Source organism: Kitasatospora sp. NPDC094019, assembly GCF_044764505.1.
In the GTDB taxonomy this organism is placed as follows: Bacteria; Actinomycetota; Actinomycetes; order Streptomycetales; family Streptomycetaceae; genus Kitasatospora.
Map to the genome: position 1 here is coordinate 1 of NZ_JBIWIF010000035.1, position 41,825 is coordinate 41,825.

30 protein-coding genes and 2 pseudogenes are annotated in these 41,825 nt (G+C 71.3%); 20 read left to right on the forward strand and 12 right to left on the reverse strand.

The genetic code is table 11. The annotated features are described in order from the left end of the window. Positions 1-5 precede the first annotated feature (5 nt). The 3 genes from ACIQ9P_RS38205 to ACIQ9P_RS38215 form a co-directional block, all read right to left on the reverse strand. Positions 6-464 carry a hypothetical protein gene (locus tag ACIQ9P_RS38205; RefSeq protein ID WP_402366820.1) on the reverse strand — a complete coding sequence of 153 codons (459 nt, stop codon included), beginning with the start codon at positions 462-464 and terminating at the stop codon, positions 6-8. 925 nt (positions 465-1,389) lie between these two features. Further along, complete coding sequence (locus ACIQ9P_RS38210; protein ID WP_402366823.1) at positions 1,390-3,651, reverse strand: glycoside hydrolase family 3 C-terminal domain-containing protein; 2,262 nt, start codon at positions 3,649-3,651, stop codon at positions 1,390-1,392. A 152-nt stretch (positions 3,652-3,803) separates the two neighbouring features. Then, positions 3,804-5,582, reverse strand: a complete 1,779-nt coding sequence (locus ACIQ9P_RS38215) for a substrate-binding domain-containing protein (RefSeq protein ID WP_402366825.1) — start codon at positions 5,580-5,582, stop codon at positions 3,804-3,806. A 195-nt stretch (positions 5,583-5,777) separates the two neighbouring features. Between ACIQ9P_RS38215 and ACIQ9P_RS38220 the strand changes: the two genes are divergently transcribed. The 8 genes from ACIQ9P_RS38220 to ACIQ9P_RS38255 all read left to right on the forward strand — a co-directional run bounded on the left by ACIQ9P_RS38220 (position 5,778) and on the right by ACIQ9P_RS38255 (position 14,393). Beyond that, positions 5,778-7,289 carry an ABC transporter substrate-binding protein gene (locus tag ACIQ9P_RS38220; RefSeq protein WP_402366826.1) on the forward strand — a complete coding sequence of 504 codons (1,512 nt, stop codon included), beginning with the start codon at positions 5,778-5,780 and terminating at the stop codon, positions 7,287-7,289. Positions 7,290-7,408: 119 nt separating this feature from the next. Continuing rightward, entirely contained in the window at positions 7,409-8,350 is a 942-nt protein-coding gene (locus tag ACIQ9P_RS38225) for an ABC transporter permease (protein ID WP_402366829.1), read from the forward strand. Further along, positions 8,347-10,233, forward strand: coding sequence for a dipeptide/oligopeptide/nickel ABC transporter permease/ATP-binding protein (locus tag ACIQ9P_RS38230; protein WP_402366832.1), 1,887 nt, complete (start codon positions 8,347-8,349; stop codon positions 10,231-10,233). Before ACIQ9P_RS38225 ends, ACIQ9P_RS38230 begins: the two co-directional genes overlap by 4 nt. Further along, positions 10,230-11,105 (forward strand): ATP-binding cassette domain-containing protein, encoded by an 876-nt coding sequence (locus ACIQ9P_RS38235; protein ID WP_402366835.1) that lies wholly within the window; start codon positions 10,230-10,232, stop codon positions 11,103-11,105. Before ACIQ9P_RS38230 ends, ACIQ9P_RS38235 begins: the two co-directional genes overlap by 4 nt. A 170-nt stretch (positions 11,106-11,275) precedes the next feature. Beyond that, positions 11,276-12,094, forward strand: a complete 819-nt coding sequence (locus ACIQ9P_RS38240) for an SGNH/GDSL hydrolase family protein (RefSeq protein WP_402366837.1) — start codon at positions 11,276-11,278, stop codon at positions 12,092-12,094. A 90-nt stretch (positions 12,095-12,184) separates the two neighbouring features. Beyond that, a complete protein-coding gene (locus ACIQ9P_RS38245) occupies positions 12,185-13,363 on the forward strand; it encodes a GDSL-type esterase/lipase family protein (protein ID WP_402366840.1) in 1,179 nt (392 codons plus the stop codon). 291 nt (positions 13,364-13,654) lie between these two features. Next, a complete protein-coding gene (locus ACIQ9P_RS38250) occupies positions 13,655-14,170 on the forward strand; it encodes a hypothetical protein (RefSeq protein ID WP_402366843.1) in 516 nt (171 codons plus the stop codon). Positions 14,171-14,204: 34 nt separating this feature from the next. Further along, positions 14,205-14,393 (forward strand): SIP domain-containing protein, encoded by a 189-nt coding sequence (locus ACIQ9P_RS38255; RefSeq protein WP_402366845.1) that lies wholly within the window; start codon positions 14,205-14,207, stop codon positions 14,391-14,393. Positions 14,394-14,880: 487 nt separating this feature from the next. Here ACIQ9P_RS38255 and ACIQ9P_RS38260 read toward each other — a convergent pair whose 3' ends face one another. After that, positions 14,881-21,129 (reverse strand): RHS repeat-associated core domain-containing protein, encoded by a 6,249-nt coding sequence (locus tag ACIQ9P_RS38260; RefSeq protein WP_402366848.1) that lies wholly within the window; start codon positions 21,127-21,129, stop codon positions 14,881-14,883. Between the two features lie 949 nt (positions 21,130-22,078). Here ACIQ9P_RS38260 and ACIQ9P_RS38265 point away from each other — a divergent pair. Together ACIQ9P_RS38265 and ACIQ9P_RS38270 are read left to right on the forward strand one after the other, a co-directional pair. After that, on the forward strand, positions 22,079-22,618 hold the full coding sequence (locus ACIQ9P_RS38265; protein ID WP_402366851.1) for a hypothetical protein: 540 nt from the start codon (positions 22,079-22,081) through the stop codon (positions 22,616-22,618). 206 nt (positions 22,619-22,824) lie between these two features. Further along, positions 22,825-23,076: pseudogene (locus tag ACIQ9P_RS38270) on the forward strand (transposase); the annotation flags it as partial. Between the two features lie 19 nt (positions 23,077-23,095). On the opposite strand, the gene ACIQ9P_RS38275 reads toward ACIQ9P_RS38270, so the two are convergent. Continuing rightward, positions 23,096-23,293 (reverse strand): DUF6193 family natural product biosynthesis protein, encoded by a 198-nt coding sequence (locus ACIQ9P_RS38275; protein WP_402366853.1) that lies wholly within the window; start codon positions 23,291-23,293, stop codon positions 23,096-23,098. A 553-nt stretch (positions 23,294-23,846) separates the two neighbouring features. Then, entirely contained in the window at positions 23,847-24,908 is a 1,062-nt protein-coding gene (locus ACIQ9P_RS38280) for a tyrosine-type recombinase/integrase (RefSeq protein ID WP_402366893.1), read from the reverse strand. An 86-nt stretch (positions 24,909-24,994) separates the two neighbouring features. On the opposite strand from ACIQ9P_RS38280, the pseudogene ACIQ9P_RS38285 reads away from it, so the two are divergent. Beyond that, positions 24,995-25,648, forward strand: a pseudogene (locus tag ACIQ9P_RS38285) (IS5 family transposase); the annotation flags it as partial. Positions 25,649-25,782: 134 nt separating this feature from the next. Then, complete coding sequence (locus ACIQ9P_RS38290; protein ID WP_402366855.1) at positions 25,783-26,598, forward strand: hypothetical protein; 816 nt, start codon at positions 25,783-25,785, stop codon at positions 26,596-26,598. A gap of 37 nt (positions 26,599-26,635) precedes the next feature. On the opposite strand, the gene ACIQ9P_RS38295 is transcribed toward ACIQ9P_RS38290, so the two are convergent. After that, positions 26,636-27,073 (reverse strand): hypothetical protein, encoded by a 438-nt coding sequence (locus ACIQ9P_RS38295; protein WP_402366858.1) that lies wholly within the window; start codon positions 27,071-27,073, stop codon positions 26,636-26,638. 902 nt (positions 27,074-27,975) lie between these two features. Between ACIQ9P_RS38295 and ACIQ9P_RS38300 the strand changes: the two genes are divergently transcribed. From ACIQ9P_RS38300 to ACIQ9P_RS38330, 7 genes are all read left to right on the forward strand, one after another. Further along, positions 27,976-28,638 carry a hypothetical protein gene (locus ACIQ9P_RS38300; protein ID WP_402366861.1) on the forward strand — a complete coding sequence of 221 codons (663 nt, stop codon included), beginning with the start codon at positions 27,976-27,978 and terminating at the stop codon, positions 28,636-28,638. Between the two features lie 909 nt (positions 28,639-29,547). Continuing rightward, a complete protein-coding gene (locus tag ACIQ9P_RS38305) occupies positions 29,548-30,174 on the forward strand; it encodes a hypothetical protein (RefSeq protein WP_402366863.1) in 627 nt (208 codons plus the stop codon). Then, entirely contained in the window at positions 30,171-31,088 is a 918-nt protein-coding gene (locus tag ACIQ9P_RS38310; RefSeq protein ID WP_402366866.1) for a hypothetical protein, read from the forward strand. The genes ACIQ9P_RS38305 and ACIQ9P_RS38310 overlap by 4 nt, the downstream gene beginning before the upstream one ends. A gap of 8 nt (positions 31,089-31,096) precedes the next feature. Then, complete coding sequence (locus ACIQ9P_RS38315; protein WP_402366868.1) at positions 31,097-35,170, forward strand: AAA family ATPase; 4,074 nt, start codon at positions 31,097-31,099, stop codon at positions 35,168-35,170. Between the two features lie 112 nt (positions 35,171-35,282). Beyond that, a complete protein-coding gene (locus ACIQ9P_RS38320; protein WP_402366871.1) occupies positions 35,283-35,633 on the forward strand; it encodes a hypothetical protein in 351 nt (116 codons plus the stop codon). After that, positions 35,630-36,247, forward strand: a complete 618-nt coding sequence (locus tag ACIQ9P_RS38325; RefSeq protein ID WP_402366873.1) for a hypothetical protein — start codon at positions 35,630-35,632, stop codon at positions 36,245-36,247. The genes ACIQ9P_RS38320 and ACIQ9P_RS38325 overlap by 4 nt, the downstream gene beginning before the upstream one ends. A gap of 303 nt (positions 36,248-36,550) precedes the next feature. Next, the gene (locus ACIQ9P_RS38330; protein ID WP_402366876.1) at positions 36,551-37,147 is read left to right on the forward strand and encodes a hypothetical protein; all 597 of its coding nucleotides are present in this window, start codon (positions 36,551-36,553) and stop codon (positions 37,145-37,147) included. A gap of 178 nt (positions 37,148-37,325) precedes the next feature. Here ACIQ9P_RS38330 and ACIQ9P_RS38335 read toward each other — a convergent pair whose 3' ends face one another. Then, the gene (locus tag ACIQ9P_RS38335) at positions 37,326-37,622 is read right to left on the reverse strand and encodes a helix-turn-helix transcriptional regulator (RefSeq protein ID WP_402366878.1); all 297 of its coding nucleotides are present in this window, start codon (positions 37,620-37,622) and stop codon (positions 37,326-37,328) included. A gap of 96 nt (positions 37,623-37,718) precedes the next feature. Between ACIQ9P_RS38335 and ACIQ9P_RS38340 the strand changes: the two genes are divergently transcribed. After that, positions 37,719-38,324, forward strand: a complete 606-nt coding sequence (locus ACIQ9P_RS38340) for a DUF6000 family protein (RefSeq protein WP_402366881.1) — start codon at positions 37,719-37,721, stop codon at positions 38,322-38,324. A gap of 49 nt (positions 38,325-38,373) precedes the next feature. Here the strand turns inward: ACIQ9P_RS38340 and ACIQ9P_RS38345 are convergent, their stop codons facing one another. The 4 genes from ACIQ9P_RS38345 to ACIQ9P_RS38360 form a co-directional block, all read right to left on the reverse strand. Continuing rightward, entirely contained in the window at positions 38,374-38,910 is a 537-nt protein-coding gene (locus tag ACIQ9P_RS38345) for a hypothetical protein (RefSeq protein WP_402366883.1), read from the reverse strand. Then, on the reverse strand, positions 38,910-40,046 hold the full coding sequence (locus tag ACIQ9P_RS38350) for a tyrosine-type recombinase/integrase (RefSeq protein WP_402366885.1): 1,137 nt from the start codon (positions 40,044-40,046) through the stop codon (positions 38,910-38,912). Before ACIQ9P_RS38350 ends, ACIQ9P_RS38345 begins: the two co-directional genes overlap by 1 nt. Next, positions 40,043-40,366: a hypothetical protein gene (locus ACIQ9P_RS38355; protein ID WP_402366888.1), complete on the reverse strand. Its 324-nt coding sequence runs from the start codon at positions 40,364-40,366 to the stop codon at positions 40,043-40,045. Before ACIQ9P_RS38355 ends, ACIQ9P_RS38350 begins: the two co-directional genes overlap by 4 nt. Before the next feature lie 116 nt (positions 40,367-40,482). After that, positions 40,483-41,694 (reverse strand): SUKH-4 family immunity protein, encoded by a 1,212-nt coding sequence (locus ACIQ9P_RS38360; RefSeq protein WP_402366891.1) that lies wholly within the window; start codon positions 41,692-41,694, stop codon positions 40,483-40,485. Positions 41,695-41,825 lie beyond the last annotated feature (131 nt).

Genomic DNA, 41,825 nt, shown 5'->3' on the forward strand with positions numbered 1-41,825 from the left:
GAAAGCTACGCGGCTGGCCTACACCTTCGCGGATCGATCATGTGGTTGAAGCTCCTGACCTCAACCACATGATCCCAATCCTCAACAGCACCTAGGACTGCCAGCGCGACCACAAGGAGGCCGCCTACCAGTAGTAGTGTCGGCCCGCGCCAGACTGGGCCCGGCACCGGCAGGTCCATCGCCAGCCCGGCGTCCATCAACATGATCATCGCACAGAGCGATCCTTCGGGGCCCAGCCGAGCCAGCACCCCCGCCACCACCCCTATAGCGGGAAGCATCCAGGGTCCTGCCCATGTGCCCTGGCTCCACAGCATGGCGAACGTCCCTGCCACTCCGATCATTTGGGGCGGCAGTATGGAGACCATCCGGAGACGGTAGGTGAGGGCTCCGTCGGTGAGTACGGCGGAGAGCGCGCCCAGAGCGAGCATCACTGCTTCCACAGGGCGGCCCACGAGCAGCCCCATACAGACCGGCACGGTGATCGCCGACAGCGAGCGCCATCCTGCGGGCGTGGCGCTCGGCAATCGTCTTGGGGCGCAGGTTTGCCTGAGCCAGAGCAGAAGAGTGCAGACAGGTCGAAGTCTGCGCCTGAGTGTTGCCATGTCGACCATGAGGGCTCATTGAGTCACCGGATGGTGCTGAGGACACCGATTCCTGCGCCGCACGGCGGCGAAATTTACGGCTGGTGAGCGAGCTTGCGTAACCTCGGGGAAATCGAGCTTCTACTCGATTCGCTTCCCCGTTGACGTCCTGTTGCTCTTGTGGGTCCGGGGAGAGCACGGGTGGGCGGTCGGGTGGTGCGAACAGGACCGGCTATGCCGGCGGTGACTGGAACACGTGTTTGGCCAGCCTCACCTGACCTATGCCTCAAGCCCCATCACGGAGACGACGTCCGAAGTGCGCGGCCGACCCTCCCTGGACGGTTCTGGATGAGGCCCCCTGTCTTCCAGCTATTTGCAGGACGGCGCCTGACGGTGTCCGAGGCGAGACTCATATGATCATCCGTCAGGCGCGTTGCCGCACAAGATACTTGCCTTGATCGATGCGGGTGACTCCGCCGGTCGGCACCTGCTCCGGGACTGCGTGCGTCGCCGACGACCGGGCGCCTGCGTGAGGCATTGTCCGGCCGGGACGGCCTCCTCTGTCGTTGTGCACGCTGCAGGTCGGGCCTGTGCCGGTGGGCCCGTCGGCGTCCTGCGGCGGATCCGCGCTCGCGGCTTCGGCGCAGGACGGGCGGTGGTGGGCCCGTCGGCGTCCTGCGGCCGGGCTGCCGTGGGCGGGAGGGGGGCGGCGGGGGCGGGGCCCTTTCGGCCGAAGGGAGCTGCGGCCGTCGTTCGCGGGGTGGGCCCCGCCGTCGGTTAGCGGACCGGGTGTGCCGCCGGAGCGGTGCTACGCGGTCGGCGCGGCGTTGTCGGCGAGTTCGCGGCGGGCGCGCACGAGGTCGTCGAGGCGGCCCATGGGCACGCTCATGAAGGTGGCGAGCTTGTTCAGCGGAAGCTCCGCCATCACTTTCCGCATCTGCGGGGTGATCTCCCGGTCCGCCGTGGTGTGCTGGGCCAGGAGGGGTGCGAGCAACTGCGCGCCGGTGGGGTCGTCCAGCCAGTCGGCCACGGTGGACATGGCGTCGAGCTCGCCGGCGACGGGGTTGCCGGCGAGGTGGGCCCGGTGCCGCAGGGGCAGGTCGCGGCTGGAGGTGCCGACCCGGATCTCGGTCTCGCCCGCTTCGATCTTCCAGCGGTTCTCCAGGACCGACCAGTAGGCGAAGGCGCGTTCGTCGAGGTGGATGCTCACGCGCCGGCTCTCGCCGGGTTCCAGGCTGACCTTGGCGAAGCCCTTGAGTTCGTGCTCGGGGCGGTCCACGGAGCTCTCGGTGTCGTGCACGTAGACCTGGACGACCTGCGAGCCGGGGCGTGCGCCGGTGTTGGTGACCTCGGCGGAGACGTCGAAGGCGTTGTCGCCGACCGGTTCCACGGACAGCGCGGTGAGGGCGAAGGTGCTGTAGCCGAGGCCGTGGCCGAACGGGTAGGCGACCGCCTGGCCGGTGGTGTCGTAGTGGCGGTAGCCGACGTACAGGCCCTCGGCGTAGCGCACGTGCTGTTCGCCGCCGGGGAAGTGCAGGTGGGCGGGGGTGTCGGCCAGGAACAGTGGGATCGTCTCGGTGAGCCGGCCGGCGGGCTCGGCCCGGCCGAAGAGGATGTCCGCGACGGCGCTGCCGCCGGCCTGGCCCAGGAGCCAGCCCTCGAGGAGGGACTGCGCGTGGTGGTGCCATTCGGCGACCGAGACGACGGAGCCGTTGGACAGGACGACGACGGTGGCCGGGTTCGCGGCGTGGACCGCTGCCAGGAGGGCCAGTTGGTCGGCGGGCAGGTCGATGTGCTCGCGGTCGTAGCCCTCGGACTCGGCGCTCGCGGGCAGGCCGAGCAGCAGCACGGCGATGTCGGCGTCGCGGGCGGCCGCGACCGCCTCGTCCACGAGGGCCTGGTCGGGGCGGCCGTCGAGGGTGAAGCCGGGGGCGAAGGCGACGTTGCCGGGGCCCGCTGCCGCGGTGATCGCGGTGAGGGCGTCGTCGGTGCGGGTGGGGATGACGTGGGAGCTGCCGCCGCCCTGGAAGCGGGGGGTGCGGGCGAATTCGCCGATCACGGCGATCCGCTGCCCGGCGGCCTCGGCCAGCGGCAGCAGGTCGTCGTCGTTCTTGAGCAGGACGGCTCCGCAGGTGGCGGCCTCGCGGGCGAGCGCGTGGTGGGCGTCGAGGTCGGGGGCCGGATGCCGGCCGCTGCGGGCATCGCGGGTCGCGTCCAGCAGGGCGAGGAGCCGGCGCACGGAGGCGTCGAGCAGGTCCTCGTCCAGTCGTCCGTCCTGGACGGCCTCGACGACGAGGTGGTCGCGGCCGGTGGGCGGCATCTCCACATCCAGGCCGGCCGCGTGCGAGGCGACCTTGTCGTTGACCGCGCCCCAGTCGGAGACGAGCAGTCCCTCGAATCCCCACTCCTCGCGCAGCACCTCGGTCAGCAGCCGGCGGTGTTCGCTCGCGTGGGTGCCGTTGATCCGGTTGTAGGCACACATGACCGTGTACGGCTGGGCGTTCTTGACGATGTGTTCGAAGGCGGGCAGGTAGATCTCGCGCAGGGTGCGCTCGTCCACCTCCGCGCTGACGCGGAAGCGGTCGCTCTCCTGGTTGTTGGCGGCGAAGTGCTTGAGCGAGGTGCCGACGCCCTGGGACTGGACGCCGCGCACGAACGCGGCGCCGATCCGGCCGGCCAGCAGCGGGTCCTCGGAGAAGTACTCGAAGTTGCGGCCGCACAGCGGGCTGCGCTTGATGTTGACCCCGGGGCCGAGCAGGACGGAGACCTGTTCGGCGCGGGCCTCGCGGCCCAGGGCCTCGCCGATCCGCTGCACCAGGTCCGGGTCCCAGGAGGCGGCGAGGGTGACGGCCGGGGGGAAGCAGGTGGCCGGGAGGCTGGTCCCGATCCCGATCGGGTCGGCCTCGGCGGGCTGCTTGCGCAGTCCGTGCGGCCCGTCGGTGACCATGGCGCTCTCGATGCCCGCCCCGGGCAGGTCCTGCAGGTGCCAGAAGTCGGCGCCGGAGGTCAGGGATGCCTTCTGTTCCAGGGACAGGTTGCCGGGTTCGGGGCGGGCGGGGGTGTCGGCCATCGTGGTGCTCCTTCGTTCGGCGGCCGCGCAGGGCCGCGGCAACGGGGCGGGCCCGTCGGTTACGCAAACGATTACGATGTTGGCACACGTCGTCAAGTGCCCCCGGGCGGCGAGAGCCGGTCCGGGGGCGCAGTGGTGGTTCGGGGGCCCGTTCAGCGGGCGGGGGCGGTGCTTGCGCGGATCACCAGCTCGACCGGCAGGGTGGTCCTGGCGGTGCGCGGTTCCTGGCCGCCGATCCGGTCGAGCAGCAGTTGTGCGGCGGTGGTGCCGAGTTGTGCCAGGGGCTGGCGCACGGTGGTGAGGGAGGGGCTGACCAGGGCGGCCGAGGGGTCGTCGTCGAAGCCGACGACGGACAGGTCGCCGGGCAGGTCCAGGCCGAGCGAGCGGGCGGCGCGCAGCGCGCCGGCGGCCATCCGGTCGTTGAAGACGAACAGGGCGGTGGGTCGGCGCGGGGCGCCGAGCAGGGACATCGTGGCGGTGAAGCCGTCCTCGGGGCGCAGTCGGCCGTGGCGCACGAGGGTCTCGTCGAGGTCGAGGCCGGCCTCGGCCATCGCCTGGCGGGCGCCGGTGAGGCGCTCGCGGGTGGACAGCAGGTCGGGCGGGCCGGTGATCAGGCCGATCCCGGTGTGGCCCAGGCGCACCAGGTGCTGCACCGCCTGCCGCCCGCCGGAGATGTTGTCGCAGGTCACCACGGGGAAGGGCAGGTCGAGTTCGAAGGCCGGGTCGACCAGGACCACCGGCAGTCCCGAGGCGGCGAGTTCGCGGAACTCCCCTTGGGCGCCGAAGGGGACGAGGTGGATCACCCCGTCGCACCGGCGCCGGTCCAGCTGTGCGACCACGGAGGCCAGCCGGGCCGGGTCGAGGCTGGTGGTGGTCAGGGCCAGGCTCAGTTCGGCGGACTGCAGCCGCTCCGCTGCCGCCTCGACGATCTGCGCGGCGTAGGCGCTGCCCAGCCAGGGTACGTTGATCGCGACCCGGCCGGTCAGCCCGGTCTTGAGGGCGCGGGCGGCCATGCTCAGGGTGTAGCCGAGTTCCCCGGCCGCCCGGACCACGTTCGCCCGGGTGACCGCCGACACGCCGGGCCGGTCGTTGAGCGCGCGGGAGACCGAGGCCACCGAGACGCCGGCCAGCCGGGCGACGTCCTGGATGCTCGCCTGGGGCTGACCCGCGGTGCCGGGCGTTCCGGTCGGTTCGGGGCCGCGGGAGTCCCGCAGTGCGCCGAGGCTCCGGGCGGCGGGGGCCGGGGCCGTCGCGGTGCCGGTGCCGTCGGGGGCTTGCGGTGCGGGTCCTCCGGAGGGCCGGGCCCAGGCGTCGGGGGTGAGCAGTACCTGGAAGTAGCTGCTCAGGTCCTCGCGCAGGTCGACGGCGGCGGGGTTGAGCAGCCACTGCGCCTGCAGTCCGTCCATCACGGCGATCGAGGTGCGGGCGGCGGTGCCCGGTCGCACGCCGGGCCGCAGCCCGCCGGTGGCGGCCAGCTGCTCGAAGGCGTGCAGCAGGTGGCCGCGCAGCCACTCGTAGCGCTGCGCGAAGTACTCGTGGGCGGGATGGGCCGGGTCCGCGGCCTCGCTGGAGAGCACGCTGTGGAGCTTCACCAGCCCGGGGCTGAGGCTGTTGCGCTCCGCCGTCGCCGCCAGCCAGCGCAGCACGTCGATGCCGGGCGGGTCCTCGGTGGAGAAGATGCCCAGGTCGCTGAGGTCGCGGTGGCGCAGGACCTCGATCAGCAGCGCTTCCTTCGAGCCGAAGTGGTGCAGCAGTCCGGGCGCGGTCATCCCCACCCGGTCGGCGATCTCGCGCACGGAGCTGCTGTGGTAGCCGCGTTCGGCGAAGGCGCTCAGGGCGGCGTCGAGGATCTCGCGGCGCCGCTCGGCGCTCTTGCGGTACGGGCCGCGGCGCCTGGACCCCGGTTCGGCGGTGTGTTCGCGATCCGTCATGCGCCCATTCTCCCAAGGCCCGGTCACCGCTCCGCTCACCGGGCGGGTCACCGCTCCGGCGGTGCGGCGACGCCCAGAATTCACCCACGAAAACCTTTCAGGTGTTCTATTTTCGCTGATAGCGTCCAGCCCCAGCGCCCCCGGAACCGTGTTCCCGCAGGTGGGTGGGCGTCGGACCGTGTCAAGGAGACGAACATGAACCGATGGACCGGCAAGGCCGCCGTGGCCACTGCCGTCGCCGCCCTCGCCCTGAGCGCCTGCGGCAGCGGCGCCGGGACGGGCGGCACGGGCGGCGGCCCGAGCGCCGCCCGACTGACCGTCGCCCTGCGGGGCACCCCGCAGTCACTGGCCGCCAACGTCCCGGTCTCCGGCGGCCAGACCCTCTTCTACCAGCCGCTCTACGACTCACTGCTGCAGCTGAAGGCCGACGGCACCCCGGCCCCGATGCTCGCCACGGCCTGGTCCTACGACGCCGCCCAGACCGTCCTGACACTCACCCTGCGCACCGGCGTCAAGTTCTCGAACGGGGAACCGTTCGACGCGGCCGCCGCGAAGGCGAACCTCGACCGCGCCGTCAAGTCCGGCATCAACGCCGCGACCCTCGGCGCCGTCACCGACATCGCCGCCCCCGACACCCGGACCCTGGTCCTCACCCTGGCCCAACGGGACCCGGGCCTGGTGTCGGCGCTCGGCACCTCGGTCGCCTACATGCAGGCACCCGGCACCTTCGAGCGGCCCGACGCCGCGACCGCCCCCGTCGGCACGGGCCCCTACATCCTGGCGCCGAAGACCGTGATCGGCTCGGTGTACGTCTACACCAGGAACCCCGAGTACTGGGACACGGCCGCGGCGAAGTACGGCGAGATCGACCTGAAGGTGATGAGCGACCCGAGCGCGATGCTCAACGCCGTCAAGTCCGGCCAGGTCAACGCGGCCCAGATCAGCTCCGCCCAGAACGCCCAGGTCCAGCAGGCCGGCTGGAAGGTCACCTCCCAGGAGCTCAACACCGCCGGGCTGTTCCTCTTCGACCGGGACGGCAAGCTCAGCCCGCCGCTGAAGAACCCGCTGGTGCGCCAGGCCGTCAACCTGGCGATCGACCGCGCCGCCATGCTGAGGACGATGGCCGCCGGACAGGGCACCGTCAGCACCCAGATCCTCGGACCGATCGACCCGGCCCTGGACGCCAAGTGGGCCTACGACCCGGCCAAGGCCAAGCAACTGATCGCCCAGGCCGGCTACGCGAGCGGCGACGTCGCGTTCACCATGCCGATCTTCCCCGGTGCGGGCCAGCTGATGGACGCCATCAAGGCACAGCTCGCCGCGGTCGGCATCACCGTCGACCTGGTCCAGGCCGGACCCAACGCGCTCAGCGAACTGCTCGCCGGCAAGTACCCCGTCTCCTACTTCCAGTTCCAGACCGGCGACCCCTGGGTGACCATGCAGCAACTGCTCACGCCCACCTCGCAGTTCAACCCCTTCCACACGGACGACCCGAAGATCGGCGAACTGGTCCGCCAGTACCGCGACGGCGACGCCGCCCAACAGCGCACGGCACTGCTCCAGCTCGACCAGTACGTCACCGACCAGGCGTGGTTCGCCCCCTGGTACCTCGAACAGACCCCCTGGGCCACCGACGCGAACACCACCGTCCAACTGGTCAAGGGCTGGGCCTCGCCGAACGTGCTCGGCTTCGCCCCCAAGAGCTAGGCCCCGTCGGCGCCCCGGCCGCGCCCCGCGGGAACGCCCCGCCCTTCCCTTCCGCCGTGGCGCGGGCACGCCGCACCCGGCCCGCGCCACGGCACACCCCCACGAACCGAGGAACACCCGTGCTCACCTACCTGATCAGACGCCTCGCGGCAGGCATCCTGCTGCTCGCGGTCGTCACCGTCCTGGCGTTCGCGCTGCTCTACGCCGGATCGGGAGACGTCGCCCTGAAGATCCTCGGCGGCAACGCCACCCCGGCCGCGCTGGCCCACGAGAGCGCCCTGCTCGGCGTCGACCGGCCGTTCTGGACCCAGTTCGGCACCTGGGCCTCGCACGCCCTCCGCGGCGACCTGGGCCGGTCCTGGTCCACCGGACAGGACGTCACCCAGGGCATCCTGTCCCGCCTGCCGGTCACCCTCTCCCTGGTCCTGGGCACCACCCTGATCACCGCGGTGCTCGCCGGCGCACTCGGCGTGTGGGCGGCCGTCCGGCGCGGGACGGTGGACCGAATCGTGCAAGGAGTCTCCCTGCTCGGGATCGCCCTGCCCGGCTTCGTCGTCGCCCTGCTGCTCGTCACCGTCTTCGCCGTCCAGCTCAAGATCTTCCCGGCGACCGGCTACACCGCGCCGGCCACCTCTGTCGGCGGCTGGCTCGCCTCGATCACCCTGCCCGTCCTCGCCCTGGCCGTGGGCAGCACCGTCGCAGTGACCCAGCAGGTACGCGGAGCCGTGATCGACACCCTCGGCCAGGACTGGGTACGCACCCTGCGCACCCGGGGCCTGCCGCGCCGGCGCCTCCTGGCCGGCCACGTGCTGCGCAACGCCGCCGGCCCGGCCGTCACCGTTCTCGGCATGCAGATCATCGGCCTGCTCGGCGGCGCCGTCATCGTCGAGCAGGTCTTCGCCCTGCCCGGCCTGGGCCAGCTGTCCATCGCCGCGACCGGCGCCGACGACCTGCCGGTGGTGATGGGCCTGGTGATGATGACCACCCTCGGCGTGGTGATCGTCAACCTCGCGACCGACCTGCTCCAGGCATGGCTCACCCCGAAGGCGAGACTGGCATGAGCGACACGACCGAGCCCGCACCCCGCCTCCCGGCCCCCGTCGCACCCCTGCGCCGCCTGCTGCGCAACCCGCTCGCCGTCGGCCCGGGCCTCGTCCTCGCAGCCGCCCTCCTGGCTGCGGTGTTCGCGCCGCTGCTCGCGCCCTACCCGCAGGGCAGCGCCGACATCGCCCAGGCACTGCGGGGACCGAGCGGCGCCCACCTGCTCGGCACCGACGCCATCGGCGGCGACGTCCTGTCCCACCTGATCCACGCGGCCCGCACCAGCCTCGCCGGCGCGGCGCTGACCCTGGCCGTCGCCGCCGTCCTGGGCATCACCACCGGCCTGGTCGCCGGATACTTCCGCGGCTGGTTCGACACCGTCGCGGACTGGGCCTTCAGCCTGGTCATGGCCCTGCCCGGGATGATCGTCCTGCTGGCGGTACGGGCGGTGATCGGCCCCGACATGTGGTGGACCATGGCCGTCATCGGCATCCTGGCCTCCCCGGCCTTCTACCGGGTGGTGCGCTCCTCCGTGCTCGCCGTACGGGCGGAGCTCTACCTGGACGCCGCCCGGGTGGCCGGCCTCGGCGACGCCCGGATCGTGCGCCGCCACGTGCTCGCCGTGATCCGTCCCCCCGTCGTCGTCCAGACCGCGATGGTCGCCGCGGCGGCCGTGGCACTCCAGGCCGGACTGGAGTTCGTCGGCCTGGGCAACCCCAATGTGACGACCTGGGGCCGGATGCTCAACGACGGCTTCGTCAACCTCTACACCGCGCCGCAGCTGCTGCTGTGGCCGACCCTGGTCGTCGGGCTGGTCTGCGCCGCCTTCGCCCTGCTCGCCAACGCGCTGCGCGACGTCCTGGCCGTCGGACGGCCCGGGACCGGCGGGTCGACGGCCCCGGACCCCGACACAAGCACGGACGGGAGCACCGACGGAAGCACCGACGGAAGCACCGACGTAGCGGACGCCGCCCCTTCCGGTGGCGCCGGCCCGCGGACCGACGAGCCGCCCACGGCCGGCGCCGCCGGGACCGAACTCCTCACCGTCAGCGGCCTGCGCGTCGGCTACGACCGGCCCGGGCGCGGCACCGCCGAAGTGGTGCGCGGCGTCGACCTGCGGCTGCGGCGCGGCGAGGTGCACGGCCTGGTCGGCGAATCCGGCTCGGGCAAGACCCAGACCGCCTTCGCCGTCCTCGGCGTGCTCCCCGAAGGCGGCCGCGCGCTCGCCGGTTCGGTGCTGTTCGACGGAACGGAACTGCTCGGCGCCGACGAACGGACGCTGACCGGGCTGCGCGGCCGCCGCATCGCGTACGTCCCGCAGGAGCCGATGGCCAACCTCGACCCGTCCTGCACCGTCGGGGCCCAGCTGGCCGAACCCCTGCGCATCCACCTGGGCCTGTCCCGACGCCAGGCCCGCGAACAGGCACTCGCCCTGCTCGAACGGGTCGGCATCGCCGACCCGCGACGGACCTTCGCCGCCCACCCGCACCAGATATCCGGCGGAATGGCCCAGCGCGTACTCATCGCCGGGGCGATCTCCTGCGATCCGGACCTGCTGATCGCCGACGAGCCGACCACCGCGCTGGACGTCACCGTCCAGGCCGAGATCCTCGACCTGCTGCGCGACCTGCGGGCCGAACGGCAGCTGGCCGTGCTGCTGGTCACCCACGACCTCGGGGTCGTGGCGGACATCTGCGAAACCGTCTCGGTCATGCGGCACGGCCGCGTCCTGGAGACCGGGCCGGTGCACTCGGTCTTCCGGGACCCCGCACACCCCTACACCCGCGCACTGCTGGCCGCGGTCCTCGACGACGGCCCGGCGCGCCCCGCCCTGGAGCCCCGCATCCCGGCGCCGACCGCCGAACCGAGAGCCGCCGCACCGAAGACGGGAGGAGCCCGATGACCGCCTCGACCGGCCCGGAGCGGGCCCGGACAGAGCCCCTGCTGGAGGTCGGCGGACTCCACGTCGCCTACCCGGGCCGCCGTTGGCGCGGCGGAGCCGTCCCGGTCCTGCACGGCGTCAGCCTCGACGTGCGCCCGGGGGAGACGCTCGGGATCGTCGGCGAGTCCGGCTGTGGCAAGACCACGCTGGGCCGGGCCGTCCTCGGCCTCGCCCCGGTCACCGCCGGCGACATCAGGTACCGGGGGCGGGACATCACCCACCTGCCCCGCCGCGAGCGCCGCGCCCTGGCCACCGAGATCCAGGTCGTCTTCCAGGACCCCCACAGCTCGCTCAACCCGGCACACACGATCGGCGAGATCCTGACCGAGCCGCTCACCACCGTCGGCACGCTCACTCCCGCGGCAGCCGGCGCCCGGGTGCGGGAGCTGCTCGGCCGGGTCGGCCTGCCCGCGGACGCGGCGCGGCGACTGCCCCGCGAGTTCTCCGGCGGTCAGCGCCAACGCATCGCGATCGCCCGCGCCCTGGCCCTCGAACCGCGGCTGATCATCTGCGACGAACCGGTCTCCGCACTGGACCTCTCCACCCAGTCCCGGGTCCTGGAACTGTTGTGGGAGATCCAGGAGACGACTGGGGTCGCCTACCTGTTCATCTCGCACAACCTCGCCGTCATCAGGCACCTGAGCCACCGGGTCGCGGTCCTGTACCGCGGCGAGATCGTCGAAACCGGTTCGGGCGAGCAGGTGACCTCCCGGCCCCGGCACCCGTACACGCAACGCCTGCTCATGGCGGCACCGCTGGCCGACCCGCAGCGCCAGGCCGAGCGGCGCGAGCAGCGGCGCCGGCTCACCGCACACCCGGTCCCGGAGCGGTGAGCGCCCGGATGCCCGGCCCGAGCGGCCGATCCGCCCGGGGGAGCCGCGCCCCGCCCGCGGCCCGCGGCCCGCGAACCCCGTGGCCCTGCCGGGCCCCGATCCACCGGACACCGCACCCGCCCGACCCGACCGCCCGCTCCTGCCCTCGGACAACCGAAAGGGAACACGCCATGCGCCGACCGAACCTCCCCTCCCGTACCGCGACGACCGCCGCCGCGGTCGCGCTGGTCGCGATGAGCACCGTCCTCGGCACCACCACCGCCTCCGCCACCGCAGCCGGACCGGCGACCGCCTACGTCGCCCTGGGCGACTCGTACTCGGCGGGCCTCGGGGCCTCCAGCAACTACACCGACGGAGCGTGCAAGCGCAGCACCGCCTCCTACCCCGCCCTCTACGCCGCCGCGGCCGCACCGGCCTCCTTCAGCTTCCAGGCATGCAGCGGCGCCACCACCACCGACGTGATCAACAACCAGCTCGGCCCGCTCAGCCCGACGACGACCCTGGTCAGCCTCACCATCGGCGGCAACGACATCGGCTTCGTCAACGTCTCCAAGAACTGCCTGCTCACCAGCGACACCACCTGCCTCAACGCCGTCGCCGCCGCAGAGAACACCGCGCGCACGGCACTGCCCGCCCAGCTCGACACCCTCTTCACCGGCATCCGTACCGCCGCCCCCAACGCCCGCGTCGTGGTCCTCGGCTACCCCGAGTTCTACGACCTCTCCCGTACCGGCTGCCTCACCTGGCTGAACGCCACCAAGCGCGCGGCCGCCAACCACGCCGTCGACGTCCTCGACGACGTCCTCGAGACCGAGACCGCCAAGCACAACGGCTTCGTCTACCAGAGCGTCACCGGCGCCTTCGCCGGCCACCAGATCTGCGACACCACCCCCTGGCTCAACGACCCCGGCCTCTACCAGGGCTGGTTCCACCCCAACGCCGCAGGCCAGGCCGGGGCGTACCTCCCGGCCTTCACCTCCGCCCTCTGACAGGCCCCGACAAGCAGACGGCCGGGGGCCGGACCGCGACCGCGCGGGCCGGCCCCCGCCACCGCAGACCGTGCGCGCAGAAGGACGACCATGGACACCCCGCACCACCGCACCACCACACCCGTCACCGAGCACCTCCTGCGCGGCGCCCTCGACCTGGAGGACACCGGCCACGGCCGCCTGCTGCCGCACCGCCTGCCGCCCGCCGCCCGCCGTCAGATCCCCGACGACCAACTCGCCCTCGCCCAGGCCCAGCCCTCCGGCGTGCGCCTGGCCTTCCGCACCCGGGCCACCACCGTCGAACTGGAGACCCTCCCCACCAAACGGACCTACCGCGGCTACCCGGCCCCCGCCGACGGCGTGTACGACCTGCTGGTCGACGGCCGCCTCACCGCCCAGGCCACCGTGACCGGTGGCAGGGTCCGCACCACCGACATCACCACCGGGTCCGTCGACATCCACGAAGGTCCCCCGGGAACGGCCCACTTCGCCGACCTGCCCGCCGGCGACAAGAACATCGAGATCTGGCTCCCGCACAACGAGACGACCGAACTGATCGCCCTGCACACCGACGCCCCCGTCGAACCGGCCCGCGCCGACGGGCGCCGGGTGTGGCTGCACCACGGCAGCTCCATCAGCCACGGCGCCAACGCCACCCACCCGACCGCTACTTGGCCCGCCGTGGCTGCCGCCCTGGGCGCCGTCGAGCTGATCAACCTGGGCTTCAACGGCAGTGCCCTGCTCGACCCGTTCACCGCCCGCGCCATCCGCGACACCCCCGCCGACCTGATCAGCGTCAAACTCGGCATCAACCTCGTCAACAGTGACGCCATGCGGCTGCGCGCCTTCGCCCCCGCCGTCCACGGCTTCCTCGACACCGTCCGCGAGGGCCACCCGGCCACACCACTGCTCGTGGTCTCCGCCCTCCTGTGCCCGATCCACGAGAACACCCCCGGCCCGGTGGCCCCCGATTTCGACGGCCGGACCCTGAGCTACCGGGCCACGGGCGATCCGGCCGAACGATCCGCCGGACGCCTGACACTCATCACGGTCCGCGACGAACTCGCGCGCATCGTCGCGCGGCGGGCAGCCGATGACCCCCACCTGCACTACCTCGACGGGCGCGACCTATACGGCGAGGCCGACCACGCCGAACTGCCCCTGCCCGACCGGCTCCACCCCGACCACGCGGGACACCGCCGCATCGGCGAGAACTTCGCCCGGCACGCCTTCGACGCCGGCGGCCCGTTCGCCCACCGGACCGACTGACCGGCTGCGTCGGCCCGCTCGCCGGTGCAGTGGCCGCACATCGCCGACGCGGATACGTCCACCGCACCGGCCTCACCGCCACCATGAACCACCGCGGCTTCACCGCGATCCCCGCCGACCGCGCACTCCACCTCCTCGACCGCCTTCTCGCCCCACCGCCGGCCGCCGCACCGCACGCCATCCTCGCCGCCGGACCCACCGGCTACCCGCGCAGCAAGCTCCAATCCGAAACGCCTCGTCACCACCACCCACCACCGGGGCCACCACACCACCGTCCACCGCCCCGGCATCATGACCGCCGACTCCACCACCCACCGCACCTCACCCGACGCCGACCTCCTCGCCCACCTCCTGCGCGCCGCCGTCGCCCTCGACTCCTACCCCTCGGGCACCGGCCGCCTCGCCGTCGAGAGCGTCGACACCGTGGCCCGCTCCATCACCCGCCTCAGCCACGACGCCCCGCCCGGCAGCGTCTTCCACCACGTCCGCGACATCCCCGCCGACGCGCCCTACACTGCCCTCCAACGAGCCGGATACCCCCTCCTGCCCCTCCCGGAGGCCCACTGGTACCAACAGGTCCACCTGGGCGCCGACCACCCCGACATCCACCCCGCAGCCGTCCTCGCCCACCTCCTCGGCGCCACCGACCGCACCGCACCCCACCTGCCCGTCCTCGACACCACCACCACCTACACCGCCCTCCACCCGGGGGACGTCCGACCCCCGAACCTCGACACCCCCTACTTCGACCACCTCGTCGCCGGCCTCGTCCAGCACCACATCCTCCCCCCACCCCCCGACCGATAGCCGAAACCCGCCCCCGCGACCGCCCTCGGACGCTGTGCCGCGCAGGCCAGTTCTGGGTGAACGCCATGTCGACGCAGCCCTCGCGACCGACGGTGACCCGGCGGACTCGTACCTGTGGATCGCCTGCGACACCGTCACCACCCGGGCCCTCGCTCAGCACATCCGCCGGGAACTGGGCATTCCCAGGGCGACAGTGAACGTCACGGACTACTGGCGGCCCTGAGAACCCGTGACGGCCGGGCCGGGGACGGTCCCCTCGGCAGGCCGTCACGCCATTTCGACATCGGCAGGCCGCGAACCTTGCCGGCACCGGCTCTTCGGAGTAGCGGGTCGGCCGATTCTCCGGTGCGCGGCCGTTTGTCGCCGTGCACCGTCCGGCACGTGATCCGCGGATGGGCCGGGATGACGGCGAAGGCGGCCGCCCGGCCGTGCTCGACCTCATCGCTGGGCCCGCCAAGCGGCGAGCACACCCGACCGGTGAGCCGCCCACCTGTGGAACGCGCCGTCGCCCGGCTCGTCGGTCACGGGAACCGCCGCCTGTGCTACCGGGGAACGATCAAGAACAACGCCTGGCTCCACCCGTGCGCCGCGGCCCTCGGCCTCCAGACCCCGATCTGCCTCGGACTGACCCACAACGGCACCACCTGGCAGATCGGGGCCGCCGCTTGGTCGCGGCAGCCCCGATCCACACCAAGATCTTCGTCAGCCCTTCAGGGGCATTGGGTGCCGACGGAGAGGTACTGGACCCCCGCCGGCCAGAACGGATTCGCGACGTTGCCGATACCGTGCCACCCGATCTGGAGTTCGCCGCCGGGGCTGCTCTGCTCGAAGCTGGCGAGCTTGGCGAGGTCGTCCTGGCTCGCGGCGATGATGATCGCAAGGGCTCCGGCACACACAGCCACGGCCCCTGCGTTGCGGATCTTGCCGCAGATGAGGCCGGACAGCGTCGAGGCCATCGACGCGAGGCTGTTGGAGTTGTCGGACACGAAGGCGGCGATCTGGGCTGTCTGCTGCGGGCTGAAGGTGTAGGTGCACATACCGCCCGAGCAGTGGTAGCCGGGAGCGGGCATGGTCTTGCCGGCGGGGGCGCAGCCGCCCTGGCCGGTGAGGTCGCCGCCGTTCAGCGGATCACCGAAGCCGTAGACGTAGGCGTTGGCGCAGCCTCCCCGGATCGGGTCGACCGAGAGGAAGCGGGCCTCGGCCGGGTTGAGGGCGCGGGCGCCCATGATGACGATGCCGCTCGCGGTGTCGGTGACCTTCCCCGCCGCCCCGTAGGCGCCGAGGCTGCCGCTTCCCCCGGTGTTGGCGAGGGGCTGGCCACCGCCGATCGTCTGCCCCCAGGGGTCGTACAGGGCGGGGGCGCCTGTGCGGGTGCCCGAACTGTCCGCGGTCGTGATGAAGTTGCCGCGAAGGTCCGGGTAGGACCAGGTGCCGGCATTCGTGGTGGTCGTGACCGAGACCCCGCCGGGCAGCGGGAAGATGCCCGAGGCGACGTTCCCGAGGGCGTCGAGGGTGCCGCCGGGCGAGTCGCCGGCTCCGCCGTACCAGTAGCCGGTGGCGGTGCCGCCGGTCTGCCGGGTGAGGACGCGGTCGAGTGCGTCGTAGCGGTAGTCGGTCGCGGCGCCGCTCGCCGGGGCGGTGGTAATGACCCGGTCGGAGACGTCCCAGACAAGCGTGGTGGTGCCGTCCTTGGTCTGGTTGCCGTGCGGGTCGTAGACGTAGCTGCCCTGGCCCGCTGCGCCGTTGACGACGGTGCCGGTGAGCTGTGCGGCCCCGTTGTAGCAGTAGTCGGTCGTCTGCGCGACCGCGCCGGCCGGGGTGACGGTGACCCGGGTCCGGTTGGCGTCCGCGCCGGCGCCGGGTGCCTGGCACCCGTCGGCGGCGGGGTTGGCCGCGTAGCCGTAGTCGGCCACGGCTCCGGTCGGGAGGTAGGCGCGGGTCAGGCGGCCGGCACCGTCGTAGGTGTAGTCCGTGGCGGTGGGCCCGGCCGGGTTGGGGTTGGTCAGCGAGCTGCCGTCGATGTCCATCAGCTCACTGGTGTAGCGGCCCGCCGGTGACAGGGTGGTCCGGTCCCCGGCGACCATGGTGCCGCTCGGTGTCCTGAAGACCAGGCTGTTGCGGTGGCCGAGGGTGTCGTAACCGATGGCCGCGGTGGTGCTGTTGGCATAGGCGACGCTCGTCATCCGGCCGATGGTGTCGTAACCGGGGGTGGCCAGCGTGGTCCCGTTCAGCGCGACACCGGACAGCTGACTGCTGTTGGCGTCGTAGGTCCTGGTGAGCGTGCCCGCCGGGCTGGCGATGCTCGTCACCCGCCCGGTCTGGTCGTAGGTCGTCCTGGTGGTCTTCCCCTGGCCGTCGGTGTAGCTGATGACGCGCCCGAGGAAGTCCGGCACGACCGTGATCGGGCCGCCGGGAGCGGCGGAGTCGCTGACGGAGGCGACCAGCGGGTTCAGGAACGTCCCGTAGGTGTAGGTGACGGTACGCGCGGTGGTGCCGCCGGGGCCGGGCCAGGTCTGGCTCGTGGTCCGACCGCGGCCGTCGCGGATCGTGCACTGCCAGGGTTGGCTCGCGATCACGTCGGCCGGTCCGGTGCGCACCCCGGCCTGGAGCCCAGCCGCCGTGTAGACGAACTGGCGGACCCTGGACTTCCCGCTCCCGCCGGGCGCGGGTCCGGTCTCGGTCTGAAGCAGACCGCCCTGCGGGGTGCCGGCGGGCACGCCGCAGACCGCGGCGACCGGGCCGTCGGCACCGCCGTAGTAGGCGAAGGTGGTGGTCGCACCGGACGGCAGCGTGGTCGCCGTACGGCGAAGGAAGCCCGACCCGGGTGCCTCGTAGGACGTCCTGGTGGTCAGCGCCAGTCCGTTCGGGTCGGTCACCGAGGCGGTGGGCAGGCTGAGTTCGGGCCCGACGGCACCGTCCGTGTACTGGGTCCGCAGGACCTTGCCGTCCGGATCGGTGGTGCTGGTGAGCAGGCCGTAGTTCGGGCTCAGGACCGTGTCGGGGACGACGGGCAGCGTTGTCGAGCCGTGCGCGCCGTAGAACACGCCGAACTCGCTGAGCTGGGCGGCGTTGCCGGTGAACTCGACCGAGACGATGTGGCTCCCTGCCGCGAGTGCGACGCTCCCGAGCGCCGAGTTGACCTGGCCCGGCGTGTAGCCGGCGTGGCTCACCGGGTCGTCCTGCACGACGACGGCCCCGTCGACCACCACCTTGACGGGCTGGCTGTCCTTGACCTTGAAGTCGTAGGTCTGCGCCGTGCCGAGCGTGATCCGGCCGGTCAGCCGCATGCTCCAGTTGCCCGCGGAGTCGACGAGGACGGGTGCCGAACCGGCGGCCCACTGGGCGCAGAGCACACCTCCGCCCGTGCCGCAGAACGCGGCGGTTCCGGTCCCGCCGGCGCCGGTGCCGTGCAGTGCGGCCGTGCCGGCGAGTTGGCCGTTGGCCCAATAGGTCGCGGCCAGGCCGGTGATGCCTTCGTCGTAGGCCATGCGGGCGTGCGGCACGTCGGTCAGGCAGCCGGCGGTGAGCAGTGGGTTGGCGACCGGCAGGTACCCGACGAACGGCACCCCTGGTGAACCCGTCCCGGCTGGCCAGGCCCCGGCGTAGCACGCGGCGGGGGCCGGGCCGTAGCGGTCGACGACGTTGCCGTTGGAGTCGTGGACCAGGCTCGTCTGCTTGCCGCCCGCGTCGATGGTGGCCACCGGCCGGTCGGCGCCGTCCCAGGCGGTGCTCTCGGCGTGGTTGCCGGAGTCCAGGCGCTTGGTGATGCGGCCCTGGCCGTCGTAGTAGTACTTCTTGGTGTAGCCGCTGGCCGGGCTGAAGCCGGCCATCGACATCTGGGTGTTGCCGGCGGCGTAGGTGTAGGTGCGCACCGGCCGGAGGGCTCCGGGGAGCCCCAGCTGGCCGGGTGTCACGACCGGCTGGGTGACGGACGCGACGCGGCCCTGGGCGTCGTAGCCGACCGCGGTGTCCAGCTGGCAGCCGAGGCCCGCCGCGCCGGCGCAGTTCGCGGGCTCCCACGGGCCCTCGGAATCGGGCGAGGCGTAGTTGGTGAACTCGCTCGTCAGCGGGTCCCGGACGGCGTTCAGCCGGTTGTCGCCGTCGTAGCCGAACTGGGTCAGCACGTACCCCGGAGCCGCCACCAGGGCCAGTTGGCCGTTGCTGTTGTAGGAGAAGGTGGCGATCGTGCCGTCCCAGTAGGAGATCCGGCACAGCATGCCGACGACGATGCCGGAGTTGGTGCAGGTGGGGTCGCCGCCGTAGAGGAGGCGGATCGTGCGGGCGGAGACCGGATCGGTGATCGCGGTCAGGACCGCCGGGGTGCCGGTGTAGGCGTACTGCAGCGAGGCGGGACGACGGTCGTCGGTCGCCGTGGTCATCGACGCAAGGGTGCCGTCGGGGTTGAAGGTGTGAATGCGGTCACCACTGGACAGTTGGAGCCGGCCGTCGCCGTTGACGGCGAGGAGGTCATTGCTGCCGGGGGGCGAGCGGTACGCCCCGCCGGTGGTCCTGGTGAACGTCGCCGTGTCGCCGCCGGTCGCCGTCAGCACCACCTGGCTGCCCTGGTCGTCGGCGCGGGTCCAGCCGACGCTGCCGGGGGCCGCCGTCAGGCTCCAGCCCGGCGGCAGGCCCGTCGCGGCCGGGGTGAGCCAGTTGCTGGGGACGGTGAACGCCGACTGCGTGCCCGGGTCGGTGATGTCGCTGTTCTTCGCCCACAGCTGCACCTGGCCGCCGCGGGCGAAGTTCTCCCAGTAGTCGACCTCGACGGTGTACTGCCGCCCGCCGGCGACCGGGGTGGAGCCGAAGGTCGCGCCGGTGCCGGCGGCGGCCCCGGACCAGTTGTCGTAGACCGGTGTCGCGTCGCCGTTCAGCGAGACGCGCATGCCGCCGCCGGTCAGACCGCCCAGCAGCCAGTGGCCCGCCGGCAGGGTCAGCGTGCCCGTCCAGCGGACGAGGAACGGCTGCCAGACGTACAGTCCGCCCACCGGCGGAGCGGCGGCGCTCCAGGTCGCGTTGACTCCGGAGTCGGTGCGCTGGCCGATGGGTGTCGCGCCGAACACGTGACTCCCGCCGGGGTCCGGGTAGTACTGGCCGGTGAGCCCGTAGTTGCCGCCCTTTGACAGCGAGGCGGTGGCGGAGTTGTACTCCAGGGCGGGCCCGGCGTTCCCGGCGGTGGTGGTCAGGCTGTGAAGGCTCTGGACCAGCGACAGGTTGCCGGTGACCAGGTTGACGGTCTCGCTGCCCGCGGACAGGCCGATGTCCGGCGCGCCCTGGCCGGGCACGGTCGTGCCCTGCGGCGGCGAGCCGACGGTGTCGACCGGGGACGGTCCGCCGGAGCCGAGCCGCTGCCTGATCTGGAAGGAGACCGGCGTCCGCGGGGCGACGGGCGGCACATAGCTGGAGTCGGAGGTGTACCACTGCTGGGAGATGGCATCACGGACGGTCGCCCAGTAGGTGACGCCGTCGTGGAGGCTGCCCGGTGGCACGGTCCAGGTCGGCTGGGACAGCCAGCTGGAGTCGATGACCGTGCCGCTGCCGTCCGGGGAGGTCGAGATCCGGAAGTTGTAGATCGGCGCCCACGGGTCGCCGGAGGGCCCCTCGCCGGTCACCGGCGCCGCGCTCAGTGTCGGGGTGGTGGTCGCCAGGACGCTGCCGTTGGCGGGTGCCGTGATCGTGGTCGCCGGCGGCTGCTGGATGTAGCCGAACGTCGCGTAGGTCCTGGCCGGGTCGAAGGTGGCCAGCGGGTCGCCCGCCATGACCACCGTGTCCGCCAGCACCCCGAACCACCAGCCGTCGGTCCGGGAGGTCATGTACCGGTGCAGCGCCTCGGTGGCCTCGACGGTGCTCCCGCCCGAGACCAGGCCGATGCCTTCGGGATTGTCGTAGTGGTTGATCAGCTGGCCGGCCGTGATGTCGGCGTAGCCGGGCGTGCCGTTGGGCGCGGTGGGCAGCCCGTACACCTTCAGTCCGTTGATGAGGCACGGGCCGTTGCAGGACGACACCATGCCCTCGGTGGAGAGCTGCCACGGTCCGGCGCCCGCGACGGGCGGTGGCAGGACCGGGGCGGGCACGTAGAACGCGTCCCGCCACACCTGGCCGGCGGCGTCCGTGCCCATCTGGAGCTGCCCGGTGAGCACCCCGCCGTTGCTGCCGACGCTGACCCGCCTCGTCTGGGACGACCTGCCGCCGAAGGTCGGGTCGATCACCACCGGGAACGCGGACTCCGGCAGGCCGGCCAGCCAGGTCGGCGACACCGACACCCGGATTTCGTCACCGGCGACGGTGAGCGCGGCCCCGGCCCCCGCGGCCAGACCAGGGGTACCGGTGGTCACCGTGACCGGCGGGACGGTGCCCACCACCTGCCCGTCGGCCAGGATGTCCGCGCCGCCGGCGTCGTTCACCCGTGCGGTGGCGCCTGTGAGCCGGAACGAGTACTCGGCCGGGGCGGTCGGCCCGGACAGCACGATGTCCTCCTTCACCGCCGTCGCCGAGACCCGGTACCGCAGGTCGACGCCCGGCCAGACGCCGGTGTAGGTGGCGGTGGAGTCCGTCACCCGGGGCGGCGGCGAGGGGTGGGCGATCCCTAGGGGGGCCAGGCCGATCGTCGTCGACCCGATCGTGATCCGCTCGGAGCCGCCGGCGGCGTCGGTCGGCCCGAACGACGCCGACCAGCTGTTGGCCGTGGAGGTCCACCAGCCCGGCTTGTCCGGTACGTCCTTCAGGGCGGTGCTGATCGGCTGCCAGTCGGACCCGTCCCGGTAGTACTGGGGTTCCAGGTACTGGCGTACCGAGATCGAGCCGTCGGGGTTCCGCCAGGTGGACGATCTCTCCGTCCGGGCGGCGACGAGTTCGCCGACCGCCTTCGACTCCGGAGGGGCCGCCCGGGTGCCGCCGCCGGGCAGCTCGGGAACGGGGTGCTCCAGCGGGTCGGCATGCAGCCCCTTCGCCTCGTGGACCACCGGTCTTCCGTGCTGTGCGGGTGGAGCTGGGGTGCCATGCGCCGCACCGGCCATGGTCAGGCAAGCCATGGTCATCGCAGCGGACAGGAAAAGTCCGACATACCCCCGTGAATCGCGCATGACAATACTCCTCGTCGTGTCGCGCCGGCGAGCACGACAAGGCCCGCCGCGGACGACCGTGACCGTCGAAGGCGTCTCGGTCCGATCGGCCCGATGAAGGCGGGACATAGCGAGGGGAAATTCCGGCGAGGAAGTCGTGGGGACACTGTTGTGCGAGCAGGCGGTCGTCGTGACCTGCTGTCCGTCCCGGACCCGGCCCGTGGCCGCCCGTGGACCCAGGTCCTCGCCGGGCCGCGGGAGTAGTCGATCTCGTTCTTGATGCGGTGTCCGTCCGGGGACCGGCCCGGTGCCGGGGGAGAGGCGCGGGGGGATCGCCGGACCGAGCTCGTCGGCGCGGACAACCGTCGCACCGTCGGGCGGGTCGGTGTGCAGGCCGGTGATCCGCGTCCTTTGCCCTCGAAGTCGGGATCCTTCGACCGGGTCCACCGGCCGGGTACGGCGCTCGGCGCATACTTTCGGCGACCTGGGGAATCGCCCGCCTCGTCCTCTGGAGCGATCCGGACATCACCGCCGTCACCTGCGACGACCTTGCCGCACAGAGACCTGCACCCGGCTCGTGATCACCGAGTGGCCCCGAACTCGCCGCCCGAGTGGCTCTCGTCCGACGGTTCAGGCACGGATTCCGTGAAGGGCATGGCAAGTGGCTGTTGTCGTTCCGATCTCGGGCGGTGCTGATCGAACGGGAGTCCCGATCGGGCGGCTTCGGCGGGTGCGAGGCATGGCGACAGGGCCTCGGTCAGCAGCAGATCTGGGCCGAACGAGGGCACGATCACACCACCAGGCGGTAACTTTAGTTGTCGCCCCTGGGGTCGTGAACTATAGTTGTCGCATGATGCTGCCTGAGATCACCCGAGAAGAACAGGTGGAACTCGACAAGGCTCTGTATGACGCCTTGAACCCATTGGCCTCGGCCATTCGCTCTCGAGAGACCGGGCTTCCCGCGGACCGCATGTGGGACGCGGACCCCGTAGCGGTGGCTCTGTCGGTCCTTGCCGCTTGGAGAACGGTGGACGCGGAGGTCAAGCGACTGACCGCGAACGCGGCAGCGACGGCCGGCTCCTACGGGGCAAGTTACGAGCAGTTGGGAGCCGTGTGGGGCATCACCCGCCAGGGCGCCCGCAAGAAGTGGCCCGACGCCATTACCCGCCCGGCGCTTCCGACAGCGCGCCCGACCAACCTTGAAATCTTCGGTGGGACTGCCGAACTGGTCCAGGCGCCATCCGGCGGCTGGAGCTGGACGGGCGAGGGCGCCGACGGAGCATTCGGTGCGGCCGGCGACGGGACGTTCTACGCGACCGCGGAGGAAGCCGCAGCCCATGCGGGCGCATTCCTCAAGGAGCATGCAGCTGACACCGTGGGCCAGCCCTGAGCGACTGGTATCGCTCCGATCTTGAGGGGTGCCGGTCGAACGGGCATCTCGATCGGGTGACTGTGGCGGCAGCCGTGCATGAGGGCAGGGCCTCTTGGTAGCTCAAATGGTGTCGAAGCCAACGAGCGGTCCAGGAGGCCCTGTTGTCGCATTTCTACGGCATCGCCGGGGTGGAGTCCACTTCGGCCGCTCGTGCGCGTGACTGTCTGGCTCACCGGTTCGGGAACGCCGGCGACCGCGGGGTCCGTGCGCGCCGGTATCCGTCGGACATGTCGGATGCGGAGTGGGCGGTAGTGAGGCCACTGCTGCCGGTGCCGGGCGGGCTGCGCGGGCGGGGCGGGCAGCCGGAGGCGTACTGCCACCGCGCGATGTTGGACGCGGTCCGCTACCTGGTCGACAACGGAACGAAGTGGCGGGCCATGCCGGCCGACTTCCCGCCGTTTCTGTGGAATCAGATCCGTCAAGTCCGGAGAGCTGTCAGCTGAGCGGTTCGAGGATGTCGGGCTTGCCGTCCACGGCGGGACCCCAGCCGGCCGAAAGGTGTGCGGCAGCGATTTCGACGGCCTCCTGGGCAGTGAAAGCTCCGCCGATCCGCTCCCGCCCGGAGCCTTGTGGTTCGTGCAGTCGTAGCACGCGAAACCGTTCACCATCGAGAGGGAAGATCGAGACCCCCATCCGGCCAGCACAGTGCAGACCTGCTCGACTGCCGCGTCCACGGTTCCGGTCCCGAACACCCGGCGGGCCAGGCTCGGCCGCATGAACCGACCGAACTGCTCGAAGGCCGTGAAGTCGCCGAGCAGATAGGCATAGGCGATCAGGAACGGCCGCGCGTTGGGACCTATCTGCCCGCCCCAGTTGCGCCGAAACTCGGCGCCGACCGGGGTGATCAGGTCAACCCAGTCCTGCACCGACCAGCCCCAGAAGGCCCGGCGGAGCTCGCCGCTGCGGAGGAGGACGAGTCCTGCCGCATCGCGCGCATAGCGGCGCTGATGGCGGTCCTCCGGTGGCCAGTGCAGGACGGCAAGGACATCAGCAAGCTGCCGGACCAGCCGGGCGGCCGGTCGCAGAGACACCAGGTCCGTGGCCAGGCCGTGGCGGCGGACCTGGTCGATGCCGAAGTCCCGCAGCGCTGCCGCCTCGGCTTCGGTGAGCAGTCCGCGCCGGTCATAGCGGGAGAGGTCGACCGGCCATGCCCAGGCGGGTGCGGTCGTTGGGATCGGCTGGGGGCTCACTGGGCGATCGCCCCATCGGTCTGGTCGGCCCGGGTGAGCATGTCCACGCGCCAGGAGTGGATCTGCTGCATGCCGCGGTTCAGCTTCTCAGCCAGGTCCCGGCCGGACAGGTGGATGTAGGTCAGCGTCGACTCGGTGCTGCGGTGGCCGGCGAACGTGGCGATCGCATGCAGTTCCCAGCCCATCCTCGCAAGGTCGGTCAAGCACAGGTGCCGCGTGGTGTGCGTCGAGAAGCGCGGCAGGTCAGCGGCGAGAGCGACGCGCCGGGCCACCTTGGACCAGGTCCAAAGAGTCAGAGGCTGGCCGTAGTTGCGGCGCGACTCCGACAGGAACAGCGGGCCGCGGGCCCGGCTGATCGTGGCCCGGTGCGTGAGGTAGCCCGACAGCAGGACCCCGGTCGCCGCCGAGTAGGGAACGACGTGCTCGCGCCGGGTCTTCGTCGTCTCCGCGCGGACCCGAAGCGTGCGGTGGACGGGATCGAGGTCCTCGGTCCGCAGGGAGCACAGTTCCTCTCGCCGCAGAGCCGCGTCGTAGGCCAGCGCCAGCATGACGCGGTTGCGCACCGGCTCCTGCCGCACGACGTCCAGCAGGTCCAGCCACTGCTGTTCGCTCGGGATCCACGGCAGCTTCGTCAAGCGCGGAACCAGCCCCCGCTGGTATCCCCCGAACTGGCGGCCAGGTGTGTAACGGCCTCGGCCCACCGGGTTCGACTCCCGCAGGCCCTCCTCGATGAGGTAGTCGTAGAACAACCTCACCGGCACCAGCCGCTGCTGCAGCGTCGCATTCGCCAAGCCGACCCCGGAGTCCAGAGCGACCACATTGCTCCCCCGACGGCTCGGCCGGGTGGACAGGTCCTTCACGAACGCGGCCACCTGCAGCCGGTTCGCGGCGACCGGATCCACACCGTCCCGCTCACAGACGGTCAGGTACTCGGCCAAGCCCCGCGCGTACGCGTCGATCGTGCGGGGAGCCCGCCCCAGATCCGTCCACACCCGCAGCCACTCGGCCGCCCGCGCATGCCGGCCCAGGACCGGCCACTTCTCCTCCAGCACCACCACGCTGCCCAACGGATCTCCTCAGTTCGTGGGAACGCCGCAGGATACGAGACGCATCCTGCGGCATCAGATTCCACGTAACTTGTAGGAACACGGTCTACGGGTACTTCGCCAAATGGGCCGACGAAGGCGTGTTCGCCCAGCTCAACGGTCTGCTCAGGAAGCTGTTGCGGGAGAAGGAGGGGCGGGACGTCGAGCCGTCGGCCTGCGTGATCGATGCACAGAGCGTCAAGACCTCGACCAGCGTCGACGCCGCCGGCCAGGGTATCGATGCCGGGAAGAAGATCGTCGGCAGGAAGCGGAGCATCGTCACCGACACACTCGGACTCCTCCTCGCCGTGCTGGTGACCGCGGCGAGCGTGCAGGACTCCGTCGCCGGAACCGCGTTGCTCGACCGGGTGGCCGCCGAGCACCCCGCCATCCGCAAGGTCTGGGTCGACGGAGGCTACCGCCAGCACCTCGTCGACCACGCCGCCACCCTCGGCATCGACATGGAGATCACCATCCGCAAGCCCGGCACCAGGGGCTTCACCCCCATCCCGAAACGCTGGGCGGTCGAGCGGACCTACGGATGGCTCATGCTCCACCGACGCCTCGCCCGCGACTACGAGACGTTGCCCACCCGTTCGGAAGCCGTCATCCACATCGCCATGACCGACCTAATGACCCGCCGCCTGACCGGGGAGAACACCATCTCCTGGCGCGACCCGAAGAACCTCACCAAATACCCCGTCTCGGGATGAAACATCGGACAAGAACGACCTCTAAGCTTGTTCTTTATGGTCTGACCGGGCCAGTGGCGACGTGCGGCACCGGGCGCCACTGGCCCGGGCAAATCCGTTGGCGCCGAGAGCCATCGGACGACCAGACTGCGCTGGTGAACACCCTGCCGCCGTTGCCCGGCCCGCTTTCGCTGCCAGTACCGGACCCGCGTGCCCGCGACGTCGTTCTCGACTATGCGGGCATGGACGCCTTGGTGGCCGACCTGGCTCTGCCCGGTGACGCGTCGATGTACGTCATGAGCGCGATGGAAACGTCCCGCGAGCTCATCCGGCACTCCTACTACCGGTACGAGTTCGCCACCGTCGCCGTTACACATTCGCTGTTCGCTCTTGAGCAGGTCCTTGCCGAGCGTCTGGCCATCAACGAACCGGTCCAGGACCTCATCGAGCGGGCCGTCGACGCAGGGCTCATCCCGGTCGAACTCGCCGCCGAGCTCGACCGCAGCCGACTACTGCGCGAAAAGCTCGGTCGGGGCACCGTGACAAGTGCCGCCCTCGGCCCGGTCAGGGCCATCACCATGGTGCGTGCCGTCTTCGATGCTGTTTCCCTGCTCCTTCGCCCACCATCGGCGGCAGACGTGGCAGCCGCCGACATGAACGGAGCGCAGTCCGAAGACCGGCTCGCCCGGCTGTGGGAGGAACACCGGCGCGCCCTGTACCCGGACAGCTTCCGCGGCATCGACATCGAGGGCGTGGAGCTGATCCTCCTGGACTCCGGCGTCGCCGGCCTCGTCCGGCGAGAGCTGGATGGTGGGCTCGACGACAGCGGCGTTGCCACCCTCTGGGCTTGCATCGCCGACCTCGACAAGGTCGTGCCCCTGATCGACTCCGAGTACTGCGCCTCCTACTTCGCGAGACTCAGGACGATTGCCAAGCTCGGAGCAGCACGCCACCTCCCTACCGCGACCTGACACGTGGAGCCCGAATTGGGATCTCCCACGACCCTCGTCAGGGTCTGACCCGCTCGCGTTCGATGATGATCCTGGGGCGTCCGACGGTTTTGCCCACGTCGTAGCGGGTGGCGGGCTGCCGGTTCTTGGAGCCGAGCGGCCTGCCCGGGCCCGGCCGCGATGGTTTCGGCGCACGGGCCGGGCAAGGCAACGCTGGGCGAAGGTTCCTGAACCCCCGGCGGACCCGGGCGGTGGTGAGCCTGTTCGGTTCGGCCGGTCGTTCCCAGGGCCGGCGGGCGTCCTCGGCGAGCGGCCGGGCGAGGCGGAGCCGGGTGTGCGCGACGATGATCAGCCACGTCCACCGGTCCGCTGCTTCCGGGGCGCGGAGCTTCGGTCGGGTCCAGCCGAGGGTCTGCTCGATCATGCGGAACGTGTGCTCCAGGTCGAACCTCCTCAAGAACGCCTGCCGGCGCAGATCGACGCTGTCGGCGGTCATGCCGGTGGCCATGGGAGGCGGGGCCGTGCACCGGCTCGGTGTGGCCTGTATGACAGGGGCGGTGTGCTGGGGAACCTGAGGGTGCCTGAAATGCCCGAATCCTTGGAAGTTGCAGATTCCGTGTTCTGGTCGGATAGACCCGCAGGTCATGAACTCTGCTCCCCGCGTCCGCGGGGGTGATCCGAAGACCTGCCGGTGCCGGCCCGGCTGATGGCGCTGCTCCCCGCGTCCGCGGGGGTGATCCCCTCACCAGCTACAACCGACTGACTTCGTTCACGTGAAGTAGGTTCTGGCACAGATCTTGGGGGAGTCGTCACGGAGCGTTACCTCGGTGTTCGATTGCGAGGAGACGGTTCGCGTGAGACCGCGCACGCCTTGTCGTCCGACGAGCGGAAATGACGCTCCATCAGGTGTCTGTCGACCGCTGCCGTGGTCGGTTGTGGCCGGTGATGGTGCTGGTCATGCCGACCGATGCACCGTTCTGGGACTCACTGGTGTTCGAGGGGATCGACGATGTGGATGTCGAGGCGGTTACGGCCGCGTTCGGCACGGTCGAGGTGGTGGCGAGAGGCCGCGCGGCCGAGCTTGCATGTCCGGATTGCGGCCGCTTTTCGGACCGCGTCCACGACCGTTACCAGCGCAGGGCCCGAACCCACGGCCCGAGCGCCGGTTTGTCGCCCGGGCGGGTGACATCCGGCGAGTCGGTTTGCACGGCCGCGGCCCGAGCCGCTTCAGTGGGCGCTGGCCGTCTGGGCGGACCCGCCTGGCCTTCACCATCCGGTCGTGTGAAGGCGCGTGGCGAAGTACCCAGGTCACATTCAGGGATCAGCTCACCATGAACTCCCAGTCTCCAGTGCATGCCGGGCCGGCGGCGCGAACCCACTGAGAGATCGGACGCCCCGATGTCCCTCACCGACCCCCTGGCCCACGCCACGCGCCTGCGCGCCCACTACACCGGCGAGGCATACCCCGCCTGCCGCGTACGTCTCGGGCCCCAGCCGCACGGAGTCCGGCTCATCCCCGACGCAGAGTCCGAGCAACAGCGGCTGGAGCACCACCTCCTGACCGCGATCGCCCGCCCGTTCCGATGGACCCGCCTGCCGTTCGGCATCAGCCACCTCGAACCCGCCCGAGCGCTCACACTCCACCTCGACGACAGCGCGGAACGGGTCCGCGACATCCTGAGCTGGACCCTCCCCTGGGCCAACCCCGACGACTCCGACGGCGAGGTCCACGGCATCGCCGGCCTGCGACTCTCCGACTGGCGCCACGGACGCGTGAGCCTGACCGTGCCCGACACCGACGCCAAGGTCGTTCTGGCCGGCCTGACAGCGGCCACGTGGAACACCGCGCTCAGGGCGTACCACGCCAACCTCGCCGAGATCCCCCACGCCCGGCTCTACTGGCAGAGCGACCCCACAGCCGTGACCGCCCACGAGGCCGACTTCACCGCCCGATGGGAACACGACGACGACCACTGCGGATGGTGGCTTGCCAGCGGCCTGCTGCGCCGCATGCCACTGTTTGCCTCTTGGTCCCAGCAAGCCCACGCACTCGCCGCGTGACGCTACAGCTCGGGCAACCGGGAAACGAGGGTGGGGGACGGCCGCTCTTCCAGCCAGTAGAGGTAGATCCGCAGGTCAGTTGCCAGGCTACCGGCGATGTAGAGCTCGAAGTCGCGGACGGCAGCGGCTATGCCCTGACCTGCCCACTCATCGCACTCATCCCACTTGCTCCGCTGATCGGACAGGTACTGTACGACCTGGCCGCGGCTACGCCACCACTCCCGGACCGTTTCCGGTGTCCATCGCGAGTCACCGTCACAGCCGTATCCGAGTAACGAGTCGTTGTCCGCCGCCTCGACCAGCAGGGCCGTTTCCGCAGGCGTTCTGGGCTGGCGATAGACGTACTCGCTGAGGCACTCGCCTCCGTAGAGGACGTGGGCGGGTGCCGAGAGTCGCCCCGTCCAGCAGGTGTCGGTCTCCCCGCCGTAGAAGGGCCCGGGGACGTTGAGCCACAGTCGGTCTTCCGAACGGCCCCGAAAGGCATCGCGGTCGTGCCGAGGATGGCCACTGGGTCGAAGTAGAGCGTCATCCGCCGAGACTAGGGCATCCGTTCGATCTGAACGACGGGCTGGCGACGGACAGGGGACTGCCTCCCCCCTGGAGCTCATGCACTCACCGTTTGACTCTCCAGCTCATGGGATGTCTGTCAAGTCGGCATGTTGAGGAGGATGGAGCCGGTTGCCTCTTGGCTGGGCGTAGGCAGTGAGATGCGCCGGGTAGCAGCGATGTCGTTCGTCCGCATCACGGCGGGCCTTCGGAAGGCGACCGAGGTGGCGCCTGGTGGTCTGGTGCCGGGCCCGGGTGGCGCTCCGGCGGGCGGGGTCGTGCGCCTGGGTGGGCTGTGGAAGGGCGGTTCGTTCTTCCACAAAGCCCTGCCCGGGTCTCGGTGTTGCCCTACCGTCGGGTGTCATGGGTACCGTGGGGGACATCAGTAAGGGGTTCGGGCTGCCGTTCGCGGGGGCGCCGCCGGTGTTCGAGGACCGCACCCGGGACGCGTGCGTCATCGTGCCGGGCATCATGGGCAGCGTCCTCGAAGACACCGGGACGGGCTGTCCGTTGTGGGGCGCAGACCTGTCGATGCTGACGGACCCGCTGCTGGCCAGGGGATTCCTGGGCGCGTTGCACGCCGACGAGCAGGAGCGGGCCGCCGACGCGGACACGTTCCGCACCGGGCCGCTGACCCGGATCCGCGCGACCAGGCTGATCTCGCGGCCGTGGTGGCTGCCCTTCCTGGAGTGGCTGGAGCCGTACACCGAGCTGACCGCGGTGCTGCGCAAGGCCACCCTCGCGCCGGAGGCGGTCCTGCCGTTCCCCTACGACTGGCGCCTGGCGGTCGCCTACAACGGGGCGGTACTGGCGCGCGCGGCCCGCGCGCGCCTGACCCGCTGGCGCGAGCAGGTCGCGGCCCACCCGGGGTGGCGGGCAGCCGGGGAGCGGGAGCCGAGGCTGGTGTTCGTGGCGCACTCGGTGGGCGGGCTGGTGTCCGTGCGGCGCTGGAGCAGGACCCCGGGCTCGCCGCCGACACCCGCGCCGTGATCACCGTCGGCACGCCGTTCCTGGGCTCGGCCGGCGCGGTCCTGACGCTCAACCTCCAGCACGCCCAGGCCCGCCCGGCGTGGCTCCAGCGGCACGTCCAGCAACTGGCGGCCACCCTGCCGGGCCTGCACGACCTGCTGCCCGCCTACCGGTGCCTGGACCGCGGCCTGGACGTCGACCGCCTCACCCCGCAGGACGTCGCCCGGTTCGGCGGCGACCACGACCTCGCCGACCGCTCCCTGGACACCCCCACCCGGCACTGGGAGCACCCGGTCGCGCTGCCCGGGCACCGGGCGATCGTGGGCGTCGGCCAGCCCACCGTGCAGACCCTGGACGAGCAGCGGCGCGGCGGCCTCGCGGTCGCCCTGGGCCGCCACTACGCCTTCGACGTCGACGACGACGGTGAACTCCTGCGCGATGCGCGCACCGGCATCCCCGCCCGACGGGACACTTTCGGCGACGGCACCGTCCACACCCCCTCCGCCCAGGCCGGCGCCACCGCACCGGCCTATGTGCACGGCCAGCACGGCACCCTGCCCTGCCACGATGAAGTCCTGCGGCAGGTGAGCGCCGTCGTCCTGGAACGCCGGTCCGGCGGGCGCCTGTCGGGTGAGGGCCCGCAGCCCGGTCTCACCGTGCCGTGCCTGGGCGGGACGCCAGGCGCCCCGCTCCCCCTGACGGTCACCGGCCTCGGCGCCCCGGCCGGGGCGGCCCTGAGCGTGCGCTCCGCTACCACCGGCCGCCCCGGCCACCCCCTGACCCTTGCCCGCGACCCCGGCCGGACGGACGGCGCCCTGACGGCCGCCTTCACCGCCGACGTGCCCGACCTGTACCGGGTCACCCTCACCACCGGCACCCACCCACCCATCACCCAGCTCGTCCTCGTCAGCCCGCCCGACACCAGGACCCGGTGACCCTCCCCATGACTGCACCCCAAGCCCCGCACCCCTCCGGCAGCCCGGCGGAGCCCGGCCCGCAGGACACGGACGTGACCGGGGTCGAGTTCTTCCCGGTGAACTTCACTACCTACCGGGACCCGGGCCTTCCCGACCTCGACACCGAAGCACACGTCACCGCGATCACCGGCCTGCTCGCCCCCTTCGGCCCCCAGGTGCACCGGTGGACCGCCGCCGGCCACGAACGCGGCCGGGACGCGGTCGAGGACCGGCTCCGTACCTGGCAGCAGCCCGCCGCCGACCGGCACGGCAACTCGGTGCTGTACTGGGCCGGCCACGGCAGCGCCGGCCATCTCGCCCACCACCACACCCGGGCCCCCATCGACAGCGGCATCTTCCCCGAAGAGCTCGCCCACGCCATCGGCAACCGCCTTCTGCACCCCGACAACGCGGACAGCTGGACGATCATCGTCCTCGACGCGTGCTTCTCCCACGAGTTCGCCCTCGACGTCGACCTCGCCCTTCAACGGCGCCACCGCGGCGCAGCCCAGCGATACCTGCTGCTGTCCACCGCCGCCCGCGGCTACGCCGACCTCGGCGCCTTCACCCACGTCCTGCGCCGGGCCCTGACCGTCACCTTCCGGGGCAGGACCACCATCGGGCTGGTCGAACTCGGCCAGGCACTCGCCTCCGTCCTGGGCGGCTACGTCAAAGCCGCCACCTTCGACGACCGCGACCGGCTCGTGCGCCTCCACCCAGACATCGCCGCCACCGTCCGCGGCCCCCTCGACCAGCTCGACGAGGTCCAGGCCGTCATCGACCAGCTGCCGCCCGACGAACGCCGCCACTTCGTCCCCAAAGCCTCCGGCGCCGAATTCGGCGAACTCGCCTGGTACTTCCACGGCCGCACCGTCCAACGCGACCACATCCTGCACTGGCTGGCCACCGCCCCCCAAGGCGCCCTGATCGTCACCGGCCCCGCCGGCGCGGGCAAATCCGCGCTCCTGGGCCACATCCTCCTGTACGCCAACAGCGACCTGCGTAGGGTCCTCACCGACCGCGGCCACCTCAGCGCGCTGCCTGCGGGCGTCCCCTATCCCGAAGGCCGGTTCGACCTCACCACTCACCTCGCCGGCCTCACCCTCCACCGCACCATCGGGCTCGTCGCCGACGCCGCCGGCCTGCCCGATCTCGCCCAAGACGCCGCCCGGGGACAACCCGCGACTGCCCTCGCCGACCGCCTGATCAGCGAGTTGCGCGAGCGCCGGTCCCCGCTGACGCTCCTGTTCGACGCCCTTGACGAAGCCGACCAGCCCCTTCACATCGCCCGTACTCTCTTGCGCCCGCTCGCCGCTCTGCCGGGTGTCCGCCTGATCGTCGGCACTCGCCGCTCCACCCGTGAAGGACCCGACCAGCCCGCACCTGGCGACACCGACCTCCTCGACGCCCTCAGCCCCCAGCCGCACGGCGCAGCCGACCCGGCAAGGGGGCCGGTCGTGGTCGAGGTCGGGCACGACCAGGAAGCCCTCGCCGGGTATCTGCGGGCCAAACTCACCACCGCCAAGCACCGCAGCGTCCTGCACGCCGCCGACGCCGAGATCTCCGCCGCCGTCCACCGCCTGGTCACCGGCCACCCTCAGGACAGCGAACCGCAGCAGTTCCTCTACGTCCGCCTCGCCGCCCACGAACTCCTCAACGACCCAAGCCTCGTCACCGACCCCACCCCCCTGATCGGCCGCACCCACCGCCAGCTCTTCACCCGCGCCCTCGACCGCCTGCGCCGCACCAACCCCCTCTTCCTGCCGCTCCTCCAGGCGCTCGGCCTCGCCCAGGGCCGCGGCCTGCCCGACCAGGACGGCATCTGGGCCCGCATCGCGGCCGCCCTCGCCCCCGGAGCCGATCTCATCCAGGTACGGGACACCATCCAGGACCTGCTCCAGGCCGCCGCCCCCTACCTCGCCCTGGACCAGGAGCACGGGCAGAGCGTCTACCGGCTCGCCCACCGCACCTTCACCGAACACTTCACCGCCGCCCCCCGCACCGCCCAAGCCCACGCCGACATCACCACCGCCCTCATCCACCACGCCACCTCGAACCCGCAGTGGCCGGGCACCCACGACGACAGCAGCACCGGCGCCGCGCTCGCTGTCATCAGCCCTTACGTCCGCCAGCACCTCGCCGCCCACGCCCGCCTCGGCCACACCGCCGGAGCCCTCGACACTCTGGGCGACAACCCCCAGGTCCTGGACATGCTCGACCTCACCAGCATCACCACCGCCGTCTTCGGCCACGGCCTGCCCACCCATGACCTGCCTCCCGCGATCGCCGGCACCGTCCTCCTCCAGCACCACGCCCGCGGCGACACCCCAGATGGGCTGGTCCCCGCCAGCACTGCCCGGCGCCGGTGGTGGCGCCGGCTCGGGACCACCTACATCCAAGGCACCCCACCACCCGCCGAACCACCGTACGACAGCCCCGGAACACGGTTCCCCGACCTGATCACAGGGCAGGTCCACCGACGCCGGCTCCATCTCCAGCTCACCGGCCACACCGACGGGGTGCGTGCGGTGGGGGTGTTCGCCGCTGCGGACGGCACCGCCCGTCTCGCCACTACCGGCTACGACGGGACGGTGCGGGTCTGGGACCCCGCCACCGGCAATCAGGTCGGCGAGATCCGCACCGGCCACACCAGGAGGGTGAGTGCGGTGGGGGTGTTCGCCGCTGCGGACGGCACCGCCCGCCTTGCCACCACCGCCGGACACGACCGGACGGTGCGGGTTTGGGACCCCGCCACCGGCGCCCAGGTCGGCGAGATCCTCACCGGCCACACCAGAGAGGTGAGTGCGGTGGTGGCGTTCGTCGCTGCGGACGGCACCACCCGCCTTGCCACCACCGCCGGATACGACCGGACGGTGCGGGTCTGGGACCCCGCCATCGGCGCCCAGGTCGGCGAGATCCGCACCGGCCACACCGGAGAGGTGAGTGCGGTGGGGGTGGTCGGCGCGCCGGATGGGACTCCCCGCCTTGCCACTGGAAGCGATGACGGGACGGTGCGGGTTTGGGACCCCGCCACCGGCGCCCAGGTCGGCGAGATCCGCACCGGCCATACCGAGAGGGTGAGCGCGGTGCTGGAGTTCGTCGCTGCGGACGGCAGCACCCGCCTCATCACTACCGGCTTCGACGGGACGGTGCGGGTTTGGGACCCCGCCACCGGCACCCGGACTGGCGATCCCCTCCCCGGCCGCACCGACGGGGTGTATGCGGTGGGAGTGTTCGCCGCTGCGGACGGCCCCCTCCGCCTCGTCACTACCGGCTTCGACGGGAGGGTGCGGGTCTGGGACCCCGCGACCGGCGCTCAGGTCGGCGAGATCCTCACCGGCCACACCAGGTGGATGGGTTCGGTGCTGGTGTTCGTCGCTGCGGACGGCACCGCCCGTCTCGCCATTGCCGTCGGATACCTCGGGAGGGTGCGGGTTTGGGACCCCGCGACCGGCGCTCAGGTCGGCGAGATCCTCACCGGCCACACCAGGAGGGTGAGTGCGGTGGTGGGGTTCGCCGCTGCGGACGGCACCGCTCGACTTGCCACTGGAAGCGATGACAGGACGGTGCGGGTTTGGGACCCCGCGACCGGCGCTCAGGTCGGCGAGATCCTCACCGGCCACACCAGGAGGGTGAGTGCGGTGGTGGTGTTCGCCGCTGCGGACGGCACCGCCCGCCTTGCCACCACCGCCGGATACGACCGGACGGTGCGGGTCTGGGACCCCGCCACCGGCGCCCAGGTCGGCGAGATCCGCACCGGCCACACCAGAGATGTGAGTGCGGTGGTGGCGTTCGTCGCTGCGGACGGCACCGCCCGACTTGCCACTGGAAGCGATGACGGGACGGTGCGGGTCTGGGACCCCGACACCGGCACAGGAACCGTGCTGCCCCTGGCAGCGGGCATTCACTCGCTGGCAGCAGCCCACGGCCTGCTCATCGCAGGTACCTACGATGGCTTCCTCTGTTTGGACATCTCCTCGATGTACGACGACCCGCAGGACACCGCCGTCACGGGCTATTCACGAGTAGTGCTGGCCAGGAGTGATCCGAGGGTGTCGTAGATCGCTTCCCGAAGGGCGAGTGATCGTTTCCCGTACCGGACCCGCGGAGAGAGCGGGCCGGACAGTACGGGTGAATGCCCGGGGCCAGCGCGGGGATGGCGATCATGGATCCATGACGCAATGGATCCGGGCCCACTCTGCCGAGGACGGCATCTGGTCGTACTTCGAGCTCGATGACGAGGGGTGGGCGCTACGGCAGGTCGACCTGAAGGGGGCGGCCCGCTTGTGGGTGACAGCAGCCGCTCTGACCGAAGTCCTGGAGCTGAGGGACAGTGCCGGTCCTTCCGCGATGTCCGATTACGAGCGGAAGTACGGCGTCCTCGCAGAGGGCCCTCTCGCCGGCTGGGAGGAGCTGGCAGGCGCCATCGAGGTCACGGAGGACACCTTCGAGGGGCTCTGGGTCCTGGCGCGGCAGCACCTCGGGTCGGCTGACAGCTCGGTGGAACAGGAGGAGTCACCTTGATCTCGGACTACCATCAGAGGCTGCGGGAACGGTTCCTGTCCTGTCCTGAGACTGCCGCGCCGGCCCCTTGGCGTCCGGTTCTGGACCGGCGAACCCCCATCGGGGGTCTGCTCGGTATCGGGTTCGCTGTCTCCCCTGACACGGGTCGGGATCTCGTGATGGTGGTCTCCCTCGACGGGCACGGACTCTTCGACGCTGTCACGGGCGAGAAGATCGCCCGGGACCGTGATCCTGACGCGGACGAGAGCACGTGGGACGCGGTGCCGGATCTGACCTGCCCCGGGCTCGGCCCGGTCGTCGGGACCCGGGTGCCCATGGCGGGACTCTTCGGCGGCGGTCTGCACACCACCACCGTTGACGGCTGGAATCTGGAGGTCGTCAGTCCCCAGTGGCCGCATGACCGCGTTCTGCTGTTCGAGGACGAGAGGACGCTCCACCACGGTCCGCACGGGCAGGGCTGGTGGCACATCTTTGACTCCAACTACTCCGAGCTTCGGGCTGCCGGCTTCTCGCCCTCCGGACGCACGGTCGCTGTCGCCACCAGCAGCGACCTCACGCTCTGGACCCGTCCGGCTCCCACTCCAGGGCAGCCTGCGGCCGAGGCCGACACATGACACGCGACGCCCCGGCCGCGATGCCCGGCGGCCGGGCAGCGGCATCCGGTCCGGCGCGCGACGCCTTGCTCACCGGTGGTGCCTTGGTCGTCAGGCAGGGCTGTGCCGCCCCGGACACGTCGGAGCTCTGACCGCCAAGGCACTTCCGCATCGATCTTGTCCGCCAATGGTCAGCAGGTGGGCAGGTTGCGGACCAGGGTCGCTCCGTTTGAGGCAGGTGCGGTCAGCGCCTGCGGGCGTTTGGGGCCAGACCCTACGGTTGCGCACAGCAGGTGGCCCGTGTGGGGAAGGCAGGGGTCGGCGATGGCGTCGTTGCTCCAGCGGTTGGACGAGGAAGAGGCCATCGTCCGTGGAGAGCTGGACGTGCTTCGGGCGGAACTGGCGGTGGCCGAGGAGCGCCTGATCCGGCTGGCGATCACTCGGGAGACTGCTCTGCAGCTGCTGGGCGGTCCAGAGCCCGATGCCGGCACGGTGTCCGCCCCGGCGCAGGCGCCTGCCACCCCGGAGCGCGCCTGGGACCCCGCAGCACCGGCCGCCTCCGCCCATGGCGGGCAGGAAGCACAGTCCTCCGCACCGGCTTCCGGGTTCACGCCGATGGCGTCCACCCGCCACCCGTCTCAGCCGACAGCGGAAGCCCAGAGGCTGGATTGGGCCGAGGGGCTTGAGCGGATCCTGTCGTTGCTGGCGACCTCGGGCCGGGCGATGCGGGCGCGGGAGATCACGGCCGCGATTGGCGAGGAGGTGTCTCCCGCGCGGATCGAGACGACCCGGGGCCGATGCAAGAGCCTGGTCAAGGAAGGCAAGGCCGTCGAGGTGGAACCCGGGTGCTTCCGGATCGCCGTCCCGCAGAGTACTCCGGCCCAGGCACCGGCCGGCGAGGAGGCATCAAGGGCAGCGTGAGAGATGGTCAGGTGGCGCCGCCGGGGGTCCAGCCCCGGCGGCGCCGGAGGTGCGCCAGCTCCCTGTTAGCGGCTTAGCGCGTCTTCGAGGGTAGTAGCAGTTCGGCCCTCGGAGGGGTGGTGTCGCGAGTACGCCCGTTCCCAGTCGCATATGTGCGCGACCGGGCCGGAATCGAGGCTCAATGCTCCAGGGTTCGATCAGTCCTGTTCCCATCCGGCCATAGCCCGACGCCCAGCGCCGCGCCGAGGCGGGCGACAGTGGCCACGTCCGGCCACGAGGCCCCGGCCAGCAGGTTGGCGATGGCCTGCCGGTTCACCCCCGACGCGGCGGCGGCCTGCCTGAGGCTCCACTCCCGCTCCGCGATGGCGTCCGCGAGGCGGGCGGAAATCTGCCGCACCGCCTCCGCTCCCGGCTCGGCGACGGTCCCGCCTGGCCAGGATTCCGGATTGCCGGCCAGCTCCCTGGGGGAGCGCACGCGGGCTTCTCTGAACTACTCTGAGCGCCTCGCAGTGAGAGTCGCGGTGACGGTAATCGTTGGCCGTTTCAGCGTCACCCGGGCCAGGATGTGGCTATGCGTCATGCCCATGAGGATCCCGAACTGCAGGCCCTGGTTCGCCGCTACGTCACTCCCGATCGGCGTTACCTCCGCCTCGGCGGCCACCTGCTGAAGCTGACGGGGGCCGAACGCGCTCTGTTCTCGCATGAACTGGCTGGGGCTGCCGCCGAAATTACTCCGAGAGAGTTGACTGTCCTGCTTGAGGGCGGCTGGCGTGAACGTAAGACCGCTGCCTGGCTGATCGCCGTCGCAGGTAGAACCGCCTTCCGAAACCGCCTCGGCGAGCTCCTGCTCGCCAGTGAGGGGCCCTACGCCGGTGCGGCCTACTGCGTGGCGCTCGCCAACTTCGGCACCACCGCAGACGCTGAACTGTTGAGCGCCTACCTGGACCGGTACTTGCGGCGCCCGGATCTCTACTACGATCAGGCATTCGCTCTCGGGGCGCTGCTATATCTCGACGCTCAGCTCGGCGCTGACCACTCGGGTCGTTTCCTTACTCCAGGTGGTCTCTGGCAGCAGTGGACTGAGGGGCCACCGAGTAAGAGTTACGAACCGCAGGCATACTTGCCGATCGTCGGCCGACTGTGCGCCTTCGCCCAGGAGAGCGCCGATCTTCTCTGACCTTCGAGGCGGTGGCCGCGAGGCAGCAGCCTGAGCCTCGGATTTCGGGTCATGGAAGGTGGCTGCGTGCCTCCGTCCAGTCTATGAGTCGGTCCCGCACCGGGCCCGGCTCGAGGTGGTTGGCGAGCCTGTCCAGATGGGTGGTCAGGTTCTTGTGCCGGCGCAGTTCGCCGATCTGTTCGACGGGGAGGTCCCGCCAGCGATCTGCGAGTACGCGGGCTTCAGCCGGCGCGAGGGTCAGTGCGGCGAGCGTGTCGGCCGCCAGCTTCTCGGGGCTCCAGTCCGGGTCTTCGTCCGGACCGAATTGGTCGATGATCCACGTCCGAAGCATGAAGTCATGCTGTGCCATCCGGGCTCGATCCCAGAGGCCGTCGCCGTGCATACGATGGTTGGCCTGCAAAGACAGCTTGGCCCATTGCTGGCGGACGTCCCGTGGCTCATGGGAGTGATAGGCGTGCGCTTGAGCGACGACGCGAACGGTCTCGAGCTGTTGACCTGCGGCATCTGCAGCGAATGTCCGAAGTCGTTCAATCGTCCAGGTGCTGGGGTCGGCGGCTGGGTCTTCGGGAACTGCGACTTGGTTCACTATTCCTTGCTCCTGATGTTGGGAAGGCCGAGATCGACGGTAGTGGCTGTGGGACGGCGGTCGATCTGGGCGAGCTTGTCGTCAGCGCCGGCGAGGCTGACCTGTAGTCCCTCGATCTCGCCAAGCCAACCCTCGCGCTCCGCCTCGGCGATGCGGTCACGGAGGTTGTCGCGGATCTCGACCAGGCGGGGTCGCTCGGCGGGGTCCGGCCGGAGCATCGAGCACCGTATGCACGCGTGTTCGTGGATGCAGGGGGTGGCGAAGGCGCGCCCGCAGGTGCCGATCGAGAGCTTGCGCTTCTCGAAATGGCCGAGGAAGGCGTCCCACTCCTCGTCCGTTGGGACACGGTATTCCTCACCCGGCCGGGTCGCCCGTCGGCGGACCATGAACGCTCGGTGGGCCTCGATGGCTTCCGACGGGTAGACCGCTTTGTAGCCCATCGTCGAGTTGATATCGGAGTGCCCTGCGACGATCTGGGCTATGTGCGGTGGCAGACCGTTCATGATCGCGTCGGTGATGAAGAACCTGCGCAGCGAGTGGAACTCCAGCGCCGGGTCCAGGCCGAGCGCGTCACGGTAGGCGGCGAAGCGGGAGTCGAGCCGCTGGAGGCCGATCTGCGGTCCCCGCTCGGAGGGCCACAGCGCGGGTCCGTGGGCGTGCCGCATGCCGGGCCGCACCTCGGTGACCCACTCCTCGATGACGACCGGCGTCCACTGCCAGACGGTCAGCACGCTGCGGCGCTTGGGCGGCGAGCCCTTCTTCGCCTTCCCGTGGCGCACCATCAAGGTGCCGTGGTCGCCGAACTCCCGGCCGTGAGGGTTGGGGCCGACGTCGACCTCGTCGAGCATGCGGCTCTCGTTGCGGCGCAGGCTGTAGCCGTAGGCGGTCTTGAACAGCGCCGCGTCCCGGAAGGCCGGCAGCCAGCCCTTGCGGCCCTTGCCCCGGACGCGCACCACCTGCTCGTCAGCGTAGTCGAAGAACGCCTCCAGCTCGGGCCGGGTGAAGGCGCGGCGCTCTGGTTCACCCTCGCCTTCGTCGGCGTGGACCGCCGCGTTCCAGTCGTGCACCGCCTGGACCGGGTGCGTCCCGAAGCGCAGCTGACACTCCTCCGCCCAGCTGTACGCAGGGTTGGTCACGAAGGCGCAGAACTGCCGTACCGCGCCTTGGTAGTTGCGCACCGTCGAGCGCGCGCAGCCCGGACCGAGCGGAGGTCCACCGACCACTCCTCGACGTGCTGGGGCGCCCACTCCCACGGCAGTCCGTCCGCGTGCCGGGCGAACGCGCGCACCGTCCGCTCCTGGTCGCTGACGTAGCCGAACGACAGGTTCCTGGCCAGCTGCTGGTTGCGCCAGCCGGCCAGCATCGCCTCGAAGACCTGCTCCCCCGGGCGCAACAGTGGCAGGCCGCCGACCAGGTGCAGCCGTACCGAGCCCGGCGCGAGGGTTTCCCCAGCCATCCGTTCATCACTCTCCGCTCATCGCATTCGACGCGAGAATCTCGCAGCGGGGCCGGCCAGGGCATCGGACCGAGGGCACCAGCTCCTGCGGTTGGACCCGTCCGGCAGCAGTCCGCTCATTCGAGCAGAGCACCCATGTGGCCGTCGTCGGTCCGCATCGGCCAGAAGTGGCTTTCAGTGGCCCACGCCGGTGGATCGAGGGCGCGCAGGACGGCCTCGCCGACGCTGTCGAGGAGATCACGGGGCCGGAAGACCGCCCACGACGACACGGCGCCAGGACGGTTCCAGCGCCGGCGCTCCGCTCGCAGCCGCTCGTACGTCCACAGGACGTGGAGCAGTGTGGCGAGGTCGCGGTGGAGGTAGGGCGCGGGCCGGTCGTCGTCGTACCGGTCGGGCAGCTCGAGCCGACCGGTGGCACAGTCGAGCGCGACGTCGAGGTCGTACATCCACCCGCCGAGTGCCACGTAGTCGCCCTGGTACGGGCGCGCGGTCAACTCTCCGTCACGGTCGGGGGCGTAGCCGCTGGGGTACCGCTGCGCCATGGTGGTCAGCGGCCCGTCGGCGGCGATCGTCAGGGCGCAGCGGTCGGAGAGGGGCAGGCCGACGTCGGTGAGCAGGCGCCGTGTCGCGTCGTGGAGGAGGGGCTCGGGCAGCTCGTCGGGCCTGAACCGCCGCAGGGTGCCGTCGCCGGTCAGCTCGGCGAGGTCGGCGACCAGGTCGGACCCGACCGTGAACCCTTCGCCCGGCTTCCCGGGTGCCGCGCCCCAGGCCAGAGCACGGACCCCAAGCGCGATCTCCCAGTGCGCGGGTCGCCCGTCCGTGCGCTCCCACAGCTGCGGATCGGCCTCACGCATCTCCCGCAGCCCGAGCCGCACGGCCGCATCGACGGTCGTGGGCCCGTACGGCGCCCCGTCGTCGTCCTCGGCCCGTTCGTAGTCGCCCGCGGCGCACAGTGTGGTGGACTCCACGACCAGCATCAGCGTGACCAGGGCGCGCGGGCTGCTGGCCAGCAGGTCGCACCGCAGCAGCCCGTCCTCGCCGAGGCACGCCAGGTACACCTCACCGCTCGCTCCGTCGAGAAGCACGGTCACGTCCTCGCGCCCCGACGGGTAGAGCGCCTCACCCAGAACGAACAGCCCCGCGCCCCCTTCGACGAGCAGCTCGCCGAACCACAGGGCGGCCGACTTCGGGGGACCCTCGGTGGTGGCCCGCAGGTCCAGGTACGCGTAGCACCAGGACAACTCGCCGCTCGCCAGCAGCTCCCGGCTCACCTCGTCCGTCAGACCCGCCGGCCAGCCACTGGCTCCCGCACCCGCATCCGATCCCACCGTTGCACCCCCTTGTGTCCGTTCGTTGTCGGACGACACTAGGGGCTGTTCAGGGTTCGGATCTTGTGGTGGCTCGGTTGTGGGCTGGTGTGTCTGGTAGAACTCGGGATCGTGGCGCGTTTTGACGTGAC

Excerpts from the sequence above, each read along its gene's own strand:
- ACIQ9P_RS38205 (WP_402366820.1), bottom strand. The coding sequence starts at position 464 with ATGGGGCTGCTCGTGGGCCGCCCTGTGGAAGCAGTGATGCTCGCTCTG.
- ACIQ9P_RS38210 (WP_402366823.1), bottom strand. The coding sequence starts at position 3,651 with ATGGCCGACACCCCCGCCCGCCCCGAACCCGGCAACCTGTCCCTGGAA.
- ACIQ9P_RS38215 (WP_402366825.1), bottom strand. The coding sequence starts at position 5,582 with ATGACGGATCGCGAACACACCGCCGAACCGGGGTCCAGGCGCCGCGGC.
- ACIQ9P_RS38220 (WP_402366826.1), top strand. The coding sequence starts at position 5,778 with ATGAACCGATGGACCGGCAAGGCCGCCGTGGCCACTGCCGTCGCCGCC.
- ACIQ9P_RS38230 (WP_402366832.1), top strand. The coding sequence starts at position 8,347 with ATGAGCGACACGACCGAGCCCGCACCCCGCCTCCCGGCCCCCGTCGCA.
- ACIQ9P_RS38235 (WP_402366835.1), top strand. The coding sequence starts at position 10,230 with ATGACCGCCTCGACCGGCCCGGAGCGGGCCCGGACAGAGCCCCTGCTG.
- ACIQ9P_RS38240 (WP_402366837.1), top strand. The coding sequence starts at position 11,276 with ATGCGCCGACCGAACCTCCCCTCCCGTACCGCGACGACCGCCGCCGCG.
- ACIQ9P_RS38245 (WP_402366840.1), top strand. The coding sequence starts at position 12,185 with ATGGACACCCCGCACCACCGCACCACCACACCCGTCACCGAGCACCTC.
- ACIQ9P_RS38250 (WP_402366843.1), top strand. The coding sequence starts at position 13,655 with ATGACCGCCGACTCCACCACCCACCGCACCTCACCCGACGCCGACCTC.
- ACIQ9P_RS38265 (WP_402366851.1), top strand. The coding sequence starts at position 22,079 with ATGATGCTGCCTGAGATCACCCGAGAAGAACAGGTGGAACTCGACAAG.
- ACIQ9P_RS38275 (WP_402366853.1), bottom strand. The coding sequence starts at position 23,293 with ATGGGGGTCTCGATCTTCCCTCTCGATGGTGAACGGTTTCGCGTGCTA.
- ACIQ9P_RS38295 (WP_402366858.1), bottom strand. The coding sequence starts at position 27,073 with ATGACCGCCGACAGCGTCGATCTGCGCCGGCAGGCGTTCTTGAGGAGG.
- ACIQ9P_RS38300 (WP_402366861.1), top strand. The coding sequence starts at position 27,976 with ATGTCCCTCACCGACCCCCTGGCCCACGCCACGCGCCTGCGCGCCCAC.
- ACIQ9P_RS38305 (WP_402366863.1), top strand. The coding sequence starts at position 29,548 with ATGGGTACCGTGGGGGACATCAGTAAGGGGTTCGGGCTGCCGTTCGCG.
- ACIQ9P_RS38315 (WP_402366868.1), top strand. The coding sequence starts at position 31,097 with ATGACTGCACCCCAAGCCCCGCACCCCTCCGGCAGCCCGGCGGAGCCC.
- ACIQ9P_RS38320 (WP_402366871.1), top strand. The coding sequence starts at position 35,283 with ATGACGCAATGGATCCGGGCCCACTCTGCCGAGGACGGCATCTGGTCG.
- ACIQ9P_RS38330 (WP_402366876.1), top strand. The coding sequence starts at position 36,551 with ATGGCGTCGTTGCTCCAGCGGTTGGACGAGGAAGAGGCCATCGTCCGT.
- ACIQ9P_RS38340 (WP_402366881.1), top strand. The coding sequence starts at position 37,719 with ATGCGTCATGCCCATGAGGATCCCGAACTGCAGGCCCTGGTTCGCCGC.
- ACIQ9P_RS38355 (WP_402366888.1), bottom strand. The coding sequence starts at position 40,366 with ATGGCTGGGGAAACCCTCGCGCCGGGCTCGGTACGGCTGCACCTGGTC.